47 protein-coding genes (2 of these 47 cut by a window edge) are annotated in these 57,671 nt (G+C 44.3%); 17 read left to right on the forward strand and 30 right to left on the reverse strand.

Translation table 11 applies throughout. The features are described 5' to 3' along the window. From GJS45_RS20210 to GJS45_RS20350, 29 genes are all read right to left on the reverse strand, one after another. Window positions 1–493, reverse strand: partial view of a SusC/RagA family TonB-linked outer membrane protein gene (locus GJS45_RS20210; protein ID WP_162343684.1) — the beginning only. 2,870 nt of this gene lie to the left of the window's left edge; only the first 493 of its 3,363 coding nucleotides appear in the window; it begins with the start codon at window positions 491–493; its stop codon lies off the left edge, out of view. A 98-nt stretch (window positions 494–591) separates the two neighbouring features. Then, on the reverse strand, window positions 592–1,596 hold the full coding sequence (locus GJS45_RS20215; RefSeq protein ID WP_162343685.1) for a FecR family protein: 1,005 nt from the start codon (window positions 1,594–1,596) through the stop codon (window positions 592–594). Between the two features lie 100 nt (window positions 1,597–1,696). Then, window positions 1,697–2,287, reverse strand: coding sequence for an RNA polymerase sigma factor (locus tag GJS45_RS20220; protein WP_162343686.1), 591 nt, complete (start codon window positions 2,285–2,287; stop codon window positions 1,697–1,699). Between the two features lie 101 nt (window positions 2,288–2,388). Continuing rightward, window positions 2,389–3,861, reverse strand: coding sequence for an alkaline phosphatase D family protein (locus tag GJS45_RS20225; protein WP_162343687.1), 1,473 nt, complete (start codon window positions 3,859–3,861; stop codon window positions 2,389–2,391). Between the two features lie 554 nt (window positions 3,862–4,415). Continuing rightward, entirely contained in the window at window positions 4,416–5,993 is a 1,578-nt protein-coding gene (locus GJS45_RS20230) for an arylsulfatase (protein WP_235954893.1), read from the reverse strand. Window positions 5,994–6,125: 132 nt separating this feature from the next. After that, window positions 6,126–7,763, reverse strand: a complete 1,638-nt coding sequence (locus GJS45_RS20235; RefSeq protein WP_162343688.1) for a RagB/SusD family nutrient uptake outer membrane protein — start codon at window positions 7,761–7,763, stop codon at window positions 6,126–6,128. 12 nt (window positions 7,764–7,775) lie between these two features. Beyond that, entirely contained in the window at window positions 7,776–11,105 is a 3,330-nt protein-coding gene (locus GJS45_RS20240) for a SusC/RagA family TonB-linked outer membrane protein (RefSeq protein WP_162343689.1), read from the reverse strand. A gap of 115 nt (window positions 11,106–11,220) precedes the next feature. Beyond that, a complete protein-coding gene (locus tag GJS45_RS20245) occupies window positions 11,221–12,195 on the reverse strand; it encodes a FecR family protein (protein WP_162343690.1) in 975 nt (324 codons plus the stop codon). 188 nt (window positions 12,196–12,383) lie between these two features. Continuing rightward, window positions 12,384–12,917, reverse strand: coding sequence for an RNA polymerase sigma-70 factor (locus tag GJS45_RS20250; RefSeq protein WP_162343691.1), 534 nt, complete (start codon window positions 12,915–12,917; stop codon window positions 12,384–12,386). Between the two features lie 189 nt (window positions 12,918–13,106). Next, entirely contained in the window at window positions 13,107–13,505 is a 399-nt protein-coding gene (locus GJS45_RS20255) for a GlcG/HbpS family heme-binding protein (protein ID WP_162343692.1), read from the reverse strand. 115 nt (window positions 13,506–13,620) lie between these two features. Continuing rightward, window positions 13,621–16,401 carry an outer membrane beta-barrel protein gene (locus GJS45_RS20260; protein ID WP_162343693.1) on the reverse strand — a complete coding sequence of 927 codons (2,781 nt, stop codon included), beginning with the start codon at window positions 16,399–16,401 and terminating at the stop codon, window positions 13,621–13,623. 152 nt (window positions 16,402–16,553) lie between these two features. Next, window positions 16,554–18,071, reverse strand: a complete 1,518-nt coding sequence (locus GJS45_RS20265) for a sialidase family protein (protein ID WP_162343694.1) — start codon at window positions 18,069–18,071, stop codon at window positions 16,554–16,556. Window positions 18,072–18,154: 83 nt separating this feature from the next. Further along, window positions 18,155–20,860, reverse strand: coding sequence for a sodium:solute symporter family transporter (locus GJS45_RS20270; protein ID WP_162343695.1), 2,706 nt, complete (start codon window positions 20,858–20,860; stop codon window positions 18,155–18,157). A 10-nt stretch (window positions 20,861–20,870) separates the two neighbouring features. Then, a complete protein-coding gene (locus tag GJS45_RS20275) occupies window positions 20,871–21,800 on the reverse strand; it encodes a dihydrodipicolinate synthase family protein (protein WP_162343696.1) in 930 nt (309 codons plus the stop codon). A gap of 57 nt (window positions 21,801–21,857) precedes the next feature. Beyond that, on the reverse strand, window positions 21,858–22,202 hold the full coding sequence (locus tag GJS45_RS20280) for a RagB/SusD family nutrient uptake outer membrane protein (protein WP_162343766.1): 345 nt from the start codon (window positions 22,200–22,202) through the stop codon (window positions 21,858–21,860). Between the two features lie 226 nt (window positions 22,203–22,428). Beyond that, window positions 22,429–22,701 (reverse strand): hypothetical protein, encoded by a 273-nt coding sequence (locus GJS45_RS20285; RefSeq protein WP_162343697.1) that lies wholly within the window; start codon window positions 22,699–22,701, stop codon window positions 22,429–22,431. 1 nt (window position 22,702) lies between these two features. Then, window positions 22,703–22,903, reverse strand: a complete 201-nt coding sequence (locus GJS45_RS20290; protein ID WP_162343698.1) for a hypothetical protein — start codon at window positions 22,901–22,903, stop codon at window positions 22,703–22,705. Between the two features lie 173 nt (window positions 22,904–23,076). Next, on the reverse strand, window positions 23,077–24,435 hold the full coding sequence (locus tag GJS45_RS20295; protein WP_235954895.1) for a sulfatase family protein: 1,359 nt from the start codon (window positions 24,433–24,435) through the stop codon (window positions 23,077–23,079). A gap of 435 nt (window positions 24,436–24,870) precedes the next feature. After that, window positions 24,871–26,922, reverse strand: a complete 2,052-nt coding sequence (locus GJS45_RS20300) for a sulfatase-like hydrolase/transferase (protein ID WP_162343699.1) — start codon at window positions 26,920–26,922, stop codon at window positions 24,871–24,873. Then, window positions 26,915–28,339, reverse strand: coding sequence for a sulfatase (locus GJS45_RS20305; RefSeq protein WP_162343700.1), 1,425 nt, complete (start codon window positions 28,337–28,339; stop codon window positions 26,915–26,917). The genes GJS45_RS20300 and GJS45_RS20305 overlap by 8 nt, the downstream gene beginning before the upstream one ends. Window positions 28,340–28,367: 28 nt before the next feature. Next, window positions 28,368–29,891 (reverse strand): RagB/SusD family nutrient uptake outer membrane protein, encoded by a 1,524-nt coding sequence (locus GJS45_RS20310; protein WP_162343701.1) that lies wholly within the window; start codon window positions 29,889–29,891, stop codon window positions 28,368–28,370. An 11-nt stretch (window positions 29,892–29,902) separates the two neighbouring features. Then, a complete protein-coding gene (locus GJS45_RS20315; RefSeq protein WP_162343702.1) occupies window positions 29,903–33,280 on the reverse strand; it encodes a SusC/RagA family TonB-linked outer membrane protein in 3,378 nt (1,125 codons plus the stop codon). A gap of 128 nt (window positions 33,281–33,408) precedes the next feature. Continuing rightward, window positions 33,409–34,380, reverse strand: coding sequence for a FecR family protein (locus tag GJS45_RS20320; protein WP_162343703.1), 972 nt, complete (start codon window positions 34,378–34,380; stop codon window positions 33,409–33,411). A 150-nt stretch (window positions 34,381–34,530) separates the two neighbouring features. After that, window positions 34,531–35,118 carry an RNA polymerase sigma-70 factor gene (locus tag GJS45_RS20325; RefSeq protein WP_162343768.1) on the reverse strand — a complete coding sequence of 196 codons (588 nt, stop codon included), beginning with the start codon at window positions 35,116–35,118 and terminating at the stop codon, window positions 34,531–34,533. Window positions 35,119–35,266: 148 nt separating this feature from the next. Next, window positions 35,267–35,488 carry a hypothetical protein gene (locus GJS45_RS20330; RefSeq protein WP_162343704.1) on the reverse strand — a complete coding sequence of 74 codons (222 nt, stop codon included), beginning with the start codon at window positions 35,486–35,488 and terminating at the stop codon, window positions 35,267–35,269. Window positions 35,489–35,846: 358 nt separating this feature from the next. Next, a complete protein-coding gene (locus GJS45_RS20335; RefSeq protein ID WP_162343705.1) occupies window positions 35,847–36,680 on the reverse strand; it encodes a glycerophosphodiester phosphodiesterase in 834 nt (277 codons plus the stop codon). Between the two features lie 32 nt (window positions 36,681–36,712). Next, window positions 36,713–37,873 (reverse strand): mannonate dehydratase, encoded by a 1,161-nt coding sequence (gene uxuA, locus GJS45_RS20340; protein WP_162343706.1) that lies wholly within the window; start codon window positions 37,871–37,873, stop codon window positions 36,713–36,715. 33 nt (window positions 37,874–37,906) lie between these two features. Then, on the reverse strand, window positions 37,907–39,328 hold the full coding sequence (locus GJS45_RS20345; protein ID WP_162343707.1) for a Gfo/Idh/MocA family protein: 1,422 nt from the start codon (window positions 39,326–39,328) through the stop codon (window positions 37,907–37,909). Window positions 39,329–39,492: 164 nt separating this feature from the next. Continuing rightward, window positions 39,493–40,743: a DUF6807 domain-containing protein gene (locus tag GJS45_RS20350; RefSeq protein WP_162343708.1), complete on the reverse strand. Its 1,251-nt coding sequence runs from the start codon at window positions 40,741–40,743 to the stop codon at window positions 39,493–39,495. A gap of 360 nt (window positions 40,744–41,103) precedes the next feature. On the opposite strand from GJS45_RS20350, the gene GJS45_RS20355 reads away from it, so the two are divergent. From GJS45_RS20355 to GJS45_RS20405, 11 genes are all read left to right on the forward strand, one after another. Continuing rightward, window positions 41,104–42,132, forward strand: a complete 1,029-nt coding sequence (locus GJS45_RS20355; protein ID WP_162343709.1) for a LacI family DNA-binding transcriptional regulator — start codon at window positions 41,104–41,106, stop codon at window positions 42,130–42,132. Between the two features lie 140 nt (window positions 42,133–42,272). Continuing rightward, complete coding sequence (locus GJS45_RS20360) at window positions 42,273–42,746, forward strand: Lrp/AsnC ligand binding domain-containing protein (protein ID WP_162343710.1); 474 nt, start codon at window positions 42,273–42,275, stop codon at window positions 42,744–42,746. Between the two features lie 253 nt (window positions 42,747–42,999). Next, complete coding sequence (gene sufB, locus GJS45_RS20365) at window positions 43,000–44,445, forward strand: Fe-S cluster assembly protein SufB (RefSeq protein WP_162343711.1); 1,446 nt, start codon at window positions 43,000–43,002, stop codon at window positions 44,443–44,445. A 12-nt stretch (window positions 44,446–44,457) separates the two neighbouring features. Beyond that, entirely contained in the window at window positions 44,458–45,219 is a 762-nt protein-coding gene (gene sufC, locus GJS45_RS20370) for a Fe-S cluster assembly ATPase SufC (protein WP_162343712.1), read from the forward strand. Between the two features lie 24 nt (window positions 45,220–45,243). Next, window positions 45,244–46,554 carry a Fe-S cluster assembly protein SufD gene (sufD, locus tag GJS45_RS20375; RefSeq protein WP_162343713.1) on the forward strand — a complete coding sequence of 437 codons (1,311 nt, stop codon included), beginning with the start codon at window positions 45,244–45,246 and terminating at the stop codon, window positions 46,552–46,554. Further along, window positions 46,529–47,785 carry an aminotransferase class V-fold PLP-dependent enzyme gene (locus tag GJS45_RS20380; protein ID WP_162343714.1) on the forward strand — a complete coding sequence of 419 codons (1,257 nt, stop codon included), beginning with the start codon at window positions 46,529–46,531 and terminating at the stop codon, window positions 47,783–47,785. Before sufD ends, GJS45_RS20380 begins: the two co-directional genes overlap by 26 nt. Then, the gene (locus GJS45_RS20385) at window positions 47,786–48,217 is read left to right on the forward strand and encodes a SufE family protein (protein WP_162343715.1); all 432 of its coding nucleotides are present in this window, start codon (window positions 47,786–47,788) and stop codon (window positions 48,215–48,217) included. Between the two features lie 5 nt (window positions 48,218–48,222). Then, window positions 48,223–48,558: a DUF59 domain-containing protein gene (locus GJS45_RS20390; protein WP_162343716.1), complete on the forward strand. Its 336-nt coding sequence runs from the start codon at window positions 48,223–48,225 to the stop codon at window positions 48,556–48,558. Between the two features lie 27 nt (window positions 48,559–48,585). Next, window positions 48,586–49,002: a BrxA/BrxB family bacilliredoxin gene (locus GJS45_RS20395; RefSeq protein ID WP_162343717.1), complete on the forward strand. Its 417-nt coding sequence runs from the start codon at window positions 48,586–48,588 to the stop codon at window positions 49,000–49,002. Between the two features lie 297 nt (window positions 49,003–49,299). Continuing rightward, window positions 49,300–50,586 (forward strand): citrate synthase, encoded by a 1,287-nt coding sequence (locus GJS45_RS20400; protein WP_162343718.1) that lies wholly within the window; start codon window positions 49,300–49,302, stop codon window positions 50,584–50,586. A 261-nt stretch (window positions 50,587–50,847) separates the two neighbouring features. Next, window positions 50,848–52,545 carry a DEAD/DEAH box helicase gene (locus GJS45_RS20405; RefSeq protein ID WP_162343719.1) on the forward strand — a complete coding sequence of 566 codons (1,698 nt, stop codon included), beginning with the start codon at window positions 50,848–50,850 and terminating at the stop codon, window positions 52,543–52,545. A gap of 148 nt (window positions 52,546–52,693) precedes the next feature. Here GJS45_RS20405 and GJS45_RS20410 read toward each other — a convergent pair whose 3' ends face one another. After that, window positions 52,694–53,641, reverse strand: coding sequence for a ketopantoate reductase family protein (locus GJS45_RS20410; protein ID WP_162343720.1), 948 nt, complete (start codon window positions 53,639–53,641; stop codon window positions 52,694–52,696). A 263-nt stretch (window positions 53,642–53,904) separates the two neighbouring features. On the opposite strand from GJS45_RS20410, the gene GJS45_RS20415 reads away from it, so the two are divergent. The 6 genes from GJS45_RS20415 to GJS45_RS20440 all read left to right on the forward strand — a co-directional run. Continuing rightward, entirely contained in the window at window positions 53,905–54,654 is a 750-nt protein-coding gene (locus GJS45_RS20415; protein ID WP_162343721.1) for a TerC family protein, read from the forward strand. 174 nt (window positions 54,655–54,828) lie between these two features. Next, the gene (locus tag GJS45_RS20420; RefSeq protein ID WP_162343722.1) at window positions 54,829–55,527 is read left to right on the forward strand and encodes a class I SAM-dependent methyltransferase; all 699 of its coding nucleotides are present in this window, start codon (window positions 54,829–54,831) and stop codon (window positions 55,525–55,527) included. 382 nt (window positions 55,528–55,909) lie between these two features. Further along, on the forward strand, window positions 55,910–56,752 hold the full coding sequence (locus GJS45_RS20425) for a hypothetical protein (RefSeq protein WP_162343723.1): 843 nt from the start codon (window positions 55,910–55,912) through the stop codon (window positions 56,750–56,752). After that, a complete protein-coding gene (locus tag GJS45_RS20430) occupies window positions 56,749–57,162 on the forward strand; it encodes a hypothetical protein (protein WP_162343724.1) in 414 nt (137 codons plus the stop codon). The genes GJS45_RS20425 and GJS45_RS20430 overlap by 4 nt, the downstream gene beginning before the upstream one ends. Further along, window positions 57,162–57,320, forward strand: a complete 159-nt coding sequence (locus GJS45_RS20435) for a hypothetical protein (RefSeq protein WP_162343725.1) — start codon at window positions 57,162–57,164, stop codon at window positions 57,318–57,320. Before GJS45_RS20430 ends, GJS45_RS20435 begins: the two co-directional genes overlap by 1 nt. Before the next feature lie 163 nt (window positions 57,321–57,483). Then, a protein-coding gene (locus GJS45_RS20440; RefSeq protein ID WP_162343726.1) for a Gfo/Idh/MocA family protein crosses the window boundary here: on the forward strand, window positions 57,484–57,671 show its 5' end (the start). Its footprint extends 1,282 nt past the window's final position; the window shows 188 of its 1,470 coding nt (coding positions 1–188); the start codon lies at window positions 57,484–57,486; the stop codon falls past the right edge of the window.

A 57,671-nucleotide genomic window follows, 5' to 3' on the forward strand; every position in this document is an offset into this window, starting at 1 on the left:
TAACGGTTCCGGTAGACATCCCCTCAATTACTACTGTAGCCCCAGGAATGGGTTCCCCATTGGTATCTTTCACTACTCCGCTAACCGGATCCTCCACTTCAGACGCGGGGGCTTCCATTCCCCGGATATTTTTCAGTGATCCTACATAAATGGTGTGATTTACCTGCTTGAACTTCAGCCGAGCTGATTTTGAGATTTCCGCAAGCAATGCATACACCGAATGTTCACCCGGCTTGACGGTTATGGATTGGTCAGGATCAATCAAGTCGTCCGCAAAAATCACGTGAAATTGGGTTTTGGATTCCAATTCCTTGATAATGGCTGCAATTGGCCAGTCGGCTTTGGTGAGGCTGATGAATGTTTCATCGATGGGTTTGATTTGTGCTTCCGTGTCATTGGCCAGCAGGGTGGTCAGGAACAGGGATTGCAGCACCAATCCATACAAGAGTTGACGTGATACCATCTTGATTAGGTAAAGTATGTTTCTTTTCATAATTTGGTATGTTTTTATTGTTGATACACATAAAAGCAGGCAGGGTAAACCAGGACATTTGGCGATGGAAAGGTTTATCCTGCATTTTTTATCATAGGCTACGAGGGATAAATGGTGACGACATTATGTTCTAACGAGTGGGTAAAATTCAAGGTAAAACCAAGACCGATTAGCATATTTTCCAGGTTATCATTGGCAAAGGTACCCGAGACGGTCCGGTTAAGATCCAGATTACCCCGGGTCTCAATGGAAACCCCGTACCAATTTTCAAGAGACTCCAGAACGTTTTTGATATTTTCATTCCTGAAATGGATCAGTCCGTCCTTCCATAAAAAAGGATCCAGGCTTTCAAATGTGGCCAGGTGAAGCTTTTCGGGATTTTCCTGCCGGTAAGCGGCAAGTTGACCAGGATCCAGCACCAACACCTCTTCTTTCTCCGTGTTGATTTTCACTCTGACTTTACCTTCAAGTAGTGCTACGTCTGTTTTTTCCCCTTGAGATTTAACGTTGAATTTTGTTCCCAGTACCTCTGTGGTTAATTCACCTGCGTGCACCCTGAACGGACGAGTGGTATCATGGATCACTTCAAAAAAAGCCTCCCCTTCCAAAAACACTTCTCTGGACTCTCGGTCGAATTTTTCCGGAAACCGGATCTTTGAGTTGGCATTAACCCAAACTTTACTATCGTCCGGGAGCTCCAATGCCAATTTTTGACCTGGCAAAACACTTCTTTCTATCCATTGGACGGTGCTATTCTTTTCTTCAGACTTGCTTTGATTTTCATTCATCACCTGAAAGCCTAAAAACGTCAGCCCGAAAAATAAAAGCCAGCTAGCCGCTGAACGGATAAGGGCCATGTTGAGAAAAGATTTAGTTTGAGAGGTGCGACGAGCCTTTTTTTGGATGCTGGAATTGATTTGAGCCAGGAGCCGCTCATTGCGCTCATTATCTCTCTGGGAATTTCCCTTTTGGTTCCAGGCTTCTTCCAGTATTTCTTCCAGGTGATGGTTTGAGCCAGGGTGAGCCAGCCAGTTTTCAACCTGCTTTATTTCGGAAGGACTTGCCTGCCCGTTTATGAATCGCCTGATGATAGATTTATCCAATGTATTCGTCTTTATTAGAATACACCGGTTTTGAAATTTATACTTAACGGAAACTCCAAAAATTATCAGATGGCCAAATAAAAAAGTGACCGATAAACCATCACCACGAAATAATATGTATTAATACAATAAAGAATGTCGATTTATCCAAATTTTTACTGTTGAAAAACTTCTTCCCCAAATAAAGATGGTGTTCTATGGTCCGGACGGAAAGTTTTAATTTCATGGCTATTTCTTTATTAGACAAGCCGTCTATCCTACTGAGCCTAAAAACCCGCTGTTGAACTTCAGGCATTTCACCGATCCTGTTCATTGCCTGCACCCTACGTTCCTGAAAGCATATCCTTTGCAAGGTATCTTGTTGTTGATCCATTTGAGATTCGGCTGGAACTTCTGAAAGGTCACAGTGTCGTTTTCTGTCGCGCAAGCGATTTAGAATTTGATTCTTTACTGACCTGAAGAGGTAGGCAGCAATATTTCTTTCCGAATCCAAATGTTGCCTTTTTTCCCAAATGTTAACAAATATGACCTGAACCACCTCCTCGGCTTCATCCGGATTTCCTAAAAAACGATCTGCAAAACCCAACATTCTATCCACGTACCTCTGATAAAGTTCTTCAAAGGCCGATTGGTCTCCCTGCCGGATCAGGAGTACGATTTCGGATTCTTCACGTAGGGAATGCTTTCTCACTTAGTCCATTATCATAACTAATGAGATTAAATTAAGCAAAAATTTACCATATTTTCCAGCTTTAGGTAAAACTTCATCCGGGATTTTAGAATTTCCCGAAATTACCCCTCAAACCTCTCCGAATGTACCACCGCTCCCAGCACATCCCGGTGCTCAAACAGAATTTCGGGTTTTCCGTAATCGCGAGCTACCCGAATGCTTAAAAATCCTCCTTTGAGCCGCAAAAACCGATGCTCCGGACGCACGTCTCCTTCTTTCCAACCCTGGGAATGGCAGTCACTTACGGGACCCGATCCAAATTCCATCAGTCCGGTTTCGGTATCCTTTGAAACATATTGCCAGTGACGGTCCCCATTGACCACATACCTATTGGGTTGACTTGAAAGAAAGTTGCGTAGCCATTCTCCCTCGTGCTGAAAACTGGTATTGGCATGATTGTCACTTTTCTTTTCCCGGTCAGGCCCCACCACCGGGGTAGCCGTAAACAGGATCTTAAAGGTGGCATCCGAGGCGTTCACACTTTCCTGAAACCATTCCTTCTGCTCCTCTCCCCAAATCGTTTTCTCCGGACCGTCTTCCATGGTGTTTTCCGAGCGGTATTCCCTACCCTCCACCAGCCATACCTGCAAGTCCTTGCCCCAGCGAAGGGTGCGGTAAGGTTTTCCTTCTATCGGCACGTTTTCGTACCAAAGTTTCAGTCCATCGTCAAAGGTCAACTCTCCATAAGGTCCCTTGCCCCGGTACATGTCGTCCTTGAGCAGGTCGTGGTCGTCCTTGACCATATACACCGGCACCTCCTTATAGAAATCCCTTAGGGAAAGCCAGCCATCCATGGCATGCCATTTATGCCGGGCCTTTTCCAGGTTTTTGGCCAGTGGTCCTGGCTTATCGTAATAGATGTAATCTCCGGTATGGATAAAAAAATCAGGCTGTAACCGTCTCATGCTATCGTAGGTCTGAAATCCCCTGCGCTCATCGTCGAAACTCCAGAAATACTGGCAAGTAGAGGTGGTGAAAAATACCGGCACCGATTCTGTTTCGGAAGCCGGGGTACGAAAACTACCGCTTTCTTTCCTGATGATTTCGCTTTCCAATGGTTTCGCCTCCCATTCCACCTGATAGGCCGTATCCGGCTGAAGGCCCTTTACGGGAATTTTCACTGTAAAATCATCAACCGACTCCGCCGTCTGCCAGGAAGAAATATAAACTGATCGCCCACTTTTGGTGGAAACCTTTGCCCTCACCCGGCCCGAGGATCCCATAACCGCTCCATCCATTTCAGCTACCGGCTGATTCTCATCAAAATCTATGGGGTGACGGAATACTTTTTCCTGACGCTGATGGCGTACCGGCTGCGGAAATTCCTGCCCACAGAGCCGGGTCCAGAGCATGGCGGATTCTTGTCCTACCTCAGCTATTTTAAATCCATTGGTAAAATAAACACCGGTAGCGGACCTTGAAACCAGATTAAGGAATTTATGGATGGGATGGGCAAGGAGTTTTGGAATGGCCATCAGGGAAAGCAAGCCTATCCCTGTTTTCTTGAAAAATCCCCTTCTGTTCGCTTTTTTCATGGATAATTTGGTTTAAATTGGGTGTATTGGACATTTTGAGCAAACTGGATCATAGGGTGATATAAACCATTTAACGATCCATTTAAGGTGTTTTCTCAGCTGAACCCTAAATTCAGGCCAAATCTCCCCTGATCCGGCTATATGCCTGGCTTGCTGATACCGATGTTAAATTTAAATAAAAATCCTGTGATCTGTATGCGCTTTGTACCTTAATTGGCCTAATCAAACTTGAAACAAAAAATTCAAGACAAAAAAATCCTTCTCCCCGCCATCCTGCCGCACCCCCGGTTTTTTGTCAGCCCTACGCTCCTTTCATACATCAATAAAACTTTCGTTTTAATTTTCAATCTTTTAATTCATACATTTTGAATTTTACCCACCTTGCAAAAAACAAGGAATCTGTGGAGTTAACTTTTACTGATGATTCTGAAAACCATATCCTTAAGGAAGTAGGTCATTTGGGCTATTTTTTCTAATATGATGATTTCATTTATTGACGATGATCATTTAAATCCTCCTCTATTATTTACCTATTAGGCTTTGAATATCAATACCTAATACCTAACACCTACCTCTTCCGCCCAATTAGCGTAATCCTTAACCATTTCCTGAAGAATTTGTGGATTTTGCCCGCCAATTTCATTTAGTTCGGTGGGGTCCTTTTCCAGGTCAAATAATTCCCAATCAAATTCCGGGGCTTTGGAAATGATTTTCCATTTACCTTTTCGCATGGCCTGATGCCCAAAGTGCTCCCAATACAATTCCCGGTTTTGCTCCATTCGCTCCCCATTAAAAACAGGTACAAGACTTTTACCACGCAGCGGTTTTAGTTGGTTTCCCTGATAGCGCTCCGGATACGCTGTGTTGCTTAACTCCAGACAGGTGGCCATGATATCCACCACATGCCCCGTTTCCTTGGTGATTCCTTTTTGTGTAATTCCATTGGGCCAATGAGCAATCATCGGAGTGGCCATCCCTCCTTCTTCCAGCCACCTTTTGTACCTTCTGAAAGGCGTATTGGAAGCGATGGCCCAGGGTTTCTTAAAGGCAACGTAAGAACCGGGGTAGCCGATTTCGGAATCGGGGTCATGCATGTTCCTTCCGGCAATACTTTCAGAGGAGGCTCCATTATCGGATAGGAAAACGATTAGCGTGTTGTCATACATTCCATTTGCTTTTAACTCCCGGACCAATTTTCCGATTCCCTGATCCATCCGGTCCACCATGGCGGCATGAACCGTCATTCGTTTTGCCCAGTCGGCTTTATCTGCCGCTGCCTCCCAGGAAGGCACCCCCTCTTCTCTTGGCGTGAGACCGAAGTGAGGGTCTAATACCCCCAGGCGAAGCTGCCTTTCGTACCGCTCCTCCCGTAAAGAATCCCAGCCGATCGCATACCGGCCTTCGTACTTTCGAATATCTTCCGGTAAGGCGTGCAGGGGCCAGTGGGGTGCCGTATAGGCAAGATAAAGTAGAAAGGGCTTCCCAGGTTTGCTTTCCCCATGCTCCCGTATAAATTGCACCGCATGGTCTGAAAAGGCATCCGTCATGTAAAAGTCATCTTTGGGAGGCTCCCAGGGGTCGTCGTCCAGGGCCATTTGGCGTAGGCGTTCAGAGCCTTTGTCTAGCTCAAAATAGCTACTGCCACCACTGATTAATCCAAAATACCGGTCAAAGCCCCGTGTTCTGGGCCAATGCTCCTTCTTCTCGCCAACATGCCATTTTCCAGACATATAGGTAGCGTAACCAGCTTTCCCAAGCACTTCCGCAATCGTAATGGATTCCGTATTCAGAAAGCCCTGGTAGGGGCTGGGTTCCGGGTCGCTGGACACCGAACTGACCATCCCTCCCATACCGGCTTCATGGGGGTACAAACCCGTCAGCAGGGAGGCTCTGGTAGGGCAGCACCTGGCGGCATTGTAAAACCGCTGGAACCTCAAGCCATCTTTCGCCAGGCCATCCAGGTTTGGCGTAGCGATTTCGGACCCGTAGCATCCCAAATCGGAATACCCCATATCATCTGCCATAATGATGACAATATTAGGTCTTTCATCTACCTGGGTGTTACCCGGCCTTTGACAGCTTAGTGTCAGGTACAGCAAACCCAAAAACACAAATGTTGGTTGGCTTTTCATTGGAAATGATGGATAGGGTGGTTTTGGAAATATTTCTGGTTATCCTTTACCTCAAAATGGATCGTATTTAATAGCGTGAAAGTAAAGAGGCCACCGATTGCTGGACCGGGAGCCTCTTATCTTTTATAAACATCAATAACCCGGATTTTGGGAAAATTCTCCCGGGTTACCTACCCGGTCAATTTGGGTCTGGGGGATTGGCCTAACCAGGTGCATGTCTTGGATATTGGGTGCTGCATCCAAATTGTGCTGCCGTACCCTTTCCAACAGGGTCCCGGTACGCTTCAAGTCATACCAGCGGTGCTTTTCGCCGATCAATTCCCGAGCCCTCTCTTCCAGTATAAAATCCAGATCAATGTCTCCCGGAGCCACCTGCATTTCTTCCTCCATACCAGGCAGGGCGGCGCGGGTTCTCAGCACATTTATATAATCAGCGGCACCACCATTGTCATTCTGTCTCCAGGCCGCTTCACACGCAATCAGGTACATTTCTGCCAACCTTATCACCGGAAAGTCTCGTCTTCCTGCTGTTTCGTTGATGCTGGGTCGCAGGGGATCCAGAAACTTCAATAAGGAAGGGTAATTTCTGCGCTGATTGGTACCGATTTCCTGATAGGCGCTGACATCTCCTATCCAGTTGCCCTTGTAATCGATGATCCAGTAGGGGGCCGCCTGTTTAACTTCGTCCGGAACCGGCTCCATGACGATATGGATGGCCGTATCACCCGGGTTAACCTGATGGCCATTGATTTCGGCAGAGATATTGGCATACCAAACGGTCTTGAAAGACCCGTTCCAGCGGGCATCTTTTTCACGGTCATACAGACTAAAAAGGTAATTGGTGGGTAAAAACCGCTGGAATGGCCTGCCATTCTCCGTATCCCGGACCATGGCAGGATTAAAGGTATAATCAAATATAAAATACAGGTGGCCTGAATTCCCCGGTCCATTCAGCAAGGGATCATCAGTAAACTGTACCGTCCAGATAAATTCACTATTGTCCTCATTATTGATATCCCACAAGTCACCGTAAGGGGTCACCAAATCAAAACTATAATTGTTAATGACATTGCTGGCTAACCTTTCTGCTTCTTCCCAATTACCCAGGGTCAGCTGAACCCTGGCCAGCAATCCCTCGGCAGCCGCCTTGAAAGCCCTTCCGGGTTCGGATGCACTTTCGGGTAAATTGGCAACGGCGAATTCCAGGTCCGGAAGAATGCCATTTTCATAAATGGTATTAACCGGGGTCCTGTTGGCTTCTGTTTCCACCCCTGCTGTTTCATCCAGGGAAAAATGCACCTCTCCCCATTGCTGCACCAGGTGGAAATAATACAAAGCCCTCAGGAAACGCGCCTCGCCTTCGATTTCTGCCTTTCTTTGTTCAGATAATCCGGTGGCATCCTGAACCCTGTTAACTACTGTATTACATTGGTTTACACCGATATAAAGGTTATTCCAGATATTCGTTACCGTTCCACTGGTTCCCAGAAAATTGGGAGAATAATTATTAATATGTGGATTATTGGCAATGCCGCCAAAACCATTGGTGAAGATATCGGTGCCGGTAACGGTCAGGAAAAAACCATTTTGTTGCCCGTAAAAATTCCTCAATCTGGTATAGGAAGCTTTGAGGCCATCTTCGATACCTGCTGCGGTGACATAATATCCATCTGCTGTGGCCAGACTTACCGGATCCTCGATCAGGACCTCCTCACAAGCGCTTAAACCAATTAAAAGCGTTAGTCCGAGTATTAATGCTATATTTTTCATTTCAGGAACAATTTAAAATTTCAGATTCAAACCAAAAATGTACGTAGCCGTGGTAAGGGGGCTTCCTCCTCCCACAATGCCATTGGACGTTTCAGGATCTACCTTTGAATAAGGCGAAAAAATAAATGCATTGTTTACAGTAGAATAAATCCTGGCAGAGCTCATGCCCAATTTACTGATCCAATTCGCGTTGAAATTGTATCCAAGCGCAATGTTCCGGATCTTAATGTAGGATCCATCAAAATACCGCACCGCATCCGAATAGAGCGGTGCCTCTCCTGCATTGGGTCGCGGGATAGCATTGCTTGGATTGTCAGTTGTCCAATAATCCATATTGATGGCATTGTACCTCCCCTGCCAGTTGTTTCCCCCCAAATTATGGTAGTCACTTCTCAGCATTTGGCCCATCCGCGCATGTACTAATACCGATAGGTCAAACCCCTTAAAGGATACCCGGTTGGTCAAACCTCCTGACCAGTTGGGTACGGTAGAACCCAGGACTTTTCGGTCGTCTGCATTGATATTTCCATCCGGTTGCTTGGTCAGTTCTCCGTCCTCATTCCTTCCATTCACATCATTGATGCGAATATCACCGGGCTGCTGTCCAAAGTCAGCTGCCAGGTCTGCCTCGTCAGACTGCCAGATACCCGCCTGATCAAAACTATAAAAAACATTGACAGGCTCGCCGATAAACCACTGATTGCCCACATCGTCACTTTGACCTTCAAACAGTTCCGTAATTTGTTCGCGGTTGGAAAAAACGTTCATGCTCACATCCCATCGGAACCCGGAGGGGCGGTTGAGCAAATTGGCATTAGCCGAAAGCTCCCAGCCCGAGTTTCGGGTACTTCCAATATTTTGCAATACCGAATTGTAACCAGAGGTAATGGGAAGCAAGCGGGCGAGCAGCAAATCACTGGTATTGGTGATGTAATATTCCAGGGATCCGCTTATTCGATCCTCCAAAAACCCATAATCCAATCCAACATTAACCGTCTTCGAAATCTCCCACCTCAAATCCGGGTTTGGAATAAGGTTATTCCCGTACCCAAATCCAGCATTGCTTCCAAAAATATAGGTAGTGCGTTCCAAGCCGCCCAAGGTCTGAAACGGGTCAATAGCGGTATTACCCACCTCTCCGTAGCCGGCGCGAAGTTTGAGAAACGACACCTGGCTACCTTGTAAAAACGACTCTTCTGTCAGGATATAGCCTGCAGAAAAGGCCGGAAAAAAGGCCCATTTATTTCCTTCTGCCAAGCGGGAAGAACCGTCTGCCCGACCGGTCAGGGTAAACAGAAACTTGTCATCAAAACGATAATTGACACGCCCCATATAGGACATCAGGCCCCAATCGCCCAGGGAACTACCGATGCCAGTGATCGTAGAGGAGCTGCCCAAATCATAAAAAAGAGATTTCTCGATGGGTATATCTTGCCCGGATAAAGACGATTCTTCAAATCGACTGGCCTGAATGGAAAACAAACCGACCAAATTCAACGCATGTTTGCCAAAAGTTCGGTCGTAAGAAAGAATGTTTTCCTGGGTATAGGCAAAGTCCAGGTCGTTTTCTACAGATCCTTGATTAATATTCCCTTCAAGCCTACCCGTATACCTTCCCCTTCGCGCTATGTTAAAGTCAGGTCCGTAGTTTACACGCAGTTTTAAATGATCGTTGAACTGGTATTCGGCGAAAATATTAGCGAATATCCGGTTCCTGCGGGTTTCATCCACATATTGATAGGGTTGGTAATTTAACAAGGGATTGGCCAGCAGTCCTTCCCGGGGATTGGGAAAAGCCAGGAAATTTCCTTCTTCGTCCGTAGGTCCTACTAGTGGAGAATAACCCAGCGAGTTGTTATAAGGCGCATTGGACATCTGGTTCCGCTCGCTAAGGCTGACCGTTCCGCTCAGGCCCAATCGAAGTTTATCTGTCAATTGCGATTCCAGGTTCACCCTGACCGAAGTTCGTTCAAAATTGGTACCCGGAATGTAGCCGTCTTCATTAAAAAAAGAACCGGATACGTAATAATTGATCTTATCCGTTCCACCACTTACAGACACCTGGTGGTCCTGCTGGCTTCCCGACTGAATTGCCAAATCCAACCAGTCGGTAAACCTGCCTGCCTGTAGGTTTTCGATTTCTAACGGTGCGAGAAAATTGCCGTCAAAACTGGGATCATCTCCTGCATGTCCCCTGGCGATTCTGGAATAGGCCGCAAACTCCTGCCCATTCATCAGGTTCAGGTCTTGAATGGGTTGCTTGACCCCATAATACCCATCGTAGCTGATGACGGCTTTCCCAGTCTTGCCCCTTTTGGTGGTAATCAAAACCACACCATTAGCACCCCTGGAACCATAGATGGCCACCGCACTGGCATCTTTTAATACTTCCATGGATTCAATATCGTTGGGGTTAAAATCACTGATATTGGCACTAGTAGGGATGCCATCAATGACATACAGCGGATTATTGGAGGCATTGATCGACCGGTTGCCCCGGATACGGATTTGTACCGGAGAGCCAGGAGAACCGTTGGCCCGGACGATGTCCACCCCTGCCAGCCTTCCCTGGGATTGTTCCAGGAAATTTCCTGCCGGTGTTTCCTTCAGGTCCTCGCTGGACACGGAGGAAATCGCACCTGTGAGATCGCTTTTTCGCTGGGTTCCGTAGCCGACTACCACCACTTCTTCCAGATCAGACTGATCTTCCTCCAAGACAATATCCAGATTGGTTTGATTGGCGACGGTAATTCTCTGGGATTGGTAGCCGATAAAAGAAATCAATATTACCTCGCCTTCATCGGCATCGATAGTGAAATTACCATCGATATCGGTCACCGTCCCCTGGTTGGTGCCTTCCACAATGACGGTTGCTCCCGGAATAGGCTGGCCAGTTTCGTCCGCCACGGTCCCCGTAATTTCAATCCAGTCTTCCTCAAGCTCTCCATTGTTTGAAAGGTAATCAGTCAGTTTAAGGGGTACCATACCTTTGTGTCGGGTCACAAAAATATTTTCATTGACCCTTTTAAAATCAAAATTCACCTGCTCGGTTAGTTTTTGAAGGATGGTTTTTAGATCTGCGGTCATGTTTAAAGTAACCCTGGAATCATCCCTGGCTACTTCCTGGTTGTAGGCAAACACAAAATCGGTTTGTTTTTCCAGGTGAGAAAGTACCCTGACCAGTTTTTGGTTATGGGCGCTTAACGTGACCTGGTAATCCTCCAGGCCTTGACTGGAGGAGGGTGCTGCCATGATGGACTGAATGAGCAGCATCTGTAGCAGGAAATACTTCAAGGTTCGTTTGGAGTAAAACACAATTAGCCTTAGTAAATTAATTTTCATAATTTTAAATGTTTATTGTTAATTGTTGATGGGTACTACCCGTTGCTAGTGTCCGGGGCTGTTACCGCAGCTCCGGATTCATTGCTGGTTATTTTTCCATAGGCATCTTTTGCGGTTAAAATTTACATCTCTTATAATATATTTTCATGCTTCTCCCTTCACCCGGTTCGTACTCAAATTCCACTACGTTTTTAAGGCTATACAATACATGGTAAAGACTACGATTGATATAGTTAGCCCTTACCAGACAGTCCCCTTCCTTATAGCCCTCCAATTCGATCTCCATGCTATACACCTCTTCCAGTCGCTCCACTACCCGGTCAAAAGGAAGCAAATCAAAACTGATAGACTCGGAACGCCAGCCAAGGTACCGGTCTACATCTATGGATTCGACCGAAACGTTATGGTTTATTTTGTCCACTACCGCCATTTGCCTTGGACTCAACACCAGGTATTGCTCCGTTGCCTCTCTGATATCATGGTTTTCCCTTACCCCTACACTGCCACTGGCCACGGCAATCTCCACTTTATCGTCGCGATAGGCATTCACGTTGAATGAGGTGCCTAACACTTTGGTCTCTACCTCATTTACTTCGACCACAAAAGGACGGGAGGCATTATGGGCTATTTCGAAAAAAGCCTCTCCTTCCAGGGAAACTCTCCTTTCATCGGACTCAAACGGATCCGGAAAACTCAATTTACTACTTACGTTTAGGTGCACTTTGCTGCCATCCCTTAGGGTAATGGTTGCCTTTTGCCTTTCATTGGTAGTTCGCTCTTCCATTTGAGCAGAAAAGGCGGCATCGCTAGCAGGAAGTAAAACAAAGGCAATCACTACTATCCCAACTAAGGCTACTGCCATTATTCCCAACATTCTGGATACCGATTCATAATTCTTTTGGGGCTTTAATTCCAGCTCTATCTTTGCCTTGATGCTGTCCCTGATTTCCTCCTCCGTGGCATCCAGCTTCCGATGCAATCCCCTACGTTCCAACCGCTCAAAAATGGCATCAATCAGCCCGTCTTCACGTTCAGATGTAAGACCACGAATCTGCTTTTCCAATAGCTCTAAAAGTACGTGTTTACTCATGCCTAAGGGTCCATTTAAAAGGATAGACACAAAAGGAAGCCCTACTACGTACGTCTCTTGGATATTTTTACTCGTTTCCGTACGAAAAAAATAAAATAAATTATTGATTTAATAGATAGCAACGAAATATTAATTAAATATTAAACCTAAAAATCGGTTTTTCGAAGTATCCTTTCCCCTAAACGGAATTACCAAAAATAAATTTGCCCGAGGTTTTTTTTAATAAATTTCAAAGCCTTGTGGATTTGGGTTTCCACCGTTCGGACAGAAAGATTTAACTGGTGAGCGATTTCCTGGTTGCTCTGAAAATTATCCCTGCTCATAATAAAGACCTCCTGGCACCGGGAGGGCAGGCTGCTGATACTTTCCCGAATGAGCCGTTCGGTTTCTTTTTCTTCCATCAGCAGGTCAGCATTCACTTCTTCCACAAGATTAGAAACATACTCCTCTAATGGAAAGCTAATCTTCCTGTCTCTAATCAGATTGGAAACACCATATTTGGCAGATTTAAATAGATAATTTTCCAATTGATTGATCTTTTTGGCCTGCCTTCTCCGCCAAAGTTTCACAAAAACCTCCTGCACGATATCCTCACTTTGGTACCTATCACCAGAAAGTTTATAAACATATAAAAAGAGCCGTTTCCAGTACTTCCGATAAATGCCATCAAAAGCCTTTTTGTCTCCTTCATAAAGCTTCAGGCAAAGCTCCTGGTCGGTCATTAGTTATTGGGTTTAATTGACTTGTACTGGAAAAGGTAATGATTTTTTTCCTTTAACCAAAAGAACAAGCTCCTACTAAATAATTAAAAACCTGGAACGCAAAAACCAAAAAAACCTTCAGCAGGACGTTGGAGTTCATCTCACTGAAGGTAAGGGTAATTTGATCAGTTATGATCCGGTTGGTAACAGTTATAATGCTTCAGCTCCAGCCTTTGCCACCTCGCGATCATCTTCCACTGTGCTTCCGGAAACACCGATAGCTCCCAGGATTGTCCCCTCCTGATTCTTCAAAACCAACCCACCGGGAAAGGTAATCAACCCCTGATTGGAGTGTTCTATATTATAGAGGGGGGCTCCAGGCTGTACCAAAGGGCTTAACTGCTCGGTATCCATAGTGAAGTACATGGCGGTTTTTGCCTTTTTGATACTGATGTCTACCGAGCCCAGCCAGGCACCGTCCATCCGGGCGAATGCCGTAAGGTTTGCACCCGTATCGACGACGCAAATATCCATCTTTGTATCAATAGCCGCCGCTTTCCTTTTTGCTGCTTCAATTACTTTTTCAGCTTGTGTCAGGGTAATGTTCATGATTTTGAGGGTTTTATATATTAGTATTTATTCTTGTTGTTGCTGGCTTAGAAGATAAATATAACAAATATTCGCCATCAAACGATGCCATTAGGACAGATGTTCCTATACTCCATTAGTTACCCATCATCTGAGATGCAGATCCTGAGGCACCAAAACTCCGGATATTATAGGTAAGGGTCATCATAAAAAACTGCTGCACCACCTGCGTCCGGGTATCCTCTACATACACATCGGTTACATTTCTATCGATACTGGTATTTTGATTGAGCAAATCAAATAGGGTCATTTTAAGTTCAAATTGTTCCGTTGGTGGGAAGCGGTACCCGAGATCGGCGTTCATCAGCCAAATAGATTGGTCAAACTCCTCTCCCAGACCTTTGTATAGTTGATTGTTCACATTGGTACTGAAGAAAAAGCCTCCGGCGAAATTCCAATATAAATCCAGCCGCGTACTTTGCGTGTAATAGTTGTTGTTGAGATTTTCCTGCAAACTGCTGCGGACAACATTGTAATTCCCTCGGGTGGAAAGGTTGAAATCCAGATGTTCTCCTAAATTACTACTAATCCCGATTCCAGGTCCGACATACATATTCCGGTTGTAGTTGGTTTGTTCATTAATCAGCCCGGGCCGATTGGTAATGCCAGCTCTGGCACTTAGATTCAGATTGCTTTGCATAAAATTGAGTGGAAATCCAAATGAAAAATAGCTTCGCAAATCCCAATACTGGTCCAGGTTTTCCGGCCGATTCAGTTGGCCGCCCTGCCGAAGCAGCACGTCTCCCTGAATAAGGGTATCCCGACTGGCTATGTAGGTCGCATTTCCAAGGTAATTACTCGTTATACGCCCTCCCATATACATGAAAAATGACTTATTGGTTTCCGGATTGATTTTACGGATCCGGGTAAACAGCCTATGTTCGTATTCCTGATCCAAATTCGGGTTACCGGTAGATATTTGGATGGGGTTACTATTATCAATAACATCCTGTAGCTGTCTAACGGATGGAGCATCGGTATCCCCGCGGTAGTAAATCCGGATGTTGGTGTTTTCATTCGGGTCGTAAATAAATACCATTCGGGGTACAAAGTTCCGGAAGGTACGGTTCGTATTTTCAAATCCGGGAAAAACCCGGTCACTATCCAAAATTGAAATTTGGTAGTCGAATGAAGAAAAAATCCGGATCTTATCCTTATTGTACCGGTATCCCAAACCGATCTCGTGTTGCAGATAGGTGTTTTCGAACTCATTGGACAGGGTCGAGTCCAGCTCGAAAAGAGTGGATTCCATTTCTCGCTGGGAAACTTCCTGCAAGGTGTTGCCCAGGTCATTTCCGACCTCGTATTCCAGCCTTGCCTGTGAATGATCTCCGATAGGCTCACTGTATTCGATTTCAAATTCGTAGTTAAAGGAACTGGATTCGCTAAGGGAATTTTGAATCAAACTATCCAAATTTTGAGTCTGAAAATCACGGTTGACAGATACCAGTCGGGAATCCCGATTGTCATTATCCATACGGGTATCAAACTTTGCTGAAAGCGTACGTCCTTCTTTATTAAATTTATACCGATAGGTAAAATCACTTAAAAACCGAAACGATTCATTGTTTCCCGAGGTGGTGTTTTCTGTCTCGTTTATGGGAGTGCTGGGATTAAACAAATTTTGAGCCGATAGCAGGCTATACGCACTTCCTTTTTCATACCTTACACGAGGCCTCCAAATGATAGCATGCTTTTCAGACATGTCGTAATCCAGTCGAAGGTCCAGGCGGTGATTCTGGTTGTTATTTTCGCTATTTCTGATTTCATCGTAAAGTTGCAAGCTATCACTGGGAAGAATATACTCCCGGGAGGAATTACGGTTCAGGAAATTCTTACTTTCATTGAAAAAATAACTCCCGGTAATTTTGGCCCTTCCTTCGTCAAATTTATCAGTGAAGTTTAATCCAACGGCATTGGTATGGGTAATGCCTGGCCGTTCCCGGGTGGTAAGGGGGTTTCCTCTACGACCTCTTCCACCGCGACGGTTATCATCACCTCCAAAGGCTCCCGACAAGTCATCGGCCGAAAAGTTTTGCTGGTTGATATTATTACTCAATCCAAGGGCAGTAATACGTTGCGCTTCATTGAAAAAATTCACGCTTCCACCTACCAGGTAATTGTCATCCGTACCATACCCGGCAAACACACGACCAAATGTGCCGCCTCGTTTTTCTTTTTTGGTGATAATATTGATGGTTTTAATGGTTTCCCCATCGTCAAAACCGGTTAGCTGGGCCTGATCGCTGAGTTGATCTAAAAATTCTATCCGGTCGATTACTTCTACGGGTATATTCTGCATGGCCATAGCTGGGTCATCCCCGAAAAACGGCTCTCCATCTACCAAAACACGACCTACGGTCTCCCCCTGTACCTCAATGGTACCTCCCTGCATGACCACTCCCGGCATTTTCCGAATCAATTCGCCAGCACTGGCCTGGCCTCTTGTCTGGTAAGCAGCCGCATTCATGGATACCGTGTCTCCTTTCATTTGGCCGGACATGGTCTGGCCTTCCAGCTCGTAGGTTTCCAGCAAACTTCCTTCCTCCACCAATTCAAAGGTACCCAAATTTCTCTTGTTGGTATTCTCGACTAGTTCACTCAGGTCCTCATAACCCACAAAACTGATCTTGATTTCCAAGCTGCTTTGCGCCGGTTTATCGAATGCAAAGCGACCATTTTCGTTCGTGAACGTGGTGCTTAAGGTATCACCCTCGGTGGTTGTTACAAAAACATATGCGCCGGGAAGGGTCTCTTTAGAAGCCTTATCCCGTACCTTTCCACTAAGAGTCGTCTGAGAATATACAGAACCACCGATTAGTAGAAAAATAAATGATAAATATACAATTTTTAACATGTTGGTTTAGGTAATATTTTACGGAAAATCGGTTTTTTCAATAAATATTACTCCTAAAATACGAAAAATTGTAGACAATTAAATTTTTATTCTATTAATGGGGTATATACCGAACGAGTGGACGGTGGATGGTTTCTTTTACAAATTCATACCTATTCCTTTATCAAATCCTCTAATGGGATGATCTGAAAAGCCAAATGGACCTGGCTGCTTTCATAAATGATACCGATATGATCGCTGTCAATCACGGTTAGACAAGAATACCCGGCACTTTTCTCCTGATCCAACAATACTTGCATGTCCTCCGGCCAGCTGCTTCCCCAATCCAAACTGGTTTTTATGGTAATATCCTGTCTGGCCTCAGTAGCGGCCGGGTTGGAGAAAAACAATACCTCCTCATTGAATTTGATCAGGCTGGCCATACATACTGGCTCAATCAGAGCAGATCTGCTACTGGGATGGGCCGTCCATGTTTTTCCCATGTCCGCTGTGACCGCCACAGAACGGGAACCTCCCCTGTTGTCTCTCATATTTAACATCAGCTTTCCATCTGCCAATTCCACCACCTGGGCTTCCGTGGTATTGGATTTGGCACCTGTACCTACCTTCCAGGACGCTCCCCGGTCTTCACTGTAAATAATGGTACTGTAAGGCATTTTATCTGCGTCCTTATATTGAGCAGCAAAAACCAGGGTGCCATTCTTCATGGTAATGCCCTTTCCCGGGCCATTGAAAAAAAGGTTCCAGGAAGGGTCTTTCATCGGTTCTGTGATATTGATGGGTTCAGACCAGGTATTTCCATCATCCTCCGATTTTACCAACATCATCTGCCCTGTTTCTTCCGGTTTCAGACCCGGACCGGAGCTGTTCCAGGCTGCCGTGTTAGGTTTTCCATGCAACCATAAAGCCACTACCCAGATGGTGCCCGTCTCTTCATCTACCAATATGGCAGGATCTCCTATCCCATTTTGATCCTGGGGCAAGCCGCCCCACTCACCCATATCCATGATTATTTTCATAGGTTCCCAGTTTTGACCTCCATCCGTACTCCTACTTAAGCCTACGTCAATATCTCCCTGCAAATCAGCTCCCTGCTCACGACGCACATCATAGACAGCCAAAAGTGTTCCCGCTTTGCTGGTCGCCAGACCTGGAATCCTGTAAGTATGCACCCCGTCGTCCCCCTTGTTTCTGAGCGATTTTGCCAGCCGATACGGCATCAGGTTTTCCTGCCCCTGAGGCCTGACACTTTCACCTGCCAAATCCACATAAGCCACCTTTAAATCTATGCTTTCTTTTATATCAGCATCTTTTCCCGTAGTTATGGCAATTTCGAGTTGCTGATTCCCTGCCGGCAAAACCGTTTCTGCCTCCAACAACCATAGGCCATCTGTAGCTTTGAAAGACCCCATTTTTTCCGGCCCATTATCCATCATCCTAAAAAGGGAAATGTCCATTATTTCTATGTCGGAATCCAGGTCCAATCCCATCCCGTTAAAGCTTTTCTCCGTTTTTAAATTCATTTCCAGCTGGCCTATGGTGGTAGCTTTTCCTGTGATTACCGGAACATAGGTCTGCTTCCAGGCCATGTCTTCTGATAATGGCCAATTTTTTTCGCTGTGGCAGCCAGACAGTAGAAAAATCAGTAAGCAAATGTTGAGCAGTTTCATAGTCAATTGATTAATAGTTACATTTTTTCTGTATTGGCCTGTTAGGATTTGCCCTAACGACCTCCTTATTATCATTTTTGCCGTCAGGCCAATTTCTCTTTTTTCCCTTTACCAATGGTTTTGAGGGTAAGTCCTGCCAGTTTTTCTTTGCTTGGCCTGGGAAACCATTTACTGGCCAGGTAAGCCAGCACCATGGCACTCACCAAACCGGTCAATGCATAAAGGTGGATGCTCAACTCGGTTTGATACTTGATCACAACCTGAATGACCGCACTGCCAGAAATGCCGATCAGCGCTCCCCTTGCATTGGTGCTGGAGGAAAGTATTCCAATCAGAAAGATGCCCCCCAGCCCGCCAGCAAAAAGGCCGATCAGCATATTGAATTGGTCCCAGAGCGAAGGAATGCCCATATTGGCCATCACCAGAGCAAAACCTGTCCCCAATAAACCAACGATCACGGTAATGGACCTGGCAAAAAGGAGGGAATTTTTACCTTCCCCATCTCGGGGGTACCATTGATGGTAAAAGTCGGTGGTCACCACGGTAGCCACCGAATTCATGCTGCTGTCCAGGCTGGACATGGCCGCCGCAAAAACAGCCGCAATCAATAAGCCTGACACCCCATTGGGCAATTGGGTAACGATGTACCAGGGGAAAATACTGTCGGTATTGGACATGACAGGTGATAATTCCTGGGGATGGCTGAGGTAAAACAAATACAGGGCCGTCCCTATAGAAAAGAAAATCAGGGCTGAGGGCAATGCCATCAAGGCCCCTGTCACAATACTTTTGGCGGCTGAGGATTCGTCTTTGGTGGTCAGGTACCTTTGTATCACGGTTTGATCACTGCCATATTGTACAATATTAGAGGCCAAGCCTCCCAGTAGGATAACCCAAATGGCCGTTCCTGTGAAATCCAGCCGGGTATCAAATAGCTTCATTTTTTGATCCTCCATGATAAAGGTAGCTAATTCCTGCCAACTCAAATCAATGCTGAATACCATCAGCACCAAACACATCAGGGCTCCCCCTAACAATACCACTACCTGGATCACATCTGTCCAAATGACGGCTTCAATTCCCCCCAAGACGGTGTACAAAATACTCAATACTCCCATTAAAAGGATGCAGGCCATGACATCAATGTCGGTAATCACTGCAAGTGCCAGAGAAGGCAGCAATAATACGATGCCTAACCTTCCCAGCTGCAAGGCGATATAAATCAGGCTTCCCAGCAGGCGAATGGTCTTGTCAAACCTCATCTCCAGGTATTCATATGCTGAGGTGAGGTTAAGCCGTCTGAAAAAAGGCAAAAACCAAAAAATGATAATGGGAGAAACCATTATGATCGTCATGAGTAGCCAAAACAATGTCCAGTCAGTGGCAAAGGTTTTGGAAGGGATCGCCATGAAAGTGATGGCACTGAGCTGAGTACCGAAAACGCTGATTCCCGCGGCCCACCAGGGCACCCTTCCTCCTGCCTTGAAAAAATCTGTAACTGAGGTTTGTTTTTTGGAAATGATAATCCCCATAACCACCAAAATTCCCAGGTATGAACCCAGTACTGAATAATTCACCCAGCCAAAACCTTCTTTTTTTGAAAGTTTCATCCCACGGATGGCAGGAGTTCTGATTCCGGGGCTAATTTCTCCCGAAGGCAGAATAAGTTCCCCGTCCCAAAATACAGCCGTAGTGGTTACCGGGCCCTGGAGCGGCATATCGGCCAGCCGGGACCAGGTGCCTGTCACCGCATGATAGGCCAATACCCTTTGACTGAAGCCCGGGTGCGCATCCAAAATACCATTTCTTTCTGCTATCAACTGTAAGGAATCTGACCTACTCAAAGTAGCATCCTCCAGATCAAGAGCAATTTGCTCCAGTTGCCGGTACAATTTTCCTTCATCTCCACCCAACAGCAAGATATGACCCGAACCAAAAGCTGCTGCTGTGCCTGCTGCCAAAGGAATCGTTTTACCCTGTTCATCTTCGATGTTTCCCAGGCTTACCCATTCTTGATTGACAGGGGAGTAGGACAGAAAATCGTCATAAAAGTAGGCAGGCGCATCTGTCTGCTTTCTTCTTCCACCGGCTAAAAATATTTTTTGCTCCCTGCCGTCATGCTGCACGGCCATCATCGCATGAGACCGGCCTTGTCCCGGAATAGGTGGTAATGCTTCCCACACTGCTCCGGCATCATTGATATCAAGTCGGTAAAACCGATCCCATACCTCCTGATTTTCACCTCCTGCCAGGTAAACATAACCTTCGACATAAACCGCTGATGCATTAGCCAGTTCCATCGGAAAAGGAGTCCCTTCTTTCAAAGCAACTTTTTGATTGTTACTATCCCAGGATATCCACCAGGTGCTGCTTTGGTACCCCTCTTCATTCTCTCCCCCTAAACAGAAAAGCCCCATCGGCGTACTCACCGATGCCCCATAGGCCATGCTTACCGGAAGCCGTATGTCAATACCCTCCACCCATCTTGCCTCGGCCTTGTCTTTTTCCAGCACGTGAATCCTATCCCAGAATTTTTTCTCCCCTCCATTCCAGGGTTTTTTATCTGGAAAGTTAGCTCCCCCAGCCAGTATCAATGCCCCGTTGTGAGTACCGGCATACATTCCGGCATATCCCAGGGAAGCACTTTGCTCCGGCCAGGCCGGCAGCTCCGCTACCATTTCCCAATGATAATCACCATAGGTCTTCGGTACTTCCTGTGCCCAGAGTTGGCTCCACAGAAACGGACACAAGATCAGGCAAAAAAGAATTGATTTATACACTTTTACCATAGCAGGGTTTTCATGAATCTTGGGTATTTAGGTTTGAAAAATCAAAAAATCCCTGTGCCGTCAATTGGGCTTTCAATGCTTCCAGCATTTCCGGGTCCAGGGTTTTCACTGGAGCCCTGAAATCACCGCAATCGATGCCACAAAGCTTTAATAGGGCCTTTCCAGCAGCAGGCCCCCCAAATCTTCCATATAAGTTGATAAAATCAATTGACTTTTCCTGAAGTGCCAATGCCTTTTGCATATCTCCCCCATCAAAGGCCTTTTTTATGCCCTGATAAAGTGGCGCTGCAAAATTATAGGTGCTGCCTACGGCTCCTTTTGCCCCCATGGCCAGTCCGGCTAAAAAGGTCTCATCCCAACCCCAAAGCACATCATAGCTGCCATTATTGAAACGCAGGCACTGGTTAAATTCCATCAGGTTATGGTGGGTGTACTTGATACCCGCAAAATTGGGAATCTTATCTGGTACAGCCTCCAATAATCCTAACATGGGCAAATCTACTTTGGTGAGCAGCGGAATATGGTAGAAATAAAATGCCAGGTCGGGAGCTGAAGCAGCGATGGGCTGCATGTAATCCACCAATTGGGCCACATTACCCGGCCTGAAATAATAGGGCGCCGTGACAGCCACCCCATATAATCCCAAATCCGCCGCTAGTTTACCCAGTATGATCGATTCTTTTTGGTTAGTTCCCCCAAGCATGGCCATGACCTTGAAAGCTTCCGTCTGCTCGCTGGCCCAGGCTTGCATTAAAATTTGTTTTTCTTCCAGGTCCAGAGATGCCCCTTCACCAGTTGTGCCATTGATAAAAACCCCTTTTACGCCATTTTTTTTAAGAGAATGGGCATAGTTGGATAGGATACTCGGGTTAATTTCCCCCTTTCCATTATAGGGAGCAAAAGTAGCGGCAATCAGCCCTTCAATTTTTTTAAATCTCATATTTTCTATTTTTAAATGGAAGCCAAAGATACTATTTGGCTTCCATTCTATTTCCTGTCAATTACCGTATCCCGGGTTCTGTTCAATTTTAGCATTCAAACTAATGGTGCCCAGGGATATTGGCCAAAGCAAAAGGTGGCGCTCATTGCTCCTGCCTTGCAAAGAGGGGACCCGCTCAAATGCCTGGTCAAACCTCACCAGATCAAACCAACGCTTGCCTTCAAACGCCAACTCCAGCATCCTTTCCTGAAGAATTGCTTCATCGTTGGCCTCCTGGCCTGAATCACTGTATTCAACTGCTGAAAACTGATCGCCAAAGGCCCGCTGTCTTATCTGGTTGGTTTTAAACCCCGAGCTCCCATTTTTAACAAAATTTAAAATGGAGCCTTTCTTATTTAATATCCATTAGATCTCTTTTAAAGAAGAAATCAGCTTGATGTATTCCATATTAATAATGGCTTTTTATTATTGATATGTTAATAAAACAATTTTTATCGCTTTTAAACGAAGATTAACATGAAAAAAGGAGTTTAATCATCATGGTGTTAATTCACTTTTATTTATGGTTTTTTCAAATAGGTAGTTACCATCTTCACTTACAAGTCGGAAAGTAACAGCTGGATCTTCCTTAGAAGGATGATAAGTTGTGATTTCCCAACCCCCAACGGTGAGGACAAGAACCAAAGGCAATCTTAACCTCTTCGTTTGTTCCCAATTCCGGTACGGTATTGATCACTTGATCGGTGCTGGGAGAAATAACCTTGTCGTTAACTATTAGCTGATAGGGGTAGCTAGAGGACGATTGTAACCCATCAATCCATATTTCAACCGATAAATCCGTTTCATAATTGGAATATATTGGACCAAAAACAACTATTCCATCTTCCTTTTCTATTTTCACTTCAATCTTTGCCGGTTCCAAGACGGGTCCATACGGTTACTTCCGATTGGGAAACTTCCGTCATTTTGAATCCATTGGTGAAATATACCGGTGCAATTGACCCTTTGAAAGGAACCCTGGCCCAGATGGCATTGACAGGAGTAAGCAAACTCCCCGCTAGCCATCCGATTTTGCTTAAAAATGAGCGTCTGCTTTCTTCCATTTAATAGAATTATTAGTTTTTAGACTTTTCCTCTTTCATTATCTACCCAAAAAACCCGAAAATGACCATTTTGAGGGATGGAAACTTAGTTTTCATAGGAGTACATCAGCACCAATTAAAAAAAGCAGGAAAAATTTCCTGCCTTTTTGTTTTTTAATGGATGCTCCCCCATTCTATTGTTTGGAACCTGCCTCTGCTGACCACCACTTATCCAGGTCAGCCAATAGCTTTTTAACCACTTTAGGGCGCTCATCCGCCAAATTCTCCGTTTCCATGGGATCTTCCAAAATATCATATAGGAGGACTTCCTGGTTGTCAGCATTCGCAGTACCCGGGTCAATCAACTTCCAGGTACCACTGATTATGATGCGGTTTTCCAATGTTTGCTCCGGTTGGTCCACGGCCGCCATGTCATGGGAAAAATCCATGCTGTAAATCTGTTTTCTTTTCGACAATGCCTTGGTGTCCAGCACATTGATGCCTTGCATGTCTGGAAGCGGTTCCATGCCTACCGCTGCCAGGGTGGTCACGGCCATGTCGATGCTGCTCGTCAGGTTTTCGGTATCCATGCGGGGGCTGATTTTTCCCGGCCACTTGTAAATGATAGGTGTCCGAATCCCCATGTCTTGTGGGTCTTGTTTGGATCCGGGGGCATATCGGTTGGGCCGGTCAGGATCCTGAATCCAGCCATTGTCGGTTACAAATACCACCAGGGTATTGTCAGTCAACCCTTCCTCCTCTACCTTATCCAATAGCTGGCCTACCGTGATGTCCAACCATTCACACATGGCCCAATAGGCAGCCACCGCTTCGGTAGGTGCTTTGGGAAGGTATTTTTGCAGAAGGGAATCCGGTGGCGTATGTGGCGAATGGGGCAAAAAGGGAGCATACCAGATAAAGAACGGATCCTGATCGGCTATGGCCTGATCCATAAAATCAAAGATGGGGTCCATGCCTTCTCTTCCGATTTTCAATCCTTCATCCCCATGGCGGCCTCCCCTTGTGGGATCTCCATGCGTCATACCATCGGTAAATCCGCCCTCCTTCCAGTGGCCACCCCACCATTTCCCGGACTGAAAGGATACATAGCCGAGTTTTTGTAACAGCTGGGGTACCGTTGGGTGTTTTTGGAATTCGTCCAGGTAGTCTTTGTAAAGCCGGGACCTGGCTTCCTGCCAATCGGTTTGGTACCGTGGTTTTTCAAAGATGAATTCGGGATCATTTCCCGTAATACCATGCTGGTAGGGGTATAATCCTGTGATGATGGAAGCCAGGGAAGGACTGCAAAGAGGAGCCGTCACATAGCCGCGTGTAAAGGTGAGCCCCTCCGCTGCCAGTTGATCGATGCGGGGAGTTTCTATGTGCGGGTGTCCGGTAAACCCATAATCGGTCCAGGACTGATCATCGGAAAGGATGTATATGATGTTTGGTTTCTCTGTTTGGCTGAAACCGAAGCTGGCGGAAAGAAATAAAATAACAACTGTTAAGCTTATTTTGTAACTCAGAATAAAATTCATGGAAGGAGGTTTCATTGGGTTTTGATCATTTTAAGTAGTCTTTTAAATATAGAAATTATTTACCTATTATTCCGGAAAACCCCACAAAAATACCCCGGGCTGCGCCTCCGCTGTAGGCTTACCCGGGATTACACTCCTTTCACCCCTACCGGGGTTTGGTTTTCATCTTCATATCTACCATTCGATTTTGCCTTTCCGGCCGGCCATAAAAGGAATCCGAATACCCCCTTTATTCAAATCTTTTTACCCTTATAGCGTGAGTTCGAGTTAAGAGCGTGCTTAAACCCGGCTATATCGTCACTACGAACCCTTTTTTGTGCGCACTATGGTGTGGCTGTCCCGTTTTACTAAAGATTCCCACGGCTTCCTCCGCACAAATCCGCCCTAGGAGCCTCGGAATGACGGTTTTATTATGAAAACAGGTCGAACGTATGTTTATAATCCTTCCATTTAGTTGGTTGGGGTTTGTTGGTACATGCTCAAGGGCTTGTCTTGAAAACCCGGTCCGGACCATTTCAGCTCCAGCCTTAGATTTTCTTCGTCATCCGGCTTTTTGACAACCCATTTAACGGGATGATACCCTTTCTCCAGAAACAAGCTGGACATCCCGGATTCCTTTGCCAGGCTTGGATGGTCGTTATCCACCACCAGCGCATCGTGGACATGCATCACCAGTCCGCTATTGGTGTGAAAACCGATTTCGTAAGTACCGGTTTGATCTACTTTTAGCAGCCCCTGGAATACAAATACCTTAGCCTCCTCCTTGGGTACAAAGTCGTCCAGTTGGGCCAAAAGGTGAAACTCCGTTGGAAGGTCCTTTTCGGTATTGATAAAGGGCACCCATGGGAAATCCCCCCGGTAGCTGGCAACCTGTACCCCCATTTCAGGAATCTCATTCAGATCCAGCGAAGGAACCGGCAAATCATCATAGGGCCGATCGGCCGAAGCATTGAACCTTCGCCAACGGAGAACAGCATTTTTCATTTCTTTTTGGAGCTTGACAAACTCCCCATTCGTTCCGGCGAGGTCATTGGCTTCTCCGGGATCGGATTTCGTATCAAAAATACGGAAATCATCTTCATGCGATAATATATTATACCGGATACCCTTATAGCCATCCAGGTACAAGACCTGCATTTCTCCCCGCTTTTTGCCTCTTTTGGATTCCAGAAAGGATTCGTAACCCTTCGTGTTATTGTTGACCTGGTACTCGATATAAACTTTGCCATTGTGCTCATTGGCCTGCCCGGAAAGTATGGGCCAGAGTGACCTGCCATCGGTATTGGCTGGCGCTGGCAAATCGCTGATTTCAGCAAATGTCGGCAACCAATCATGGAACCCTGAGGGAGAGTCATTTTTCACGCTTTCCTGTATTTCTCCCGGCCACCTAACCAGTGCCGGCACACGGATACCTCCCTCCCAGGTATCGCGTTTGGTGCCATCCAAATTTCCGAAACTTTCAAAAAAAACAGGATCATAATCTCCATAACCGTAGGACTCGTGATGTGGACCATTGTCCGAGGTAAAAACAATCAGGGTTTCCTCATCAATTTCCAGGTCCTTTAATAAATGGATAAGATCGCCCACTGCATTGTCAATTCGGCGAACCATACTGGCAAAGCGCTGCTGTACTTCCGGCCACTCTTCCTTGCGGTAATCCGGATGGATAAAACCATTTACCTCCCCCTTGGCGGTATTGATAAAATTATCTTTTTCTCCGATGAATTGCATACCTCCGGTTGCACCCCCACCCGAGGGATAGGGCATGCTGGGGATTTCCAGACCTGCATGCGGGGTATCGTAGGCCAGGTACATAAAAAACGGTTGATCGGGATGGCCCTGTTGATGGTCGTGAATGTATTTTTTTGCCCTGGCTGTAAAAAGGTCCGTGGTGTAACTTCCCTTTAATTGACTGGATATCTCTTCATTTCCATCGTAAAATTCCATCGGTCCCCTGTTTGCCACATCGTGTGCCGGATAATGATTGTGTCCATCCCGGTGACGGACATATCCGAAGAAATAATCAAAGCCCCTTTTGGTAGGATAGGCTCCCCAGGTAGCAGGACTGTCTCCCTGCAAGCCCTGAAGCCCGTATTTACCAATCAATGCCGTCGCATAACCGGCCTCTTTCAGCACGGTCGCCAGGTTATGGTTATCAGGAAGGGCTTTATCGAATTGATTGTTTCTGATTTCGGCATGTCCCTGGTGTTGACCCAGGAGCAAGGAAGCCCGGGAAGGTGCACAGACTGGTGCAGGTACATAATGACGGGTTAAGATCATTCCTTCTGCGGCCATTTGATCCAAATTGGGTGTACGATGATAGGGTTCTCCTTCCGCTTTCCGCTGGTTTTGATACAATATCCCCAGGTCACCATATCCCAAATCATCGGTCAGAATAAAAATGATGTTGGGCTTTTTAGCTACCGGCCTGGTTCCAAAAGCAAATTCAGGCATCAAAATGCCGGAAACTACCAGCAACATTATTAAAGACAGCTTATTCATTCAATTTTTCATTTATCAGGTTCATTTCAAATGCTTTATCATAATGGGGATTTGCCTGATCCGGAACAGGTGCATTGACTTCCTTCCTCCAGTTTTCGAGCATTTCAATCAGTTGATCCCTGACTGTTGGTTGACTTTCCGCTAAATTGGTTGTTTCTCCCGGATCTTCCGCCAGGTTATAGAGTTCGTAATCATCCTCTTCGAAATAATGATGGAGCTTCCATTTCCCTTTTCTGACTACAGACCCCGGCCGGGTTCTGAACAAGGGATCCCTGCCCCCATCTTCTTTGGGATTATAGGCCTGAAGGTAGACGGGAAAATGCCAAAAGAGGGGCCTCTCCGCTAGCGATTCTTGCTTAAACAGGGGAGCCAGGTCCATTCCATCCCATTTCTCCTCCCCCACCTGCTCCGCTTCAACGATATTCCTTATCGTTGGGTAAAAATCCATATGAGTCACGGGAACATCGGAGGTAGTTCCGGCGGGAATTTTTCCAGGCCAGCGAATTACCAAAGGGATTCGGATACCTCCTTCATAATAGGAACCCTTTCCTGCTCTCAAAGGGTCTTGGTAGGAGATATCCCTGATCCCGCCATTATCAGAAGTAAAAATCAAAAGCGTATTATCTGAAAGGTTTAATTCATCAAGGACCTGCAATAGTTTACCCACATTTTCATCTACCGAAGCTACCATGGCCGCATAATCAGCCCGGTCCTGTCCTTCCCTTCCCTGTTTATTCTTAAACTTTTCAATCAGGCTTTCCTTGCCCATAATGGGGGTATGTACGGAATAGAAGGGTAAGTTTAAGAAAAACGGTTTGGACTGATTGGCTTCAATAAATGCGATGGCCTCCCGGGTCAATCGGTCGGTCAGGTATTCCCCCTCCGGCCCGTCTTCTATAAAGCTGATATTGTAGGGACTAAAGTACCCATTCTTTCCCGGATTTCCGTGGTGCGCCCCTCCCACATTGACATGAAACCCATGTTGCAAGGGATCCTCATTGATATGCCATTTCCCAAAAGTCCCATTCGTATAGCCATTATCCTTTAGCATCATGGCCAGGGTATACAAGGAATCAGGCAGGAAATCCCGATTGGGGGTAGGAATGATTTTACGGGTTTTTGCATTTCCTCTTTCCGAATTGTCGACGGTATACACCCCATGTCTGGGGGTATTCCTGCCACTCATCAGGCTGGCTCGGCTGGGGGCGCAATTGGCAGCAGCAGCATAGGCATGGTAAAAAACCATGCCTTGCCCTGCCAGTTTATCCAGGTTTGGGGTTTCATAATATGCACTCCCCATAAAAACCAGGTCTTTATAGCCCAGATCATCTACGTTGATCAGGATGATGTTGGGTTTATTCTCTTTTCCACAAGAATAAAGTATAGGAATAGCCATCAAAATAAGACAGCTGCACATTAAACAATTATTTATTATTAGGGTTTTTCTAATTCCCATAACCATTATTAGAAGGGTCCGAATCCAAAAGTACAGGATTTAGAATGATTTCCTCTTCGGGGATAGGCAGTCGGATATGATGTGGTTGAATATTGTTTCCGGGGTCATAAGTACGGTACTCGGCATTTTTTACCGTTTCCACTAAAATGCCCCATCGGATCAAATCATACCGTCGGTGGCCCTCACCTGCCAACTCCCATCTTCGCTCAGCCTGTATGGCCGTTCGTAAATCGGATTGGCTCATTCCAGCATAAGGCTGATCGGGTTCATAGGCTCTTTCCCGGACGGCATTAATGTATTGGTAAGCATTACCGGGGCCATTCAACTCATTCTCGGCTTCTGCCAGCATTAGGTAGACATCTGACAACCTAAATATTAAGGTCGCCTCTCCGTGGTTTCCGCGGGGGGAATTGACGAAATCAAAGTTGGTGAATTTAGTCAGGTATTGGAACGTTAATTCAAAACCCAAATAGTGACTGAGTATATTATAGGGACGTCTTAAGTCATTTTCGGGAAATTCATCGATAAAGCTCAGAATAGGAACAGTCAAGCCATATCCATTAAATTCTTCATTTCTGGCTGCCAATGCATCGGAAAGAGGCCCTCTGTCTGCGGGATTTTTTGGCTCATCCCTGAGTCTCGGGTTGAATCCGTCCGTGCGGTCTTGTGCATTCCCCGGAACATCTTTTTGAAAATCAATGGCCCAGATAACCTCCTCATTAAATGGATTATTTACATCAAAAACTTCACCGAAACTTGGCAATATTTGATGCGGAGATTCGCTTATGATAGACAAACATTCCGACCTGGCATTTGTCCAGTCTTGTTGCCATAAATAAATTTTTGCAAGCAAGGTTTTGGCTGCCCAAACGGTGGGTCTTCCAAGATCATTGCCGGAATAGGAATCAGGTAATAGATTTTCCGTTTCGATGCGCTTCAAATCACCAACAAGGTTATTCCGGATTTCGTCGACTGGCATTCTACCCAAAGCGGCGGCATCGGCAATTGGGATTTCTTCGTCATAGTAAGGTGCGTCTCCCCACAGATTACTTAGGTGGTAATACCCGAAACTCCGTAAATACAAAGCCTCCCCGATCGATTGATTTTTGACGGCATCACTGATGTTTGGACTGTTTTGAACATTTGTAATCACCGAGTTAGCATCCCCGATCATACGATAAATCAACTGCCACAATTGCCTGGCATTCGAATAGTTGCTTTGGGTCAGGGTGTAATTTTGCATGGGTTCATTGCCGCCAAATTGCCGGCTGGACTCCAATTCGTCTGCCCCTAATTGAGTGAAGGTATGAATTCCCTGCCAATTGCCATAAAATCCATTTTGCCTTAAATTCAGGTAAATGCCATTTACAGCAAGCACGGCCTCTTCATCTGATTGATAAAACGTACTGGGATCAATTATTCCCCGAACTTCCTCCTGCAAAAAGCTCTCACAGCTGGTGGCAAACACTAAAGAAAATACAATCAGTAGGTAATTAGTTTTTATAATTTTCATGATGTGTAGGTTTAAAAGTTGGCATTTATTCCCAAAGTTACGGTTCTAGCGTTCGGGTATTCTGCACGAATGATTCCCCGAACCACACTGCCGTAGGTATTTCCTGATTGCGGTCCAATGCGGGTCGCTTCCGGATCGTATCCCCTAAAATTGGAAATCAGAAGAAGATTTGCACCACTTGCATACACACTAAAGCTGTTAAACAACTTATTATTTCGTAAGGGTACATTGTAATTTAGCATGACATTTCTCAACCGGAGATGTGAACCATCTTCTACCAATTCGCTATTGGACGGAATATCGGAAATACTAACAGTACCACCTGCTCTCGGGATATAGGGGTGTGGATCGGATTCCGTCCAACGATCTCTCGCCACACCGTAAATGTTTTGGTCACTTCTACCAAAAAAGCCCCTTTGGGCGAATTCATTATAAACATCATTTCCGAATGTACCCTGAAGGAAAATATCCAAGGAGAAATTCTTCCATTGTATGCTGTTATTGATTCCCCCAAAGAATATTGGCTCAGGATTTCCAATGATCTCAAAATCATCGTTAAAACTGATCATTCCATCTCCGTTCGTGTCCTTGAATCTCGGTCCACCGACCACCGCACGAAGGCCACTATACCTAAATTGATCCAGCTCTTCCTGGCTTTGCCAAGTTCCCAAGTATTCTAGTCCAGTGAAAACCCCAACTGGTTCTCCGACTACCAGTTTGGCGGCCTGTCCCCCTTGGTCAAGAAAATGGATATTGATCTCATTTACACCTCCCAGATCCAACACCCGGCTTCTATTTCCGGATAAGGTAAGGCTGGAGGACCATCTAAAGTCATTTCTATCAATGTTCACGGACCTTATCATCAACTCAATACCCTGATTTTGCAGAGAACCAATGTTTTCCAGCCTTTGGCTAAAACCGGTTTGTCTGGGGATTTCCCTATTTAAAAGTAGGTCTTCAGTCTTTTTATAATAATAATCGAGTTCAACGCTTAATCGGTTATCAAAAAAACCAGCCTCCAAACCGATATCGAATTGAGAGGTAGTCTCCCACCTAAGATCCGGATTGGCAGGCCTGTCTCGTCTTACGCCAATCCCCTGATTTCCATTAAATATTACGGTACCAGGATTTAACACGGCCAAAGTGCTGTAAGAGTCTATGGCCTGACTTCCAGACCTACCAAAACTTGTCCGTAATTTCAGTTCGTCGAAAACGTTTAGGTCCCGGATAAATTCTTCATCTCCAATTCTCCATGCAAAGGCTCCTGAGGGGAAGAAGGCATATTGATTATTCGCTCCGGAAAATCTCGATGAGCCATCCACTCTTCCTGCCAGGGTAAAAAGATACTTGTCAGAAATGGAATAATTGGTCCTTCCTATCCAGGAAACTATCTGGAACGGATCATTGAAACTTGAGGTGAGCCTAAAGGTTTCTGGATTCCCTAACTGCAATACATCAAAGGAGACACCATCATTTGGTAATCCATCTGTTTGTGCCGTGAACCCTTCTGTGCGGGAAGTTTGCCAGGTAAACCCTCCGAGAATATTAATCTTATGGTTTGGAGCCAATTCTTTGTCAAAAGTAATGGTGTTTTCTTGTAATATCTGATTGTTGAAGCTATTAGTAATCCTTCCAAATCCTCCTCTTTGTGCAGCAGCTCTGGATGGCAAACTTCCAGATTGAAAAACATTCTGCTTCCGCCAATTTAATTGAGGCCCTATCGTAGATCGAATGGTAATCGACTCAATTGGTTTATATTCAATATAAAAATTGCCCAATAAATTATTGACCATGCTTTTATTGGTCTGCATTCGTAATAAAGCTTCTGGATTATCGAAAGGACCTCCCTGAACATAGTCTTCGTCCCAAAGCGATCCATCTTCCTGAAATACCGGAAAAGTGGTCAGGGCTCTCCTTGCTTGCCACAAACTGACTAAGTCATTATCGTTTTTTACAAATGACGTATTGATCCTTGTCCCTAAAGTAAGATTCTCGGTTAATTTAAAATCTAAGTTTGCCCTAAAGCTATATCTTTCAATCCCTGATTCCCGGATAATACCCCTTTGGTTCATATAATTTCCAGAAATAAAATAATTAACCCTATCTGAATTCCCTCTTACTGATAAATCCAGATTGTTAATTGGAGCAGTTCTGGTAATTTGCTCCTGCCAATCGGTATTTCCAATCAAACTTTCATCTACAAAAGGATTGGCTTCTCCACTGAATTCTGCGTATTCAAATCCATACGCCGCACGTTCGGGGCCGTCTAAAAAATCAATTTTCCTCGCAAGGTTTTGAAATCCTGTATAAGCATTCAGTGATACGGAGGGTTTTCCTCCAGAAACCCCTTTACCACTTTTTGTAGAAATTAGAATTACTCCGTTGGCTCCCCGTGTTCCATACAAGGATATTGCTGATCCGTCCTTCAAAATATCAATGGATTCGATATCGTTGACATTGATATTGTTCAGATTAAAATTGGTTCCCGCAATAAATCCATCTATAACATAAAGGGGTTCATTATCTCCCTGTACAGAATTTCCTCCCCTGATCCTGATGGACGCCCTTGCACCGGGGCTACCACTTACTGAAGTTACGTTGACTCCCGCAGCTCTCCCCTGAAGTAATTGATCGACCCTGGGAGCTGGTAAATTTGATAGTTCTTTGGCATCAATTTTAGAAACGGACCCTGTCAAATCAGATTTTTGAACAGACCCATAACCCAAAACTACTACTTCATCCAATGAGGATACATCCTCTTTTAAACTTACATTTATTACGCTTCGATCTCCAATTTCAATCTCTTTTGATTCATAACCAATGAATGAATATACTAGAGTAGCCCCATCCGGAACATTTAAACTATAATTCCCATCAATATCCGTAACCGTTCCTACCGAAGTGCCAGGAATTGAAACTGTAGCCCCAGGAATAGGCTCTCCGTTTTCATCTGTTACGGTCCCGGTTATTTCTATGTCCAACCAGCTCCGGTCCTCGTCTAACGGAACCGTTTCTCCTTTTGAAAGGTAAACTACCTCACTCCTTACCACATAAATCTGCTCATTTACCCGCTTGAAATCGTAATCCACCTGCTCCGTGATCTTTTTAAGCATGGTTTTAAGATCCGTGGATAAATGGAGGGAAATTTTCGTTTTGTCTTTGGCTACTTCCTGGTTATAGGCAAAGACAAAATCCGTCTGCTGCTCTAATGCTGCCAACACCGTTACCAGCTTCTGATTCTTGGCTTGTAACTGTACCTGATAATCTTCCATGCTCTGACTAGAGCCTGGCTCTGCCATAATCACCTGTATGACAAGCAATTGAAGCAAAAAGTACTTTAGGGTTTGTTTTGAATAAAGCACAATTAGCCTTAGTAAATTATTTTTCATAATTTTAAATGTTTATTGTTAAACAAGGTGGTTTTCCACCGATCCTGATCCGGGACTGTTGCAGCAGTTCCGGATCTTTTTGTTGATTAAAGGTTACATTTTGAACTTATCGCATAGGCTGTTAATTTTTATAGGTTACATTTTTTATAGGTTATTTTCAGTGCCCTCTCACCGGTATTCTCCACGTCAAATGCGACCAGGTTTTTCAGGCCATATAATACCGCAAACAAGTTCCCATTGGCATAGGTCGCTTTGATCTGGCATTGATCCATTCCCTCCCCCACTAATTCAATCCTGTAATTGTAGATGGACCCTAGCCGCTGAATCACTTCATCAAAGGGGTCCATATCGAAGAAAACGGAACCTGCTTTCCAATCCAGAAAAGAATCCGAATCCATTTCCGCTATCTCAAAGCCCTCAGCACCGGGAATGGCCGTGGCCATTTGCCTGGGCTGCAACTCCACACCACTAGTGTCGAATGTGGAAGTTTGGTGAAAAACAGCTACTTTTCCGCTTTGTACGGCCACTTTTACAGGCGATTCCTGGTGTGCCCTGACATTAAATGCCGTTCCCAAAACTACCGTCTTTACTCCCTGACTATTCACTTCAAAAGTTGCCCCCTCCTCTTTAACCACCTCAAAAAAAGCTTCTCCGTCCAATTCAACTTCCCTTTTTCCATCCACAAATTCCTTGGGGAACCTCAGCCTGGTATTGGTGTTTAAAAATGCAATACTCCCATCCGGTAGGGTAATGGCTGCTTTCTGCCGCTCGTTGGTAATTCTTTCCTCCCAAACGACGGTTGGGGTTAATTGCTGGACCTGATACCCCAGATAAGCAAGACCAATCAATACTAAAAAGGAGGCAGCCCATTTCATCATCCCATAATAGGAAGGCCTGGAAATGGGTTTTGATTGGAGGTTTGAATCAATTTTTGCCTTCATCTTGTCTTTAATTTCCTCCTGCTCCCGGCTGTCCATTTCCCAATCCAATTCCCTTCGCTGAAGCAAGTCCAAAATACGCAGCAGTTTGGCCTCTTCTATTTTATTCAGCTCTCCCCTACCTCTTTTCTGAAGCAGGTTCAGGAATTCTTTTTTCTTCATGTCATTTACCATCTATAAGGATAGTACCCTTAGCCTACTGAAATACTTACGAACCAGTAGAAAAAAAAATCGTAAAGCAGGGATTAAGCCAATTTTTGAGCCGATAATTGCGTAGATTAATAAAATAAAAAATTATAAAAAATGTGTATTTCAAAATAAAAAGTAAGTTATATTACCTGCCAGTGGAAAAGTCCAAAAATAAATTTGGTTAAGATTTTTTTTGATAGATTTCAATGCTTTATACAGATGGGCCTCTACCGTCCGGACAGATATATTCATTTTCAAGGCAATTTCCTGGTTGGACATGTCGGCTTCCCGGCTCAACTGAAATACTTCTTTGCACTTTTCCGGAAGGGCATGGACAGTCTTTTTCAAAATAGTATCCACTTCCTCATATTCCAACAAATGATCCGCCTCCAGCTGTTCGGGAAGGTGAGAAAAGATACTTTCCAGATCTGTGGTTTGTTTTATATTCCTGACCAGATTCAAGACCTGGAATTTAACTGCTCTAAAAAGATAAGCCTCCAGATGATTGATCTTTTTCTTTTGGGCTCTCTCCCATAAACCTAAGAATACTTCCTGAACCACATCCTCACAAAGCACCTGGTCCTCAAAAATCTTATAGGCATAACAATAAAGTCTTTTCCAATACCTATCGTAAATGGTATCAAAGGCAATTTTGTCTTGGTGAAACAATGCCTCGCAAAGGGCTTTATCGGTTATTTTGGGTCGGGTCATTCTGTTCAAAGAATGCCAATTTAGAATTTTTTTGCCAATCAAAAAATTGGCAACGTAAAAAAATAATCCCTTCAACTCCAGATGATTTGCCCTGCCGGTTTCTTACTTGTCCCCTCTTATTAAAGTAACTTTATACCTCCATGGTTTTTTAAGGCTGATTCTTTTTCCTGGGTTTGTAAAGTAATTTAAACACCACGGCAATCACGATAAATGATAGGATGATATAAAATACCACTCGAAGCGGAGAAGGATTCAACGGGTAGTCGTCCCCAGATTCCTCCCCTGTTTGGGCCAACAGATAGCGAAGTTGAACCAAAGAGAAAAAAAGTACCATCAATAGCTGCTTCCAAATATTAGTTAAACGTTTCATAATTTCATATGTTTATAATTGATTTTTAATGGCCACATAGCCTGTCCCGATCTTAAATCGGGAGAATCTTCGCATGTATTATAATCATCCCTCCGTGGGTCGCTTGCGTCATGCTTGATTTCATCTGTTTGTTGACAAATACCATCACAAAAACCCCTCCAATTAAGCAGAATGAATGAGCTTATTTTACCAATCTGTGTAAATAGAATGTAAATCTTTTTGGCATTCTCGATAGAAAAAGCTACCATAATGGCGCAACGTTGCATCATTTGATTGAATATAGATATAGGCCATTTATCTTACCGATTGGTAGTTTGAAGTAGTGAAATGTAAAGGCTCCTGAATTTTTAATGGATTTTCAATAGGTAGGTTTAACTGGTTTTAGACCATTATCACCTGCCCAATCCATGGCTGTAGCAATGTCATTCACCAAAGTAAAATCAACTCCCAATTCAAAAAGTGTCTCAAAAACAACCGGATCGTCGGTACCAAAATAATTCACTTTGATTCCTTTTTCATGTAAAATCCGGGCATATTCCTTGAATTCAGGAAAGATCTCTCCCCGTAGTTGAATGAAATTTGCCCCCATTTCGACCGTTGCGGCTACATAATCCGCACCTCCGGTTAGCCTCTCCATATTGCAAATTAATACCGAATCAGATGCGGTTCGAGCACCAAGGCGAGACTGCTCCTGCACCGCTAAGAATGCCTGATGACTCCTGCCCGTTTCTTCCAGTAACCGGACAACGCGACTTCCCAGGGATTGCCCCCCTCTTAAATGGATGTTCAGCCAGATATTCCGTGGCATGACCTCCAGTACTTCTTCCAGTAAAGGGATTTGGATGCCAGAAAATTGATCGCCTTTCCAACTCCCGGCGTCCAGGCGTTTGAGTTCGGATAAGGTCAACGCAGCTACCGCTCCACTTCCATTGGAGGTACGGTCCACCGTAGCATCGTGCATTAGCACCAATGCAGAGTCCCTACTAAACTGCACGTCCAGTTCGATCATATGGGCACCTACTCTTATGGCTTCCAGAAAAGCCGGGATGGTATTTTCAGGATGGCTGGCCATGGCTCCTCTATGTGCGCAAAACCCTTTTTCTGGCATTTCAACGCCTTGTGCCAGCAAAGAACCTGCACATATCACTAAAAGAAAAGCCGAGAAGAAGGTTATTTTTGAATGGAGAATCATTTCAATTCGGAATAGTCAGTAATGGGGCTTCATTAGCGATACTTTTCCAAAGCCATTTCCAACCCCCTCAATTCTGCCAGTCCCTTTAACCGGCCAATGGCAGAATAACCGGGAATGGTTTCCTTCTGCAAATCGTCCAGCATTTGATGCCCATGATCGGGACGAAATGGAATGGGCTTGGTCCGGTTTTTATTAATTTTTACCAATCGTTTCATGACCTCAAACATATCCACATCACCATCGAGGTGATCGGATTCGTGGAAATTGCCTCTTTGGTCTTTCTTTACATTTCGAAGATGGACAAAATGGATGCGTTCGGCCACACCACTGATAATTTCAGGTAAATCATTTTCTTTCCCGGCTCCCAAAGATCCGGTACAAAGACAGATTCCATTGAATGGCTCCCGGATGGCATCCGTGATGAATACCAAATCTTCCAGACCGGAAGCAATCCGTGGTAAACCTAAAATGGAATAAGGCGGATCATCCGGATGAAGGGTCATGGTCATCCCATATTTTTCGCAGATACTTTGGATACTCCGCAAAAAGTACAGCAAATTTTCTCGCAATCCATCCTTCCCAATAGATTGATAAAGCGAAATGCTCTTAGAAAGTCCTTCCAAGGTCATACTTTTCTCGGTGGGAACTCCCATGAGAATAATATCTGCCAGTTGCTGCTTTCTTTTGGCAGACATGGCCAACCATTTTTCACTGGCCTGGTCTACAATGGGAGCAGGGTATTCCGTCTTGGCCCCTTCCCGCTTTAATACAAAAAGGTCAAAGGCGGCCAGATCTGCCCAATCAAAATACAAGGCACGCGCACCAGAATCCAAGTCCAGGGAAAGGTCCGTTCGTGTCCAATCCAAAACCGGCATAAAATTATAACAGACCAGCCGGATTCCTGCCTGAGCGAGGTGATCCAAGGTTTGCCGGTAATTTTCCAGGTACTGCTCGCAGTCTTCTGCCTTGGTTTTGATGGATTCATGTACCGGAACGGATTCTACTACTGTCCATACCAGACCAGCATCTTCAATTATTTTCTTTCTTTCCAGGATCTCCTCCAAGGGCCAGACTTCTCCGTGGGGAATATGGTGCAGGGCCGATACCACATCAGAGGCGCCGGCCTGGCGAATATCCTGCAAGGATACAGGATCATTCGGCCCAAACCAGCGCCAGCTTTGAATCAAAGACATACTTGTTTGCTATCCTCTGTTAAAATTAATTGCTCAAATCACGTATTGAGTTCCATAAGGATGCCTGTTGGGCCGGGACAGCATGGCATTGGCCTCATCATCATTTTTGAATTTTTCCCGGATGGGATCCCAGTACAATTTTCTTGGCAGCTTCATGGCAATATGGGAAAGCAAACAAGCACTACAGGATCGGTGCGCCACCTCTACCGGTGCGATGGTCTGCTCTCTGGAAACGATGCAATCCAACCAGTTCTTATGCTGCTCTTCACTTTCGTACAAATGAATCTCCTCAGGACCTATTACCGAAGTAAGGATTTTCTGATCGCTGGCTTTAAAAGCCTCGCTGGCTTTTCCACCTGGTACAGGATCACTGTCCGTTACACCTACATTCCCACGGGCAACGAAAATCCACCCCTCTGTACCTTCAAACCTTACACCATTGGGATAGTCACCGCTGACTTCCATGATCACATCATTATCGTATTTGGCCTTTACTTTAAAATCACCATGAACGGTCCAAAGTCCTTCGGTAGGAAAGGAAGCAGAGGCTTCCAGCTCTATGGGACCGGAATACTCTTTGCCCATTCCCCAATGGGCGATATCCAGGTGATGGGCTCCCCAGCCAGTAATCATTCCCGCTCCGAATTGTTCGCACCTGAGCCATCCTGGCCTGGAACGAAGATTATCCTGAGAATGGACCCTGTCCAGGGTATAGGGTACCCAGGGAGTGGATCCCAACCACATGTCATAATTCAAGTTGTCCGGTACCGGCATTTCTTGCGGATTTCCACCTGCCGGATCACCTGGCAATCCTATTAAAATCCTTTCTACTTTACCAATTCGCCCGTTCCTTACCAATTCACAGGCCCTTTTAAACTGAGGCCAGGGGTTCATGGATCGCTGCTGGCTTCCTATTTGGAAGATGGCTCCGGTTCTGTGAATGGTATCACTCATCATCCTTCCTTCCTCGATGGTTAAGGAGGTGGGTTTTTGCAAGTAAATATCTTTTCCTGCCAGGGCAGCCTCCATGGCAGGCTGGGCATGCCAATGGTCAGGGGTACTGATAATGACCGCATCCACGTCTTTGTGGTTGATCATTTCCTTATAGTCTTCAAAGACTTTTACATCCACATAATTGCTACTTCCCGTTTTATCGGCATACTGTTTTTCGATCCAGGTTTTGCCCTGTGCGGCACGATCGCGATCCACATCCGCCACGGCTACCACCCTGGCAATGTCATTTTTCATGGTCTCCGGCAAATCATGGGTCATGGCTATTCTACCAAAGCCCACCTGGCCAATGTTGATCTTATTGCTGGGCGCATTTTTACCCAAAACCGAAGCGGGTACGATGGTTGGAAAACCAGAAACGGCAAAAGATGCCGCCAAGGCACCTTTGGTACTGGATTTCATAAAATTCCTTCTCGAAAGATTGGATTTGTTCTCTTTTTTCATGGAAGCATGCTTTTTGGTTATTCTATTTGGTTTTTTTCTTATTTATATTTCGCAATTTCTGTAAGCTTCCGGTAAATCTTACGGGACTATCCCATAAATCGGCGGCTGCGAAAAGAGGGTCTCTTTCGGAAGCCTATCCAGCCGATATTACCTTTTCTTACGATTCATTCTTTAATAATAGTCATTTTTGGGCTGCTAGCAAATTGTTTCCAGGCAGCCTCCGCAGCTTCGGGGCTTATTTTTTTGGAAGAAACCAAAAAACGGTAATTTAAAACATAATTTTTGCCTGACTCCAAATGCCAATCCATGTTTTTGGTAGGGGCAAAATTGGCATACATGTCTCCCCGATCGTAAATATCCTCCGGCCAAATGCGCAAGGGTTCGGGGTGATTGTAATTAGTGGGCGAAGACATCATCACCACGGAAGCATAATCTGAGTCAATAGCTCCCTGAACAATACACCACCTGGCCAGGCTTCCATCTGCCTCCCTTCGATTCAGGCCCTCAGAGGTAATGACTTCGCTGTTATCTCGGTTCCATTTTTCAGTAGCTCTCCATCCCAGGCTTCCATACCGGTATTCTTTCAAGGTCACAGGGTCCTTACCGGATGGATTAAGCAGTATGCTGATGTCTGCCAGGTAATAGCTTTCATCTTCATCCAGGGCGTAAATGCGTGTACCTTGAACTTCGGTCATCGCCACTTCCGGGGTTTCACGGTTTTGAAGTACCAGGTGTTCGTGAAGAACACGGTACCCCGCAAAAACAGGCCCCTCACTTTTGGTGACAAAATTGGCGAAACGAACGGTTCCCTGTTGTTCTGCCAGATTCCAGAAATCAATGGTTTCACCTTTATATTCCACCCTTGTCCAGGGATTCCAAAGGCCATAATGATGGTAATGGTCTGGCGGTTGGATGCGGGTAAGTGATTTTCCATCCGGAGACCACATGGGGTGTACAAAACCACTTCTGGCATACGCCGAATCTACCCCTTCCGGAGGATAGGCCATCCCAAAATTATACTGCCAAAGATCTTCTTGATTTTTACGTATAACCAACGCTTTTTCTGTTTGTTTCAAGCCCAAACTACCGGTATGTTGGCTAGCCTTCTTCTGATGGATTTCGTAGGTACGGGTCATTCCTTTGTCTGTTTCAGGCGAAACCAGCCAATGCAGGGTTCGTTCCTTCATCGGGTCCATCTGAAAGGGAATTTCAACGCGCTCCCCACCGGAAACCTCCATTAAAGTAAGTACGGAATCGGGTAGTTGGGTGACGGTATTCAACGGCAACGAGACGGGATAGGCATAATTCGAAATTGCCGGTAGGGCAATCTCCACGGAAGCCAGTTTTTGAGCCATCCCTGAAATTGGCAACGAAAAACCTAGGAAAAGACCTAAGAGTGATTTAATTTTATTCATACATTGAAGCTTATCTTATTTCGGATTCCAATAACCGTAAACATATTAATATATTTATTTCAATACAACCGATTTCATATAAATTTAAAAAGGTCCCCCCCATTCTTCACAAGTCAATTAGGTAAACAAATGATGGTAGATGCCATTGATTTGCCAAACAATTAAAAAGTCGCATGTGAAAAATGACTACGAAATCAAAAAATAGATTACTAAAATTGCCAAATCATTCAATATAATTCTTCATACTAAAAATAAATACCGATAATGGAGTTAATTCAAAACTATAATTGCTTTGAAATCGGTTGCATCCATCTATAATTTTATTTATTATTAGCAATCAATTGGGCTAAGAAGAATTAAATGAAAAAAGAAATCACCATTTACGATATAGCGGAAAACGTGGGTTTATCTCCTACTACCGTGAGCAGGGCATTGAGCAATCATCCGAGAGTGCATGTAACTACCCGTAAGAAAATCATGGATGCCGCCAAATTGCTGGGATACCAGTCCAATATTTTTGCCTCTAGCCTTCGGAAGCGTCGGTCCAAAAGCATCGGTGTGATTGTGCCCAAACTAAATAGCCCCTTTCAGTCTTCTGTACTTGCCGGCATGGAAAAAATTGCCAGTCAATCCGGATACAACCTGGTCATCAGTCAGTCCATGGAATCGCTGGAAAAGGAAATTTCGAACACCAATATAATGTATAATAGTCGCGTAGATGGTCTATTGGTATCCAAAGCGGGCACCACCGATAACATTGAGCATTTCCAGTCCTTCTTTAATAAAGAAATACCTGTCCTATTTTTTGACCGGGTTCCAGAGAATAATCATTCTACCGGAGTAGTTATCAACAATACCCAAGCCATATACGATGCAACCGCCCATTTGATCAAAGAGGGTTGTAAAAGAATCATTCACGCCGTGGGTAATCTTCAAATAAACGTCTATGCAGACCGATTAAAAGGATATAAATACGCCCTGATGGATCATGGGTTTGTTTTCAATGCTGAAAACGTCATCAGCATTGAACTGGACGAGGATTCGGGAGAGCGAATTGTCAAAAAAATTCTAAATCTATCCCCCAGACCGGATGGGTTGCTGGTATCCAACGACACCAGTGCCGCTAGTTGCCTGATGGCTCTTAAAAAACGAGGCATACGAGTTCCGCAGGACATTGCGATTGTAGGATTCAATAACGACCTAATTTCCCGAATGGTCGAACCCAACCTCAGTACAATCAACTACCCCAGTTACCATATGGGCGAGGTAGCTATGAAAAACCTGGTCAATCACCTGGGAGACGAGCAGCACGAAATCCTTCAGAAAACCAATACCATTACCCTGAGATCGGAACTTATTATCCGGGATTCATCGAAAAGGCATACTTAAAAATCACCCCTGCTAAAAAAAGGCTAAGCCGCAATTTTTACAGAATTCGTTCGAGAAAACAAAAAAGTTGGGAAAAACTTTGACAAGTTAATAATAAAGACTGATCTTTATTTTGAAATCAACAATGAACGAACTCGAAAATGGATAAAATTTTAGATATTGATAATATCGACCTAAAAATCATTTCATTACTGAACGAGGATGCCAAAACACCTTACACGGAAATAGCAAAAAAAGTGTTTGTTTCATCTGGAACCGTACACGTACGTATGCGGAAACTGGAAGACCTGGGTATTGTGAAGAGTGCAACGCTGAATATTGATTTCTCGAAATTGGGCTATGATATTTCTGCATTTTTGGGCATTTACCTGGAAAAAAGCTCCTTGTATGACAACGTAATCGAGCGACTCAAAGAAATTGCCGAGGTAATCAACGCCTACTACACCACCGGAAACTACAGCATTTTTGCCAAGATCATTTGTAAGGACACCAACCATCTTCGGGATGTGCTGAACAAAATCCAGAAAGTCGAAGGAATTGATCGCACCGAAACGTTAATTGTTTTGGAGGAAAGTATCAATCGCCCCATCCAATTATTGGAAAACAAAAAATAACAAATTAGTTAATTATTAAGATTAAATCTAAATTAATTTTCTATTAAGGTTTTTCAATATAGAATATGGTTTTTTTAACAGTTTTCATTTCTTTTTCAACGGAATTTTTTATTTTTAACATTCAGATATACAGGTAAATAGAGATATTTTTGCCATTTTTTTTACTTAATTAGAATCTCCTCCGAACAATAAAAAATAGATTAATGTTGTATATTTGTGCATCAAAATATAATTAGTCTAAATAACTCTTTTTATGAGCAAGGACAATGAGATTTTAGAAGAATTCACCTCTAAAGAATACGAACACGGCTGGTCGGTAGATTATGAAGCAGATGAAGCTCCTATCGGTTTGACTGAAGACACCATTCGGTGGATTTCTTCCAAAAAAGAAGAACCTAAATGGTTATTGGATTGGAGGTTAAAAGCTTTCCGGCATTGGGAAACGATGGATGAACCTACCTGGCCGAACGTTAAATACCCCAAAATCGATTATCAGGCCCTGAGATACTATTCGGCCCCCAAACAAAAATCGAAGCCCAGCAATATCGATGAGGTCGATCCGGAGTTGCTTAAGATCTATGATCGGTTGGGAATTTCCCTGAATGAGCAGAAAAGACTACAGGGAATCGCCGTGGATGCCGTATTGGATTCGGTTTCTGTTGGCACTACCTTTAAGGATACCTTATCTAAATTAGGGGTTGTCTTCTGTTCGTTTAGCGAGGCGGTAAAGGAACACCCAGACTTAGTGAAGAAGTACCTGGGATCAGTGGTTCCTTCTACAGATAATTATTTCGCTGCCTTGAATTCTGCGGTTTTCTCAGATGGATCTTTTTGCTACATTCCAAAAGGAGTGCGATGTCCCATGGAGTTGTCCACTTATTTCCGGATTAATGCGGCAAATACAGGACAATTTGAGCGTACGCTGATTATCGCAGAGGATAAATCGTATGTCTCTTACTTGGAAGGCTGTACAGCTCCGCAGCGAGATGAAAATCAATTACATGCTGCTGTGGTAGAAATTTATGCAGCGGAGAACGCTGAAGTCAAGTATTCCACGGTACAAAATTGGTTCCCGGGAGATAAAAACGGCAAGGGTGGAATTTATAATTTTGTCACCAAAAGAGGTATTTGTGCTGGTAACCACTCAAAAATATCCTGGACCCAGGTAGAAACCGGATCTGCTGTTACCTGGAAGTATCCTTCCTGTATTTTAAAAGGTGATCATTCAATTGGTGAGTTCTATTCAGTTGCAGTGACCAATAACTACCAACAGGCAGATACGGGGACCAAAATGATCCACATTGGAAAAAATACCCGCTCCAGGATTGTCTCCAAAGGCATTTCTGCCGGAAAATCACAAAATTCCTATCGGGGGCAGGTTCAGGTAATGAAGCGAGCTACCGATGCCAGGAACTTTTCCCAATGCGATTCGCTATTGATGGGGGACAGATGTGGTGCCCATACTTTTCCTTATATAGACATTCACAATTCGAGTGCTAAAGTAGAACACGAGGCCACGACTTCAAAGATTGGAGAAGACCAGATATTTTACTGTAACCAACGTGGCATCAGCTCCGAAGATGCCGTAGCATTAATTGTTAATGGGTATGCAAAGGAAGTTTTGAACCAATTGCCTATGGAATTTGCTGTAGAAGCACAGAAATTACTTGCTTTGACACTAGAAGGAAGCGTAGGATAAAACTTAATATACATGTTATCAATAAAAAATTTACATGCCGCTATAGAAGGCACGCCTATATTAAAGGGAATCAGTCTGGAAATCAAACCTGGTGAGGTGCATGCTATCATGGGTCCTAATGGTTCGGGAAAATCAACATTGGCTTCGGTTCTGGCGGGAAGAGAAGAGTACGAGGTTACCGAAGGTGAGGTTTATTTTAAAGGAAAAGACCTGCTGGACCTTAGTCCTGAAGACCGGGCGAGGGAGGGCGTTTTTCTGGCTTTCCAATATCCGGTAGAGATTCCGGGGGTTAGTTCGACCAATTTTCTTAGAACTGCCGTGAATCAGGTTCGCGAATACCGGGGACAAGAGCCCTTGGACGCTGTTAAGTTTCTTTCATTGATGAAAGAAAAAATGAAGTTGGTGGAAATCGACCAAAAGTTGCTAAGCAGAGCGCTTAACGAAGGATTTTCTGGAGGTGAAAAAAAGAAAAATGAAATTTTTCAAATGGCGGTACTTGAACCCACCCTCTCCATTCTGGATGAAACGGACTCTGGACTCGATATCGATGCGCTAAAAGTAGTAGCTAATGGGGTAAATCAACTCAAGACCAAGGAAAATGCCACCATTGTCGTCACCCACTATCAGCGGTTGCTAGATTATATCATTCCGGATTATGTCCACGTCCTTTTTGACGGGAGAATTGTAAAATCCGGATCAAAAGACCTCGCTCTGGAACTTGAGGATAAGGGATATGACTGGATCAAAGAAGAGATCTCAGGAACAACAGTTTAAAAATTTGCACGGTTTCATTTACAAATGACGGTATCAACTAAGAAAGATCATAAGTTAGCAGAAATTTTCCTCACAGGCACAGCGGCCATGCAGGATTTGCCTCTGTATTCCAACCTTAAAAAATCAGCAAAAGAGGTCTTGGAGGAGTCGGGCATGCCAACGCTTAAAAATGAGGAGTACAAATACACTGCCATCAGTAAACGGATTTCGGATCAACTGACGCATTTCGGAACGCCTTCCTCCATTGACAACCTGCAAAAGAAAATACAGGGGCAGCAAGAGCTGTTCCGGTTGGAAGAGGGATATACGCTGGTTTGCAATAACGGAATAGTTGATGCGCATCTTTCAAAAATAGATCCACAGCTTTTTCAGCTTCAAGCCCTTACAGAGCTTAGTGAAGAAAAAGCAGCTCAAATTGGGGGCATTGAAAAGAACGAATTCGATCCGTTCACCGCTTTAAATTCGCTGTGTTTTCGAGATGGAATTCGGATCGATATTCCGGATGGGAAAATCATTGAAAAGCCCCTATTGTTGGTTAATTTCGTAAGACCAGATGAAAATGGTGCTTGCATCCATCCCAGGGTTTTTATACAAGTAGGTAAAAATGCTCAGCTTACGCTGATCGAACAAACCATTTATCTTGGAGAAGATCCTGTTTTAGTCAACTCCGTCTCTGAATGGAAGGTGGGTCAAAATGCACATGTACGGAGCTACAAACTGCAAGATGGGCACAAAAAAAACCTGGAAGTCAGCAACACCCGTTCGGAGGTCCAGCAAGATGCCAGCTTTACCTCCATTGTATTGAGTTTGGAAGGTGGAATGATCCGGAACAATTTGAGTTTGGATTTAAACGCCAGTAATTGCGAAGGAAATATGTATGGACTGTACCTGCTAAATGGTAAAACGCATGTGGACAACCATACCAATGTAGACCATAAAAAACCGCATTCAGAATCGAATGAATTGTATAAAGGCATTCTGGCGGACCAATCCAGGGGTGTCTTTAATGGCAAAATTTTTGTGCGGCAGGATGCTCAAAAAACCAATGCCTTCCAGCAGAACAACAATATTTTGCTGTCGGAAGATGCGACGGTTAATACCAAGCCCCAGCTTGAGATTTGGGCAGACGATGTAAAATGCTCGCACGGGTGCACCACGGGACAACTGGATGAAGAGGCATTGTTTTATTTACGGGCCAGAGGAATAGGCAAAGATGCAGCCAAAGCATTGCTTTTGCATGCATTTGCCGGAGAGGTGCTGGATCAGCTAAAAGAAGAAGGATTTAAGGAATATTGTGAAAAAGTAGTACATGCAAGACTTGGCGGACATTACTGATCAAAAGAGAAAAGAATTGGATCTGGCACAGATTCGCAGGAAATTTCCGGTACTTGACCAGAAGGTCAACGGGAAGCCCCTTGCCTATTTTGACAATGCCGCAACTACCCAAAAGCCTGATCAGGTAATTGAGGCCCTGAAGCATTATTACGAAAATGACAATTCGAATATCCACAGAGGAGCGCATACGCTAGCCTCCCGGGCGACAGAACGCTTTGAAAAGACAAGAAATTCCCTAAAATCCTTCATCAACGCTCCTTCAGCAGAAGAGGTGATATTCACAAAAGGCACCACGGATAGCATCAATTTAGTGGCCAGTACCTTTGGAAAAAAGTTCATTAAGGCGGGCGATGAGGTGATCATTTCCACAATGGAACACCATTCCAATATTGTTCCCTGGCAGATGCTTTGTGAAGAAAACGATGCCCATCTAAAAATAATACCCGTTTCAGATAGTGGTGAACTGGATCTTCAGGCCTACAAGCAATTGCTTTCGGCGAAAACAAGACTAGTAGCTGTGGTCCATGCATCCAATGCCTTAGGCACGATCAACCCGGTGAAAACGATGATCGATTTGGCCCACGAGCAGGGAGCAAAGTTTTTGGTGGACGGTGCCCAAAGTGCAGCCCACCTGAATGTGGACGTTCAGGAACTGGATTGCGATTTTTTTGCTTTCTCTGCACATAAAATGTACGGTCCTACCGGCGTAGGCGTGTTGTACGGGAAGCGTGAGCTTTTGGAATGGATGCCACCCTATCAGGGAGGAGGGGAAATGATTCATGAAGTTACCTTTGCCAAGACCACCTATAATGAGATCCCCTATAAATTTGAGGCTGGTACTCCTAATATAGCGGATGTGATCGCCTTTGATGCGGCCCTGGCCTTTATCAATGATCTTGGGAAAGATGCCATCCGGAATCAGGAAACCAAATTGTTAAATCATGCCTTCGATAGCTGTGCAGCGATTAAGGGCTTTGTGCCCGTAGGTACTGCCAGGGACAAAGTAAGTGTATTGAGTTTTACGATTAACAACATGCATTCATTTGACGTAGGCATGATGCTCGATGCTTCGGGGATTGCCGTGAGAACGGGACATCATTGTACCCAACCTCTTATGAATCGGTTTGGAATAGAAGGAACTGTTAGGGCTTCTTTTGCTGTTTACAATACTATTGAAGAAATTGACAGGCTTTATGAAAGTCTGGCACGAATAGCGAAAAGAAAAAATTAAATGCCATCGATAGAAGCGGTACAAAAAGACATCATTGATGAGTTCGAAATCCTTGGCGATGACAAGGAATCCACCATCTTCTACATCATGGAGCTGGGGGACAAGTTACCTGCATTTCCAGAGGCAGAAAAGACCGAAGAAAACATCATCAAAGGCTGTCAGTCGAAAGTATGGCTGACTACCGATCTTCGGGATGGCCAGGTTTATTTTCTGGCGGACTCCAACACCGATATTACAAAAGGTTTAATAAGCCTTTTGATTCGCGTACTATCGGGAAGAAAAGCCAAAGAAATTCTGGATGCAGATTTATACTTTATTGAAAAAATAGGCATGGGCAATATAATCGGCTCCCAGAGATCCAATGGCCTGGCTGCGATGATCAAGCAAATGAAATTATTCGCTCTTGCCTACCAATCTAAAATTGACGCCTAGAAAGTATGGAAAAGTCAGAACAAATAACCGATGAACAGGAAGAAAGCAAGCGGAAGGTGGTCAATGCGATCAAAGAGGTATACGATCCGGAAATTCCGGTAGATGTGTATGAACTGGGATTGATCTATGAAATAACGGTCTATCCGGTCAACAACGTATACATTCTAATGACGCTTACTTCACCCAACTGTCCGGCAGCAGAATCCATCCCCTCAGAAGTAAAAGCGAGGGTTTCGGAAATTGAGGGGGTAAATAATGTGGAGGTAGAATTAACCTTTGATCCTCCTTATTCCCAGGACATGATGTCAGAAGTAGCCAAACTAGAGCTTGGGTTTTTATAAAATTTTAAATCAACAAACAAAAAAAATATGTATCCAGAGGAATTGATAGCTCCCATGAGAGCAGAATTAACCGACGTAGGATTTCAAGAATTCAGGTCTTCAGAGGATGTGGAAAACCATTTGAAGAACCATCAGGGAACAACTTTTGTAGTTGTTAATTCCGTTTGTGGTTGTGCAGCGGGAGCTGCCAGGCCCGGTGTCCGGTATGCCCTGGATAAATCGGGAAAAAAGCCAACGGTGCTAGCGACGGTTTTTGCAGGTAATGATTCGGATGCAGTCTCCAAATTCAGGGAAAAAGTGCTGCCCTATCCTCCATCTTCACCAGCAATGGCTTTATTTAAGGACGGCGAACTGGTTCATTTCGTAGAGAGGCACCATATTGAGGGAAGAACAGCTCAGATGATTGGTGATCATTTAATCGAAGTATTTGAGCACTTTTGTTAATGCAAAAGCCCTTCCGGGGCTTTTTTTGATCCGCTGTTTCTACTAATTGCACGAGTTTAATTAAATTTGGAGTTTGAACGCTATGTCCGTAATTTAAAATAATTTGTAACCTGTTTTTTTAAATAAGAACAGGTTATTTCTTCTTTTTACAGAATAAATATTATTTAATCTGTTAGTTAGGAGTTGTTTTCAAGTAGGTATGTAAGTGAAATTTGATCAAATTTTACTACATTAGTGCCAAATTTTATTTTGAATTGATCTCATTTGGAGTTTTATAATATATTTAATTAAATTAATATGTCCGAAATTGCTAAACTATCCTTTAAAGGAAAAGAATATGATCTACCAGTCATCGAAGGTACCGAAAACGAACAGGCCGTTGATATTGCCAAACTCCGTGGGCAATCTGGTCTGATCACAATAGACCCCGGATATAAGAATACAGGGTCGACAAAAAGTGCCATCACTTTTTTGGATGGGGAAGAAGGTATTCTCAGATACAGGGGATATAACATCGAAGATTTGGCAGAAAACTCTAATTTTTTGGAGGTTTCCTACCTACTGATTAATGGCGACCTGCCCACTGCCTCTCAGTATGAAAAATTTTCTAATAGAATTACCAAGCACACCCTTGTGCATGAGGATATAAAGAAGATACTGGATGGGTTTCCATCGGTAGCACATCCTATGGGCGTTCTTTCCTCTCTTATTTGTTCCCTCACCGCTTTTTATCCCAATTCGCTGGACCCCAATAATACCGACGAAGAAATTCAACTCAGCATCGTTAGGCTAATGGCTAAAATGCCAACTTTCGCAGCATGGGCTTACAAAAATAAAATGGGACATCCGGTAAATTATCCGGACAATAACCTGGATTTTTGCGGCAACTTTATGAAGATGATGTTTGCCTTGCCTTCGGAAAAATACGAGGTGGATCCGGTTATTTCGAATGCCTTGGATAAATTACTCATCCTTCATGCCGATCATGAGCAGAACTGTTCGACTTCTACCGTACGAATTGTGGGTTCCTCCCAAGCCAGTATTTATGCCTCTATTTCTGCAGGAATTAATGCACTTTGGGGTCCTCTCCATGGCGGAGCCAATCAATCCGTGATCGAAATGCTGGAGGCAATTAAAAACGATGGTGGGGATTCTAAAAAATACCTGGAAAAGGCAAAAGATAAAAACGATCCTTTCCGTCTGATGGGATTCGGTCATAGGGTATATAAGAACTTCGACCCTCGCGCCAAAATCATCAAAAAAGCTGCTGACGATGTCTTGGAAAAACTCGGAATCGATGATGCCGTGCTGGATATCGCCAAGGAGTTGGAAAATGCAGCTTTAAATGATCCCTATTTTGTAGAACGTAAATTGTACCCCAATGTGGATTTCTACTCCGGTATTATCTACCGTGCCCTGGGGATTCCTACCGATATGTTTACCGTCATGTTTGCCTTGGGTCGCCTTCCAGGGTGGATTGCGCAGTGGAAAGAGATGCGGGAAAACAACGAACCTATTGGGAGACCCCGTCAGGTATATGTGGGCTCAACACAGCGAGCATACGTTCCCATGGAAAAAAGATAAATCAACAGGAGTTGTACCGAATAAAAAAGGGCTTTATAGCCCTTTTTTAGGTTATATTCAAAATAAAATTTAGCATTGAATCCGCTTAGTAAGTAATTATTTTTTGTTCCTCGCTAATTTCGTTGCTTTGAAAATAATTTTTTCTTACCTTTGCAACTTATTATAATTTAATATTTTTCTCCTACGCCGTGGGGTTCCTTATTGTTGATCGACACTGGGATATTTAGGAATACCGTGGCTTTGAGAAGTAAGGAACATTTCATGGAAAACGAAGTAACATTCTCAGACCTTGGGATTTCGGAAGAAATCCTAAGGGCAGTGGAAGATATGGGCTATACCCAACCTTCCCCTATTCAAACACAAACCATTCCCCTATTATTACAAGGTGCCGATGTCATCGGACAAGCTCAAACGGGAACTGGTAAAACTGCTGCATTTGGCATTCCGATCATCGACCGGATAGATACCAGCAAAAGCAAGCCACAAGCATTGATTCTTTGCCCTACCCGGGAACTAGCCGTGCAGGTAGAGGGAGAGATCGTGAAACTCACTAAATACAAAAAGCAAATTTCTTCTACCTGTATTTACGGTGGAGAGGCCATAGACCGACAAATCAGAAGTCTGAAAAGAGGCGTTCAGATTGTGGTAGGTACCCCTGGCAGAATCATGGACCATATGAACAGGCGAACACTTGACCTAAGTCAGGTGGAAGTGATTGTTCTGGATGAAGCCGATGAAATGCTGGACATGGGATTTCGCGAAGACATCGAAACCATATTGAGTTCCATGCCTAATGAAAGGCAAACGGTGTTTTTCTCCGCTACCATGCCGAAACCTATTCTGGAACTTACCAGAAAGTACCAGACGGACCCGGAAATCATCAAAGTACTCCGAAAAGAACTAACCGTAGAAAACATATCGCAAGTATATTATGAAGTAAGATCCGGTTTAAAAACGGACCTGATTAGCAGGCTAATAAACCTTCATCAATACAAACTCAGTGTTATTTTTTGCAATACCAAAAGGGTAACGGACGAAGTTACGGAGGAACTAAATGCCAAAGGCGTTCCTGCAGAGGCCTTACACGGTGACCTGTCACAGGCACAGCGTACCAAGGTGATGAATAAGTTCAGAAAGGGCCATTGTGCCGTGTTGGTTGCGACAGATGTCGCTGCCAGGGGCATTGATGTAGAAAATGTAGAAGCGGTATTTAATTTCGACCTGCCATTGGATGAAGAAAATTACGTTCACCGAATAGGACGTACAGGTAGGGCTGGAAAATCAGGAACGGCTATTAGCTTTGTTTCCGGAAGAAGGGACGCAGGAAAAATAAATGATCTGGAAAGGTTTATCAAAACTTCAATTGATAAAGCAGCTCCCCCTTCAGTGGACCAATTAATCCAAATGAAGAAAGAGCAGCTTATCAAAGATATCCACCGACAGCTTGCCAAAACAGGAGACGATCAGGTCTTTGAAGAAGTAATTGGTAATTTACTAGCGGAAGGTATATCCCTGGAGCAGGTTGCCATGGGGCTGGTGAAGTTGCATTTAGGAGAAGCAGTAGAAAAGTTCAAAGAAATGAATTTCACTCCGGATAAAGACCGGGCTTTCGGAAGAGATGACAAGCGCCCCAGAAGGGAACGTTCGGATCGTGACCGGGGGGGCAAAAGTCACCGTGGAAGCGAACGAGGCGGAAGAAAGGGCAAGCGAGAGAGAGAGCCAAATATGGCCCGGCTATTTTTGAATCTGGGTAAAAAGGACCGGATTCGTCCCAATGATATCGTAGGAGCCATTGCGGGAGAAACCGGCGTATCCGGAGGAAGCATAGGCGAAATAGATATCTATGATAGCTTTTCGTTTGTAGATATTCCTAAAAAAGACGTTACACATGTAATCAAAGTAATGAATACAAACACCATTAAAGGAAAACAGGTTAATTTTGAGGTCTCAAAGCCCTGATACACCTACCTTAAATCGGATGTAAAACAGAAAGTCACCTTTAATCGGGTGACTTTCTGCATTTTATACGCTTCGGCATCTGTCAGGGATGAACTTAGGATGAACTTATTTCCCTAAACAGGTGCTTGTTCCCGAACCGAAAGGATACTTATTTTCGGAATGCCTTTATTTTTGTGTGTATTAGTTCTCCCATTCTTTGATAGTTTATTGCTTCCAACCCGACTTGCCGGGATTTTTCAATAACATCCTCCAAGAGAGTCGCTTTTTCACCTGTTTTACCCTGTTCCACATCGAGTTGAAAAGAAGATTTTGAGTCATAAGGAAAATTTGAAAGCAGAGAGCGGGTAACTTCCACGTCCCCATCTCTTAGTGCTATTCCATTTGCACGGGCCAGTGCTACTAATTCCTGCATTAAACTCCGCCAGGCTGCCATCAGTTCCGAAGAGGCCTTCACCTGGCCAAAACTCACCCCATACGCAGCACTGAGGCAGCCCAGGCTCGAAATAAACAAAAACTTTCTCCACAGGTGAAGCTGAATGTCAGCAGTCAAATTGATTGGTACCCCGGAATTTTCCAGAAAAGAAAAAAACCACTGGAAATCATTTTTCGAAGGTACTCCGGCTACCATTTTTCCCGGTCCTCCCAGATGTTTAACCCTTCCGGGGCTAACAACATTGGAAATTAGATAGATGCAGGCATCCAATACTTCAGCACCCCTGACAAAGGGACGGATCCGGCTGGCGGCATCCACCATATTCTGTAAGGGAATTACCAATGTCTGATCGGAAAACAAGCCTTGGTTCTCCTGTACGGCCGCAACCAATCCCGGTGCTTTTGTTGCCAGGATAATCACATCGAAGGGGGTGGAAGGGCTGCCACTTTTCTGAATCCGATCGGGATGAATCAATACTTTTTGTTGGTCGAACTCAAATACCAATCCGTTCTCCTGCAGAGATGCCAAGGTGCTACCCCTGGCCACAAAGGTGATTTCAACACCCGCCGGACGATCTGCAAGGAGCAACTTTGCGCCCAAAAAGCCTCCAACTCCACCTAACCCCAGTATAGCGATCCGTTTATGTTTCTGTTCAAATGGCATTTCTCTGATAAACTTAAGTTAAAAGGCGTGCCCTATTGCTTCGCTCCGGACGAAATTAGAACGAAAACAGCAACCAAACCAAATTCAAACACATCGATTTTTTAAATCATACATTCGGACACCTTTCTGTGTTTTGAAAATTGTACCCGATGACATGGCTCCTATTGCTTAGAATTCTTAAGAAAAAAATAGTTTATTCCTCCAGATACTACCCGTCCTTTTTTTTGATGACCTTTGCTACCTAAAGTAAAGAAAAGTAAAAAATGGAAATTTTTCTTCATACGGAAACCTGGATAGCCCTGCTTACCCTCACCTTTCTAGAAATTGTATTGGGTGTAGACAATATTATTTTTATTTCAATTGTCTCCAACAAATTACCGGAACACCAGCAGCCTAAAGCCAGAAAGTTGGGACTCGCCATGGCGTTGGTTTTTAGAATATTGCTGTTGTTGGGGATTAGCTATATTATTAAATTCACGCAACCCTTGGTGACGATCGCTGGATTTGAACTGAGCGGTAGGGATTTGATTTTATTTTTTGGTGGGCTCTTTTTATTATTCAAATCAACCCTGGAGATTCATCATAAAATGGAAGGCCATGCGCAGGAAATCAAACCGAAATCCGCTACCAGCATGAGAAACGTAATCTTTCAGATCATTTTTCTGGACATCATCTTTTCGTTCGACAGCATCCTTACGGCCGTCGGTTTGGTGGACGAAGTGATCATCATGATTATCGCTGTCATCATTTCCATTGCCATAATGATGGCCTTTGCAGGTGCCATCAGTCGGTTTATTAATAAGCATCCCACTTTACAGATTTTAGCGCTGTCTTTTCTGATGTTAATTGGGTTCATGTTGCTCGTAGAAGGTTTACACTTTGAAGTTCCTAAGGGGTATATCTATTTTGCTGTGTTCTTTTCACTGGGGGTAGAAATCGTGAACATGCGGATGCGTAAAAAGGGTAGCAGCGATACCGTTCAGTTAAACCCTCGTATTAAAGAAAAAAGCTGACGTAGGCAGCTGGTTACCGTTCTTGTAAGCCTTCCAACCTGTTCATTTTATCCCTGGCGATCTTGAGCAGAAATCAGGATTTTGATAATCAAGCATGTATCCTTTTCCGGGAGTTATATTTGCTAGCTATTGGTATTCCATTTATTTTAGCTTACATAATGGCGATACACGGAAATGGACTGGCTTTATAACGAATTCAAACAAACCGGAAAGGACTATGCCTCTCAGGAGGAAGTAGAAATCTATGACCCCTCACACGATGACTTCCGGAACATCCAACAAGAAATTGCTCATGCTGAAAGTTGGATTATACCCGTTCCTAACGCCTCCATTTTAGATATTGGTTGTGGAACTGGAAGTTTTTCGATACACTTTGCCAAAAACTGCCGAAAAGTGTATGCCATAGATATTTCCTCTCCCATGCTTTCTTTTGCCCGTGCCAAATCAGTCTTGGAAAATTTGGACAACATTGATTTTATCCATGGGGGCTATTTAAATTATGAATTGCCGGATAATTCAATACATGGCGTAATCAGCTCACTTTCCCTGCATCATTTGCCGGATTTCTGGAAGGAAAAGGCGCTTGAGCGAATTTTTTCCGTACTAAAACCCGCCGGAAAACTTTACTTGCACGATGTTGTAATCCCCAATGAATTTCCTGAAAAAGCCATTCAGGAGTTTATCGATTTGCAGGGTAAAAGGGGTGGAAATTTCTTACGCGAAGATACCCTGATCCATTTCAAAGAGGAATTTTCCACATTCGATTGGATAGTGCAAACCATGTTGAAAAATGTTGGTTTTCAGGTTCGGGAAATTACCACCCGGGACCGGGTATTAAGAACCTACCTCTGTGAAAAGCCGCTGGAACCCTAAGCACTTTCGGTTTTTTCACCCTTCCGAAACCCAACTAACTGTAACTGTCATTCGATGCCAGGAGTCCTTTGTTATTGTAGTAAATTGAAGTTAGTGTTTACCTGCATACCTTACTTTTTGGATCCTTAGACTTTACAGCCTGAATCTAAACACAGCGAAATACGCGGCAAGTACTTTGGGCCTACAAAATTCCGGGTTCGTTTCGTTGGCTCATCAGACGCACATCCCCTATAGGGTAGCATGACTACAAGGCAGATTCGAAAGCCTCTTAGGGTCTGGTAAAAGCCGTTCTCTTTGCAAAAAAGGCATGTCAAACAAGGTTTTCTTCGGGTTATATGGCTTCTCAGCAGCAAAAATCTCAGTTTTTTTGGTATCTTTGCCCATGGTTAGAAAAATTCCAGCGGTAATATTTCTAGTGCCTGGTTTTCTACTGGCCTGTACCAGCCTTAAACCTATCCAACAGTTATCAACCGTGGCCAGTCAGGGTCTGGATCATATGCATGAACTGGAATACAGTTTTACCAGCCACTGCAAGGACGATTGTTATTTTCAGAAAATTCAAACATATACCATTGAGCGAAATCTCGATTGCTTCTGCACTGATTACCAGGAAGCAGACAGAGTAGTTAAGGATTTATTTCTGGTATTGGAAAATTATTGGAATGGACTTGAGTTGTTGGGTTCACCCGGACTGGTTAATTATGATCTCTCCTCTCCGGTGAAAGGGCTACAAAGTGCAAACCTGATTGACATGAGTGAAGGAGAGGCGTCTGCCTTCCAAAAACTTTCAGAATTGGCCGTAAATGCAAGTACCGGACAGTACCGAAAAAAACGGATCGTTTCTTATATGACAGAGGCCGATCCCCACCTGAACTTGATCAGCAAAAAACTAGCTTTCGTTCTGGAGAAAAACCTGCTCGGGCTGCTGGAAATTCAAAAAGAAAGTTGGTATGCTCATTACAAGACCCTCACTATAAATGATACACTTAGCCCATTAGAAAAAGAATGGGCTGTTGAAAAATACTACCGTTTATTGGAGGATTCGGATAACATTCACTTACGCGTACAATCAATAGTGCGCCTATTAGACCTGTTGGCTGTAAGCCACAGGGAACTATCCAGGAACAACCAAAAGGCATCTCAAAACGGGTTTAAATCCGGTGTGATGAAATTATCAGAAGAGGTCAGAAGTTTACAATATGAATTTGAGAAATTAAACGAATGAAAGAAAGAGTGGATAGCGTTTTTTTGAGCCAGGTGGCAGACGATTTTTTGGAAATAGCCAAAAAATTCAATGATTACCGCTTTGAAAAAATCAGTCAGCAATTAATCAGCCAGACGACTTTTGTCGAAATGGGCATAAAAGCCAACCAACTCATGGAAACGGCTCGGGAAATGAAATTACTATCCACCCTTATTGTGGAACCAGAGGCTGCGGAAGCACTTCAACAGCTTCAAGCCATCAATCAGGAAATAAAGACCAATATAACTTCCTTAAAAAGCATTCAAGTGGCTTTTAATTTGATCGGCACCCTGGGGGAATTAGCGCAGGCGGTGGTGGAAAAAAAGCCTGGTTCCATTGCTGAAAATATTCGAACCATTATGAATGTTTTAGCAAAAAAAACCGAGGAATAATGAAAAGTAGAATCGAAGAAAAAAATAGTTACCAGGACCCAAACGCTACTGTAAAGGAGCCTTCCTCTCCGGTTTGCTATCAAAATGATCCGGAAATTCAGGAGGAATATCAATTGCCTGCACCAAACCCATCGCCATCAGCCAAAAAAACCAAGTGAAACAATGGAGAGGATTCCGGTTGAAGCAATCGTCTCATTTTTATACCGGTCAATTCCCGGTTAATCTACAAATCAACCTTCAAATGGGATAATTGGAATAAATTTTAAAATGTTTCATAAATAATTTTTATTTTAGACCATTCGTTTAATCAAAAAATAACTAATGAAAAAAGACAATATGCCCAATGAGGCTAATTCCCGAAGGAATTTCCTAAAAACAGCTACCACTGCAGCTGCCGGATTCTACATTGTTCCGCGTCATGTTCTGGGAGGACCTGGATTCAAAGCCCCCAGCGATAAGCTTCGGATAGCCGGAATCGGGGCCGGAGGTAAAGGGCAGAGCGATCTTCG

The sequence above is a fragment of the Cyclobacterium salsum genome (genome assembly GCF_010119245.1).
Taxonomy (GTDB): Bacteria; Bacteroidota; Bacteroidia; order Cytophagales; family Cyclobacteriaceae; genus Cyclobacterium; species Cyclobacterium salsum.

Bases quoted from the DNA above. Each gene is read 5' to 3' on its own strand.
- GJS45_RS20225 (WP_162343687.1), bottom strand. From the start codon at position 3,861: ATGAAAAAAGCGAACAGAAGGGGATTTTTCAAGAAAACAGGGATAGGC.
- GJS45_RS20230 (WP_235954893.1), bottom strand. From the start codon at position 5,993: ATGAAAAGCCAACCAACATTTGTGTTTTTGGGTTTGCTGTACCTGACA.
- GJS45_RS20235 (WP_162343688.1), bottom strand. From the start codon at position 7,763: ATGAAAAATATAGCATTAATACTCGGACTAACGCTTTTAATTGGTTTA.
- GJS45_RS20240 (WP_162343689.1), bottom strand. From the start codon at position 11,105: ATGAAAATTAATTTACTAAGGCTAATTGTGTTTTACTCCAAACGAACC.
- GJS45_RS20245 (WP_162343690.1), bottom strand. From the start codon at position 12,195: ATGAGTAAACACGTACTTTTAGAGCTATTGGAAAAGCAGATTCGTGGT.
- GJS45_RS20250 (WP_162343691.1), bottom strand. From the start codon at position 12,917: ATGACCGACCAGGAGCTTTGCCTGAAGCTTTATGAAGGAGACAAAAAG.
- GJS45_RS20255 (WP_162343692.1), bottom strand. From the start codon at position 13,505: ATGAACATTACCCTGACACAAGCTGAAAAAGTAATTGAAGCAGCAAAA.
- GJS45_RS20260 (WP_162343693.1), bottom strand. From the start codon at position 16,401: ATGTTAAAAATTGTATATTTATCATTTATTTTTCTACTAATCGGTGGT.
- GJS45_RS20265 (WP_162343694.1), bottom strand. From the start codon at position 18,071: ATGAAACTGCTCAACATTTGCTTACTGATTTTTCTACTGTCTGGCTGC.
- GJS45_RS20270 (WP_162343695.1), bottom strand. From the start codon at position 20,860: ATGGTAAAAGTGTATAAATCAATTCTTTTTTGCCTGATCTTGTGTCCG.
- GJS45_RS20275 (WP_162343696.1), bottom strand. From the start codon at position 21,800: ATGAGATTTAAAAAAATTGAAGGGCTGATTGCCGCTACTTTTGCTCCC.
- GJS45_RS20290 (WP_162343698.1), bottom strand. From the start codon at position 22,903: ATGGAAGAAAGCAGACGCTCATTTTTAAGCAAAATCGGATGGCTAGCG.
- GJS45_RS20295 (WP_235954895.1), bottom strand. From the start codon at position 24,435: ATGAAACCTCCTTCCATGAATTTTATTCTGAGTTACAAAATAAGCTTA.
- GJS45_RS20300 (WP_162343699.1), bottom strand. From the start codon at position 26,922: ATGAATAAGCTGTCTTTAATAATGTTGCTGGTAGTTTCCGGCATTTTG.
- GJS45_RS20305 (WP_162343700.1), bottom strand. From the start codon at position 28,339: ATGTGCAGCTGTCTTATTTTGATGGCTATTCCTATACTTTATTCTTGT.
- GJS45_RS20310 (WP_162343701.1), bottom strand. From the start codon at position 29,891: ATGAAAATTATAAAAACTAATTACCTACTGATTGTATTTTCTTTAGTG.
- GJS45_RS20315 (WP_162343702.1), bottom strand. From the start codon at position 33,280: ATGAAAAATAATTTACTAAGGCTAATTGTGCTTTATTCAAAACAAACC.
- GJS45_RS20320 (WP_162343703.1), bottom strand. From the start codon at position 34,380: ATGAAGAAAAAAGAATTCCTGAACCTGCTTCAGAAAAGAGGTAGGGGA.
- GJS45_RS20325 (WP_162343768.1), bottom strand. From the start codon at position 35,118: ATGACCCGACCCAAAATAACCGATAAAGCCCTTTGCGAGGCATTGTTT.
- GJS45_RS20330 (WP_162343704.1), bottom strand. From the start codon at position 35,488: ATGAAACGTTTAACTAATATTTGGAAGCAGCTATTGATGGTACTTTTT.
- GJS45_RS20335 (WP_162343705.1), bottom strand. From the start codon at position 36,680: ATGATTCTCCATTCAAAAATAACCTTCTTCTCGGCTTTTCTTTTAGTG.
- uxuA (WP_162343706.1), bottom strand. From the start codon at position 37,873: ATGTCTTTGATTCAAAGCTGGCGCTGGTTTGGGCCGAATGATCCTGTA.
- GJS45_RS20345 (WP_162343707.1), bottom strand. From the start codon at position 39,328: ATGAAAAAAGAGAACAAATCCAATCTTTCGAGAAGGAATTTTATGAAA.
- GJS45_RS20350 (WP_162343708.1), bottom strand. From the start codon at position 40,743: ATGAATAAAATTAAATCACTCTTAGGTCTTTTCCTAGGTTTTTCGTTG.
- GJS45_RS20355 (WP_162343709.1), top strand. From the start codon at position 41,104: ATGAAAAAAGAAATCACCATTTACGATATAGCGGAAAACGTGGGTTTA.
- GJS45_RS20360 (WP_162343710.1), top strand. From the start codon at position 42,273: ATGGATAAAATTTTAGATATTGATAATATCGACCTAAAAATCATTTCA.
- sufB (WP_162343711.1), top strand. From the start codon at position 43,000: ATGAGCAAGGACAATGAGATTTTAGAAGAATTCACCTCTAAAGAATAC.
- sufC (WP_162343712.1), top strand. From the start codon at position 44,458: ATGTTATCAATAAAAAATTTACATGCCGCTATAGAAGGCACGCCTATA.
- sufD (WP_162343713.1), top strand. From the start codon at position 45,244: ATGACGGTATCAACTAAGAAAGATCATAAGTTAGCAGAAATTTTCCTC.
- GJS45_RS20380 (WP_162343714.1), top strand. From the start codon at position 46,529: ATGCAAGACTTGGCGGACATTACTGATCAAAAGAGAAAAGAATTGGAT.
- GJS45_RS20385 (WP_162343715.1), top strand. From the start codon at position 47,786: ATGCCATCGATAGAAGCGGTACAAAAAGACATCATTGATGAGTTCGAA.
- GJS45_RS20390 (WP_162343716.1), top strand. From the start codon at position 48,223: ATGGAAAAGTCAGAACAAATAACCGATGAACAGGAAGAAAGCAAGCGG.
- GJS45_RS20395 (WP_162343717.1), top strand. From the start codon at position 48,586: ATGTATCCAGAGGAATTGATAGCTCCCATGAGAGCAGAATTAACCGAC.
- GJS45_RS20400 (WP_162343718.1), top strand. From the start codon at position 49,300: ATGTCCGAAATTGCTAAACTATCCTTTAAAGGAAAAGAATATGATCTA.
- GJS45_RS20405 (WP_162343719.1), top strand. From the start codon at position 50,848: ATGGAAAACGAAGTAACATTCTCAGACCTTGGGATTTCGGAAGAAATC.
- GJS45_RS20410 (WP_162343720.1), bottom strand. From the start codon at position 53,641: ATGCCATTTGAACAGAAACATAAACGGATCGCTATACTGGGGTTAGGT.
- GJS45_RS20415 (WP_162343721.1), top strand. From the start codon at position 53,905: ATGGAAATTTTTCTTCATACGGAAACCTGGATAGCCCTGCTTACCCTC.
- GJS45_RS20420 (WP_162343722.1), top strand. From the start codon at position 54,829: ATGGACTGGCTTTATAACGAATTCAAACAAACCGGAAAGGACTATGCC.
- GJS45_RS20425 (WP_162343723.1), top strand. From the start codon at position 55,910: ATGGTTAGAAAAATTCCAGCGGTAATATTTCTAGTGCCTGGTTTTCTA.
- GJS45_RS20430 (WP_162343724.1), top strand. From the start codon at position 56,749: ATGAAAGAAAGAGTGGATAGCGTTTTTTTGAGCCAGGTGGCAGACGAT.
- GJS45_RS20435 (WP_162343725.1), top strand. From the start codon at position 57,162: ATGAAAAGTAGAATCGAAGAAAAAAATAGTTACCAGGACCCAAACGCT.